Genomic DNA, 56,607 nt, shown 5'->3' with positions numbered 1-56,607 from the left:
CCGTGGGCGGTGACCAGAGATTGAATGGCAGCGATGAAGGATTGACCGGGAACGGGGTCCTCAATGATCAGGCTGAAAGTTTCGATATGGTCGCCATGTTTGTTGATGTCATGCGCATGGTCGTGATGATGGTGGTGATCATGGGGAAGTTTTTCAAAATTCAGCCATTTTTGTGCGTCGGCCGTCTTGCTGGTTTTATCAAACAGCTTGGTATCAAAAAGTTTTTCCAGATCAAAGTCCGGGGCATTCTTGACCATTACATCTGCTGTTGGGTTTAGGGTGATGATCTGGCTTTGCAGGTCAGCAAGTGCCGTGTTCTCAATTTCCAAATCTGTTTTGGTGATGACCAGCCTGTCTGCCACGGCGATCTGTTTGACGCTTTCTTTCTGAAATTCCATGGTCGAAAGGCTGTTGGTGGCATCAACGGTGGTGATGACTCCGCTCAGGCCAAAACGGGCAAAGATGCGCGGTTCCGTCATCATGGTCTGAATGACCGGGGCGGGGTCCGCCAGCCCGGTTGTCTCAATGATAATGCGATCAAAATTTGGCAGCTCGCCCGTTTTTCGTTTGGTCCATAGCTCAAACAACGTATCAGCAATATCGCCGCGAATGGTGCAGCACAGACAGCCTGTGGTCATTTCCATGACCTGTTCTTCGGCATGGGTGACCAGAAAATCATCCAGTCCAATCTCGCCAAATTCATTTACGATCACGGCGGAATTGGAAAAGGCAGGGTCTTTCAGGATTTGGGAAAGCAGGGAGGATTTGCCGCTTCCAAGGAAGCCTGTCAGGATTGTAATCGGTGTTTTCATGGTCTGTACAGGAAGTGATTGATCAAGAGGCCATGATATAGGGAGAGACAGCGCGAAGCGCCATGTGTTTTTTGAAAGGTCTGATTTTTTTGTGACGTGTATCAAGGGTTGGGTTTTTGCTGCTCTCTTATATTGATTGACGGAATATATAACGTTATGCTCAAGTTATACTCAGCCGGAATGAACAGGAGAAGTTGCTATGCTTGGAGTTGTCTTTACCGAATTTCTGGAAATGGTCGAAGAAAAGTTTTCGTTTGATGTCTCCGATAAACTGCTGGACGCCATTAGTGATGATCATTCCGGTTCATTCACGGCGGTAGGGGATTATGATCATGCCACATTGGTCAAGATGGTGGTGGAGCTGAGTAAAGAAACAAATATTGAAATCGCCGATTTGATCCGTGTCTTTGGTGCCCATCTGTTTCATCAATTCTCCATCAAATATCCCATGTTTTTTGAAGGGATGACCTCCTCGCTGGATTTTCTGGAAGGGATTGAAGATCGTATCCATACCGAAGTTCGCAAACTATACCCCAATGCAGAACTGCCGACATTTGATTGTATCCGCAAAGATACCAAGACGCTTGAGATGAACTATTCATCTGTGCGCCCTTTTGGTGATCTGGCCCATGGTTTGATTGCAGGCTGTGCGGATCATTTTAAAGAAGAAGTCACCATTCAACGCAATGATATCGACGGAAGCAATAAGGTTCAATTTATCGTTAGCGTTGTTTGAGAGTGATCATGGACGAAGCGGAGAAGTGGAAAAAACGTTTTGAACGTGAGCGCGAAGCCCGAAAGGAGGCTGAACGTGTCCTGGAGGTCAAAAGCCGTGAAGTCTATGAGGTCAATCAAGAACTGCGCCTGACCCTGGAAGGGCTGGAACAACGGGTTGAAGAACGCACGGCAGCCTTAAGTGTGGCAGTGGAAAATGCGAATAAGGCGAATAAGGCAAAATCGGCTTTCCTTGCGACCATGAGCCACGAAATCCGCACACCCATGAATGCTGTGATCGGCTTGACTGACCTTTGCATGCGCAATACCTCGCCATCACCCAAACAGAAAAAATATCTCCAGAAAATTCATCATTCCGCTCTGGCTTTGCTGCGGATCATCAATGACATCCTTGATTTTTCCAAGATCGAAGCCGGCGAGATGGATATCGAAAACACTCCCTTCACGCTGGGGCAGGTTTTTCAGAATCTGTCAAACCTGGTTGCAGAAAAAGTGCGGGAGAAAAAACTGGAGTTCGTTATTAAGCGATCTGCCAATTTATCTGAAAATTTTATGGGGGACCCCGTTCGGCTGGGGCAAATTCTGCTGAACCTGGCTTATAATGCGATTAAATTCACCGATCAGGGGCATGTGGTTGTCAGTGTTGATCAACGTGAGGGCGACGATGGATATGTCATTCTGGAATTTTCTGTAAGCGACAGCGGGATCGGCATGACGGATGAGCAGCAGGAAATGCTGTTTAAGCCTTTCACCCAGGTCGATACATCTGATACCCGCAAATATGAAGGCACAGGCCTCGGGCTTGCGATTGCTCGCAATCTCGTGCGCAGGATGGACGGGGATATTTCGGTTGAAAGTGAATATGGGAAGGGAACGGTCTTTTCCTTCCATGTTCGGTTGGCGTTGAATTCAGAACTGTCTGCAGAAGATTATCGCCTGCCCAAATATCTGGATGGGAAATCTGTATTGCTATGTAGTGCCGACCCGATTTCAAGCCGCGCTATTGAAAAATACCTGAAAGATTGCGGTTTGTCGGTTGACGTGGTTTCCACCATGGATCCCGGCGCAATATCCAAGGAACATTATGACCTGTTGGTTGCCTGCCCGGCGGATGGTGTAGCTGGATGCGGGGAAGAGGCGCAGGCTTTCATTGTCGCATTGGATGACAGGATCGACAAAAAGATTGTTGTGTCGAATGAAGAAGAAGAGATTGCCCTGACGCTGATGGAGGGACGGCCTTTTGATGCCTACATTCAAAAACCCGTCGATCCTTCTTACCTGTTTGATACTGTCCTTGAAGTGTTTGGCCATGAAGTGATGTCTGAACTGCAAAATTTGGATCAGACTGATCAAGAGTTTGAAGCCCTGACTCCTATCCAGGGGGCACGTATTTTGTTGGTGGAAGATAATGAACTTAACCAGCAGGTCGCGCGGGAGTTACTTGAAAACGCCAAGTTGTTTGTTGAAGTCGCTGGTAATGGGCATGAAGCCATTCAGATGTTGAAAGGGGCGGATTTTGATTGTGTCCTGATGGATATCCAAATGCCGATTATGGGGGGATATGAAGCGACACGGATCATCCGGTCTAGTCAAGCTCATGAAAATTTGCCCATCATTGCCATGACGGCAAATGCCATGGTGGCAGATCGAAAGGCCGCCATTTCTGCGGGGATGGATGATCATGTGGCCAAGCCGATCAATGTGCACACGCTTTTTTCCACCTTGTTGCGGGTGATTGAACATAAAGAACGCGACCTTCCGATCACGCGCATGCGTGAGGTCAAAGATGCTGAACATCCTGAAATTGAAGGGCTGAATGTTCAGGACAGCATTGCGAACTTTGGCAATGCTGTTGATCTTTATAACGAGCTGCTGAAAAAATTCTGCTTTGTCGCACAGGGGATGAAAGGGGATTTGGGGAGTGCCATTTCCTCAGGTGATTATCTGACAGCAGGACGGATTGCCCATACCTTAAAAGGGTTGGCTGCCACCATTGGTGCCCAAAATCTGGAAAGTACGGCACGCTCGCTGGAAGTGGAATTGGGATTGGAAGAAATCGTACCAGCCGCGGTGACAACGGTTTTTTCCGATATCGAACTTCAGACATCTGATTTGATCAACCGGATTGAAAGTTTCTTTGATGAAGGCGCGAGCCAAGCCGGGAAATATGCGGTTGCCGATACGGATCAGATTTATAGCCAGCTTCAGGGATTGAAGGAATTGCTCGAATCTTTTGATGTGGAAGCAGAAGAAAAAATCACACAGATGCTGTTGGCCGATATGGATGGGAAAACCCGTACCATCCTGAAAGAGATCGGCAAAAAGATTGAGCGTTATCAGTTTGAAGAGGCCACGACCTTGCTGGAGCCGGTAATGGCTGTTTTTGAGAAAGAGGGGTAAGGAGCAGTCAATGGATAAGAAGTTTAAAAAGAAAATCCTGATCGTTGATGATACGCCCGAAAATATCGATGTTTTAAAGGAAGTGCTGATCACTGATTACAGTGTCAAGGCAGCCCTGAACGGACAGGTCGCGCTAAAAATTGCGAATAAGGATAATCCTGACCTTATCTTGTTGGATGTTATGATGCCGGGCATGGATGGGTTTGAGGTATGCGAGAAGCTGAAATCTGATCCCCAGACAGCGCATATTCCCATTATATTTGTAACTGCAAAAACAGAAGAAGTTGACGAAAACAAGGGATTTGATGTGGGCGCGGTTGATTATATCCGTAAACCCATAACGCCTTCTGTGGTTCTTCGACGGGTGGAAACTCACCTCTCGCTTGTGCAGGCTGAACAGTTAAAGGAACTGGCTAAAGCTGCTATTCGTATGCTTGGGGAAGCCGGGCATTATAATGACACGGATACCGGACATCATATCTGGCGTATGGCGGAATATGCCAAAGCCCTGGCGATGGCGGCTGGGGCATCCAGAGAATATGCAGAAATTGTCGAACTGGCCGCCCCGATGCATGATACTGGTAAAATTGGTATTCCCGATAGTGTTCTGAAGGCCCCGCGAAAATTGACAGGGGATGAGTGGGAATTGATGAAGGAACATGCAAGAATCGGATCAGATATTTTATCTCATTCCACCAATCCGGTTTTTAAAATTGCTGCTGAAATTGCCATGAGCCACCACGAAAAATGGGATGGGTCAGGCTATCCATCAGGGTTGAAAGGTGATGATATTCCCTGGACAGCACGGGTGGTTGCAATTGCGGATGTCTTTGATGCCCTGACCATGCGTCGTCCCTATAAAGAACCTTGGCCTGTGGAAGAAGCTATGGCTGAAATCCGGAAAAGTGCGGGGAACCATTTCGACCCAGAACTGGTTGCGACTTTCTGTAAAATTCAGGACGAGATTTGCGACATTAAAGATGGCTGGGACAAGAAAGACTGATTTTGTCATGACTTGATGCATATCTGTTATTCTTTTAGTCAAAGCTGCGATCGTTCTACCTGCGAGCAAGAACTTCGCGCCGCTTGGTCTTATACCACCTGCGTGTGTTTGAAAATTCAAAGCGACATCGAGCAAGACGAGCTGCGTGGTCCTTAAAAAATTTTAAGGGGGCCGTTTTGATCTCTTCGATGCAAAAAATGCGTTGCATGAAATTACATGCCGTTTCATTTGACGTTTAAAACACTAGCCCGGCCAAATTCCTAAAAGCAAAAGGCTCAGCCCTTTTGGGGCTAAGCCTTTGAAATTACTTGGTGCGGGCGGGCGGACTTGAACCGCCAAGACCAAAAGGTCGGCAGATTTTAAGTCTGCTGTGTTTACCGATTTCACCACGCCCGCACTGCAAGTGTGTGCCTTTTATGAAGGCGGGCACACATTATCGTTGCCATGGGGGATTTGCAAGAGGGATTATTGTTTTAAGCCCGCTTTTTTCAACATGATGTGCAGCTGGGTAATCATTTTTTCTTGTTTGCGCTGACTGTCCGCCGCTTCGGTGAATTTTTCCACGAAATTTGGCTGGCGCAGGTGGTCTTGCACCCGTTCACGCACCCAATTCAGTGTCTTGCCTTCAATCAGCATTCCAGAGGCACAGAATTGCAGCAGGTTGGTTGCGCGTATAAAGAGCGGTTCTTCCGGGCTGTCCATTTTATCAATGATACGTTCTTCATCCAGGAAGTTGTAAAGTAGATCATCCAGCCATTCGACCAATTGCATATTAACGCCGCCAGGTAATTCTACTTCTAAAGCCATTTTCTGTAGGCCTGATAAAATCTTTAGTTTGCGCTTTAAGGGCAGGCGGTAATGAACCACGTCATGGACATGTTCCGGCCCATCCATGAAAGACGGGATAAAGTCACTGACGATATTGGCGCAGTCTTTGCCAAACTGGGATTTAGATAAGGTCAGCAGATAGCGCAGTTGCAGGATTGGGGCCTGCAGCGTTTCCACAATATGATTGATTGCTTCGGCTGGTTTATCCAGGGAGCGGTCCCGGTTATGGCTGCGGGTTCCACACATAGTGAGGGCTTCGGCCATGCCTTCACCGCCGAGGATGGATCCGTTTTTAGCGATAAACAGGGGCAGCAGTTCCTTAAAGGCATGCTTTTCTTCCAGCATATCGCCTTTGGTCAGGGCAGAGCGGTTGCGCAGCATCTGTTCAACCTGATTGGCAAGGGCCGTGCGGCAATGAACCATGGGCAGTTTGCGCATCAATTCACTGATCCGTTTCAGCCCGGCGGTATCCCATTTACGTGCTTCATATTTGGCGATGCACATCTGGATCAGGACTTTCATGGCGTTATATCGGTCGGGCTGTTGTCCCAGCATATCCTGAATGACCGTCGGCATGGCAAACATTTCCGAGATCAGGTCATCCAGTAACAGGGATGTGTTTTCATGCAGGTCTTCCGGTTTGACATCACCGAGGAGATCAAACAAAACGCTGAGTTTTGCTTCCCAGGAGGTTGCGCGTGTTGTTGGCTGGGATAAAGACATCATGACGCGGAAACGTACCGCCGGGTCTTTGATATCGCCCGCTTCGGCCAGATAATTGTTTAATTCACCCGGGCGGATATCATCATTGCCAGAACTGCGGGCTTTTTCCTGAACACCCTGAAACAGGTCATAGAGTTTGTCACGGCGTTCCTGTTCATTTTCCTTGGCTTTGACGGCCTGAATAGTCGCCAGGCGATCAAGTGCGCTGCCACAGAGCGGATCATCGCAAAAGGCTTCCATCGCGCGGTAGGTATGGAGGATTTCAGAAGGTGAAATCGCTTCCTGATCAAAATAATCGCGCAACAATCGGCGCAGAACGATACGGCTTTCTTCGGTATAAAGGTCGTCCACCGTGTTCCAGACGGGGGAATCTTCGATATGTCCGATCCCAGCCTTTTTCTTGACCGAGGACTGATCTTCGTCAAAGCGGATGTCTTCGTTGCCTTTGGCATCACGGGCGATCACCTGGACCTGATCTGCAATTTTGGATTTCAGCAATTGACGGGCTTCCTGCACAGCTTCACTTTCGCTGTTCTTCAGGGAATGAAAGCTCCAACGGCTACCGCTTCTGACTTGTAGTTCAAATTGACCGGACACGTGTTTATCACCCAACGATTGTTTGTTTTTAAAAGCATAGCAGTCCTGATTGACGCTGTCACGCTGGTGAGATGAAGTTTTTTACTTTGTTAGGGGTTCATTTATAAAGTTTGGATATAGTGAGAGACTGGAATAAACATGAATATAGTGAGATCACACCAGATGTTGCGCATCCTGTCCATAATGTGTCTGTTATCAATGGCCTCTGCCTGTGCGCTGCCATCGCCAGCGAACCTGCCTGCGGTCGTCTCTGAAAAACATGTCAGGCCGGATCATCGCGAACGGATCAGTCATCGTTTGCTCTGGCTCGCCCCGGAACAGCAATGGCACTATAATTGTTTATTTCTGAAACCACTGGCTGCTTTGACTTTTGATGAACAAAAGCTCGCATTGCCCAGTGCAGATATCCTGTTTCGCGCGCACTTTGAAGAAAAACGCCTTGCTTATCGTTCGGCCGGATTCCTCTATCGTCAGGCGGCAGATCAAGGCATCGCGATGGCTTATGTCAAACTGGGGAATTTGCTGATTGATGGAAAGGGTACACAAGCTAACCCCAAAGGCGGGGCAAAACTGGTTTATCAATCCGGCTTGCTGGATTGTGCTGAAGGACAACACCGTTATGCAGAACTTCTGACAGAAGGCAAGGGCGTGCGTGGAGACTTGGTGCAGGCCTGGGGCTGGGCGGAAATGGCGAAGAAACAAGGCTATCCGGGAAGTGGTGCCTTGCAGAAAAAGATGGAAAGTGTGATGGCACCTGCGCAGATGGCACTGGCACGCGAACAGGCGCGCACACTTCGTTCGCAACTGGATCTTTTTAACCATGGGCCGAATGCCAACAAACTGGTGCAATGTACAACGGATCGCAACCGCACGCCGTTTTATACCCGCATGCGCGCCTGTCATGCCATGGGCGGAACCCATCAGGGCGAAGTGATCGATTTTAGAAGTAAGCAGTAAAGTATGACAAAACCGTTGGATGGATTGCTGGTTGTCGCGCTGGAACAGGCCGTGGCTGCACCTTATTGTTCCGGGCGTCTTTCTGATGCGGGTGCCCGTGTGATCAAGATCGAACGACCCGAAGGTGATTTTGCCCGTCACTATGACCATGTGGCCCATGGGGAAAGCGCTTATTTTGTCTGGTTGAACAAGGGTAAAGAATCGCTGGTTCTGAATATCAAGGATGATGAAGATGCGGCCCTGCTTCATCGCGTTCTGGCAACGGCAGATGTCTTTATCCAGAACCTAGCCCCCGGTGCGGCCGCCCGTTCTGGTTTCGGCTCAAAAGAACTGCGTGCTAAATACCCTCGTCTGATCACCTGTGATATCAGCGGCTATGGGGAAGAAGGACCTGCAGCCCAGATGAAGGCTTATGATTTGTTGGTACAGGCGGAAACCGGATTGTGTTCTCTGACCGGAAGTGAAGAAGCACCCGGTCGCGTCGGGGTTTCCGTTTGTGATATTGCTGCAGGGATGAACGCCTATCAGGCGATCCTGGAAGCTTTATTGAAACGCGGGATTACGGGCCGTGGCAGTGGGGTTGCGGTGTCCCTGTTTGACGGGATGGCGGACTGGATGGCGGTTCCTTTACTACATTATGATTATGGTGGCAAAGCGCCTAAACGAGTAGGGCTTCGCCATCCCTCCATCGCACCTTACGGGGCGTTTGAGACCAAAGATGGCGTAAATATCGTGATTTCCATCCAGAATGAGCGCGAATGGAAAAGTTTTGCAGAAAATATCATGGGCCAACCGGATTGGGCGACAGAAGGTCCCTATAAGGACGGTGTTTCACGCGTAAAGAACCGCCCAGAACTGGACAAAGCCGTGGCGGAAGAATTCCTGCAGCAGGAAAGTGAGGTTTTGTGTGAAAAGCTTCTGGCAGCGAAAATTGCCTTTGGTCGGGTGAATGAGGTTGCAGGCCTTTCCGGCCACACAGCCCTTCGCCGTATCACCATTGATACGCCATCAGGTCCGGTTAATTTGCCTGCGCCACCCGCCAAATGGGTGGATGAAGAAATCGAATATGGTGCAATTCCGGAAATCGGCAGTCATACGGATGTGATCCGAAAAGAGTTTGCAGAAATTGGTTAATTCTGTCGTTGTCGTGTTGGGGGCGGCCGTTGATGATGATGGTTCAGCCAGCCCCTGCATGAAGCGCAGATGCCAAAGCGGTGTAAAAATTGCCCAGGATTTGGGTGGCGCGGATATGTTGTTTTGCGGCGGGGTCACCAAGCCAGGTCAACAGCAAAGCGAAGCCGCTGTCATGGCCGGGCTCGCGAATGATTATGGTTTTGAGAAAGAGAAAATCTATCTGGAAAAAACATCCCGCAACACGCTTGAAAACGCAGCCTTTGCCAGCAAGTTGATCCAGCAGCAGGGATGGACGCAGATTGTTGTGGTGAGCGATCGCTCCCATCTGTTGCGCGCGAGATTGTCCTTTTGGTCCTGTGGAATCACGGCAAGCTATCGTGCGGCAAGGCACGGGCCCAAGGCAGGTGTGCGGGAAATTTTTTCGTGGCTGCGGGAGGTTCCCGCTTTGCTTTGGTACGGGGTTCGGGTATTAAACGGCCATCCGAACTTATTAATGACCCAGGTGAAATGACGTTTCAAAGGCTACTTTCTGCGTTGGTGGTGACATCCTGTGTGGCGATGAATACGGCCGCACAAGCCGATGACTGCACGGTCCTGCATAGCTTTCGCGGGCTGGTATTTGATGCTGGTGCTGTCGTGGCGGTAAATGATATGGAACAGCACCTGGACCGTGCGCTGACCTATGGCGTTGAAAAGACGGTTCTTTACCCCAATGACATGGCTGAAGAAGGCAATCAGCCTGCTGACCTGGAAGAAGTCTTCCCCGACCTGGTGATCCAGGGGCAGGCCCCCTGGCATGATGGTGCCCCCGTTGTCTGGGCGGATAACGTGATGGAACATGGTCTGCTGGGGCTGGAAAAGAAACTGCTGGAACAGCCCGGCCAGATGTTTGTGCTGGGCAATTTTACCCGTTTCAATCTCGTGCAGGTGCAACGTCTGTTAAAGAACCACCGCAATCTCTGGATTGGGTTTGGCCGTGCAGAAATCGATACGCTGGTGGAAAGCTGTGCCACAGGTGAGGTAGCTGCCTTTATGCGCAAAGCTGACGGCCGGGTGGTTTTTGCATCATCTGGTGGGGATATGCAGTGGAAGAACTATAAATGGACGCTGCGTAAACTCAAGAAACTGTCGAGCTATCTGAGCATCAAGGAGTCGGATGCCTTCCTCTTTCGAAATGCGGAAGAGCTTTTTAATATTGCGGTGAATGCGCCTTAACGGTCCAACAATGTAGATGGTTGTGTCGTGCGGCTGCTGGAAGAGACATATTCCGGCAGGGCAACGGTTTTGCGCCATTTATCTAACTGTGCCGAACGGCGATTGGAAAAGTCACGCTGTTGCTTAAGCCCGCGTGTGGTGGACGTATTGTTGGGCACCATCAGGCGCTTCTTTTCTTTCTGTTGATAAAGGGCGCGGTTCTTGGCGGCATTGACCTGACCGAATTTGGACAGGCGACGATTGTCACGCCAGTCTGAAATTTGCGCGCTCATTTTCTCGCTGCGGGTAATGGCGGCGCGTTGGGCGGACAGTCGTTTCTTGAAGTTGTTGTTTAATAGTTCTGTGCGTCTGTTGTCGATCTGGGCGACTTTGTAGCTTTTTGGGTTGCTGTGTGTGTCTTGTGGTTCGCGGTTGGCATAGTTCCAAAAGCCCAATACCTTTTCACGGTAGTACATGTTTTTGGATGGATCATTGGAATGATAATGTCCGGCTGCCGTGCTCCAGGATTTGGTATTTTTAAACAGTTTTGATAAAAACTCGCCCGCATATCGGGTGTTGCTGTGCGGATCAAAGGCTTCATGCAGGTCTTTAAAAGCATCGGGGTGGTAACGCAGGTTGATCTGCATGCAACCTACATCGATGTTTTTGATTCCCTGTGCCTGAAGCGCGCGGACATGCTGAATGGCCTCTGATTTGGTCTGAAAGAATTTGCCTGCCGAACCGGACGCAACGGTCCAAGGCCAGGCAATATTTGCCTTGTCCTTTTCAACCCAACGCCCGGACTCCGTCAAAGAAATGGCACGCAAAAGGTTGCGCGGGATATTGAACTGACGTTCTGACTGGTGGGTTGCAGATTTGCATAAGTCCATGTTTTTATTCACACTTACGTTTGCGCGTGCGGTCTGGCTAATAGCGAAAATCAATAAAAACACGATGAGGTATCGCATGGCTTTACTTCCTCAGTTCAGGACAGGTTCAGAGTCTCGTTTGAAAACTAGCAAAGCCAATGCCAGTTTTGATGAAAGGCGATGAGAAATGAAAAAATAACAAAATAATCAAAATTCAGTTGATTTTATTTTCTGCCTATGGTTAATACGTTTTCAGTAATTAGCTTTTAAACTATTTTTAAGTTAATTTACTTTCTTGGACGTTTCCTCCCAAACTTTTCAGGCTCATCTACGGATGGGCCTTTTCTTTTTTCTACATATTGACGCAGGGGAATTGGCGCGTTTACAAAGGTAACAACGCGTGGAAACTAATTAATGTCATTTCAGTTAACTTAGATTAAGTCCGGTTCCGGTTGGATCGCGTTTATCGCCATCACCCAAGGTCTTTTGCATCATGACCGTATCAATCCAGCGATTGAACTTATAGCCTGTGGCGGGCAGGGTGCCCTGGTGGACGAAGCCGAATTTTTTGTGAAGCGCGATGGAAGCTTCATTTTTGCTATCGCCGATGACGGCGATCAGTTGTCGGATATTTCGTTTTTCCAGTTCCGTAATAAGGGCTTGCATCAGTTTTGATCCAATGCCATGTCCTTGCGCGTCCTTGGCAAGATAGATGGAATGTTCCACGCTGAAGCGATAGGCAACCCGGGTGCGAAAAGCCCCGCCATAGGCGTAGCCGACGATTTGGCCGTTCAGCACACAGACCAGATAAGGCATGTTTAGTGTGGCAATCTCATCAAAGCGCCGTTCCATTTCTGCCAGGTCCGGGATGATTTCTTCAAAGGTGATGACCGTTTCTTTGATGTAATAGCTGTAAATGTCCAGAATGTCTGGTAGGTCGCTTTTTTCGGCTGTGCGGATGTGAATATTTGTCATGGCAGGGCAGCTACTTATAGGGATCGAGCATCAATGGCGCTGAGTTCTTCAATCAACGGGCGAATGCGACGTTTTACGTCCTGCAGTTCGGGCAGGCGCGTGATGTTTTCTTCATTCATATAAAGAACGCGGTTCAGTTCGATCTGTAACGTGTGCACATGTTGTTTGGGATTGCCGTAGTGATAGGTGGTATAGCCGCCTGCATAGGGGCGATTGCGTTTAACCACAAATCCTTGGTCTTCGAGAATCTGTTGCGCAAGATCGCTGATCCATTCCGCACAGCTGGTGCCAAACCGGTCCCCTAAGATAATATCGGTACGATTGTTGCCATTATCCTGATCCATTGGCCCGCCGATCGAGGGCATGGAATGACAGTCGATCAGCAGGCAGCCACCAAAGATCGCGCAGGTATCGTCAATCATTTGGCGAAGGGCCGCGTGATAGGGGTGATAAAGTCGCTCAATCCGTTGGCGCACTTCGGCAAATTTTAATTTGTCACGATATATATTGGCCCCGTTGGTCACCACTTTGGCAACAGTGCCGAGCCCGGCAAGGGCGCGTACAGAATCGATATTGACGAAAGAGGGTAGCACTTCATCAAACATGGATGGGTCCAGTTCAAACGGTTCCCGGTTGGGGTCCACATAGGCACGCGGGAAGTTTGCTTTTAAAAGCGGACTGCCGAATTTCAGGCAGCTTTCATAAATCTCGTGCACAAAGGCATCTTCGGATCGGCGCAGCGCAATGGGGTCAAGCAAGGAGCTTTTGATGAAGTCGCGCGGATAGTGATCCCCACTGTGGGGCGAAGCATAGATAACAGGCGCGCTTTGGCTTTTGGGGCGCAGAAGATTGAAAGGCGCATCAATTGCGTCTCGTGTCTCTGTCTCCTGCTGAGTTGTTGAAGCTGCCTTGATTGCCATCTGTTCGTTATCTTTGATTCTCGGTCGATAGGGTTGAGTAGCGCAGCCATTGATTTGGCGCAAGCGAGAATATCACAATAGCATAAAGTTAAATAATACTTGAAGATAGTAGGAACTATACCGAATCCAGCCTTTTCCCCTAGGGTTTAGATGGTGTATAAAATATGTAACTGTAAGTAATTTAGACTCAATTGCCAAAAAGACTGGGAATCTGATTATGTTGAACAGTCGCCCAAACGAATTTAATGACGCCGCTGAGAGTATTATCCGGGTCGTCCGCGACGATGTCTGTGCACCTTGTGTCAAGGCGGGCAAGAATTGCCAGCCTGTCAATTTGGATAACCCACTGGCGTGTCAATGTCGTTGCGAAAAGGTGGCGGATATTTTGGATACGGCAAAGATGTACCTGAATTTGGCCGTCAAAAATTACGAGAATGAGTCTGAAGGTTAAAAAATATAACTTTTTTGTTGCACCTTTAGAGAGTCACCGTTATAAAGCGCCCCACCGTGAATTGAGGCATCAATGATGCATCAGGGGATCGGTGGTGAAAATGGGTCGTTAGCTCAGTTGGTTAGAGTGTTGCCTTGACATGGCAAAGGTCACAAGTTCAAATCTTGTACGACCCACCATTTATTTTAGTTGGGGATTTTCCTTGTTGACTCAATAAGGTGATCTCCGTATGTTCCCGGCTCCGCTCATCTAAGAGGAGATGGGCCAACGTTTTGAGGATACGAGATCATGAAGATTCGCAACTCTTTGAAGTCAGCAAAGCTGCGTGAAAAAGGCTGCCGTGTTGTGCGCCGCCGTGGCCGCGTTTACGTCATCAACAAAAAGAACCCACGTTTTAAGGCTCGCCAGGGCTGATTAACGCAGGTCTTTTTTAGACGACTTTACAAAAAGCCGCTTCCCTTGATGGGGATGCGGCTTTTTGTCGTTATTGATTGATGTGATTGTTGGGCGAAGATATTGCTTTGGAAAGCTTTTTAAGGGTGGAACTGCGTATAGGTCTTGCAGAAAGCTGATCTGCCACGTACCCTGTAGTCATAAATCAGGGAATGAGTTTCAGTCTATGGGCCTTAAAAAACAAATCGCCGGATCGTCTGTGATGCGCTTTATTGCGCAAAATACGCCGTTGATGCATGGGATGGCGAAAAAACTTGTTCCCGCCACCACAGCCGAAGAAGCCATCGAAATGGCGGCCAAGCTGGTGGATATGGGGTATCACGTTTGTTTGCATCATCTGGGTAAAGCCACCAAAGATGTGGAACAAATCCAGGAAAATGTCGCTATTGTGATTGAAACGATGGAAATTCTGGATGAAGAACGTCTGGAAATCTGCATCAGCCTGATGCCCTCAGAAATGGGCTATCTTAAATCCAACAAGGGTGGGGAAACTCATTGCCGCCAGATTGCCAAAAACTTTGGCTATCGTACCTCTGTGCGCGATGTGGAAGACCGTCAGGGCTATGGGGATGGGCACGAGGAAGGTGAACGTAATCTGTTGATGGTGCATGCCAGTGAACGTGTGCCCATGCAGCGTATCCTAGGGCTATATGGCATGATAAGCCGGGCAAGTATTGATGCCTGTGTGACGATTCCTGCAGCTCTTGCACGCAGTGAAGAAGACGTAAAGACGATTATCTCTCAGGGCGGCAATGTGCGTTTGTCCTTAACACCGTCCGCCGTAGTGGATGCGCGTTATTATGATGACCAGGAAATGGTCGTTGATAATTATATGAAGCTCGCCCGTTTTCTCTTGTCCGAAGATGCCATGATCCAGCAGGTCACCCCGGTTTTTGCCCTGGAAGATGATGATATGGCCGAACAGATCATCATGATGGCCAATATGCAGGGCTGGAGCGTCAATAATTTCGAATTTGAAATCCCTTATGGGGTGAATAACAAGCTCAAACGCAAACTGCGTGATGAGGGTTATACCGTGCGCATTCTGGTGCCATTCGGCAAGGAATGGTGGGCTTATTTTTACCGTCGCTCACAAATGTAGCCTGACAATTCTTCTCTTGATTATCCAAAATAAGTGAACAATATGTTCTGAACATTTCGATCTTCGAAGTGGTTTGGCTCTGTTAATAATACTTATTGAAATGCCAATCTTCGGCCTAAGCTTTTTTGGATAAAGGTGTGCGTGATGACAACAGCAGATACACAACATAGAGATAGTGTGTTCACCCCGGTTCTAATCGCTGGTGGGTTCATTCTGCTCATCAGCTTTGCCATTCGTGCATCCTTTGGAATTTTCCAAATCCCTATTGCAGAAGATTTCAACTGGCCGCGTGCGGACTTTTCCTTTGCTATTGCGATTCAGAATTTGTTCTGGGGGATCGGGCAGCCGATCTTCAGTGCCATTGCTGAAAAGTTTGGTGACCGCAAAGCGATTGTCCTGGGGGTTGCGTTTTACATGGCGGGTCTGATCGGGTCCTCTTACGCGGTGACTGCCGGGCAGCATCAGTTCCTTGAAATGTTGGTTGGCTTCGGGATTGCCGGAACAGGCTTTGGCGTTATCCTTGCTATTGTGGGGCGTGCGACGTCTGACAAGCATCGTTCCATGGCCTTAGGCATTGTGACGGCCGCCGGTTCTGCCGGGCAGATAATCGGCCCACCGATTGCAGAAGCCCTGTTGCAGTTTATGACTTGGCAGAATGTCTTTTTAATCTTTGCGGGAGGTGTTGCGGCCAGTATGTTGGTGCTGCCCTTCGTTAAGGCACCAGCAGTGAGCAAGGGCAATGATGCAGCAGATGATCTGGCGTTGAGCACGGTTTTGAAACAGGCTGGGCGTGATCGCAATTACATGTTTATCTTTATCGGATTTTTTGCCTGTGGCTATCAGTTGGCCTTTATCACAGCGCATTTCCCAGCCTTTATCACCGAGATTTGTGGCCCTGTGTCCCCGGGCAGTGTGATCCATTCCATGGGGATTACGACGACGTCAGCTTTGGGTGCAGCGTCTATTGCTGTGATCGGTATCTTTAATGTGATGGGGACTGTTCTATCCGGCTGGCTTGGCAATCGATATTCCAGAAAATATCTGTTGGCTGTGATTTATGGTCTGCGCACAATTGTGGCGGCAGCCTTTATCTTGACACCGATGACGCCGGAAACCGTGATTCTGTTCTCCATCATCATGGGGGGGCTGTGGCTGGCAACGGTGCCGCTGACTTCGGGGCTGGTGGCGCAGATTTATGGTCTGAAATATATGGGCACCCTTTATGGTTTTGTCTTCTTCTCTCACCAGTTGGGCGGCTTCTTAGGGGTGTGGCTCGGCGGCTATATGTATGATCATTATGGGTCGTACGATCTGGTCTGGTGGGTCGGTGTTGGCGTTGGTGCGGTTTCAGCCCTCATCCACCTGCCCATCGATGATCGCCCTTGGGCCTTAAGCCGTGCGAAAGCGGCAGCTTGATCCACATAAAAAAAGTGCCGACAGATTTCACTGATCGGCACTTTAAATTTTTGGTATTGGGCGAAACTTAGTCCATACCCAATGCGCGCTTATAGAGATCAAGAATTTCTTCTTGTTCTGAGCGATCATGGTCTTCCATTTTGCGCAGGCGTACCAGCTGGCGCATGATTTTTACGTCAAAGCCTGTGCCTTTGGCTTCGGCGTAGACATCTTTGATATCCGCTGCGATGCCCGCTTTTTCTTCTTCAAGACGTTCGATACGTTCGATAAATGAGCGCAGGTGATCGCCTGCAATGCCACCGACTTCGGCCATGGGTCAATCCTTTATATATCTGGCAAAAAAAGTTGCGCAGAAGATACCTAGGCTTTGGTTCAGTTGCAAGGTTAGAAAAAGATAAAAAAGATTGGAGAAATAAACCCATCTGGTTCGCTTTCTCTTGCGTATACTGTCTGATTGTTGCAGAAATATACAAAGGGATAAATCAAAAAGGGTTATTTACTGTGGGTACCTACCATTTAGATCGTCTTTCAGTGATGTTGGTTGAAGATAACGCGTTTGTACGCGACACAATGTCTAACCTGTTGCGGTCCTTTGAAATTCGAAAGCTGGTAACCTGTGAAAATGGGGTGCAGGCCATCGACTTTCTGAAAACGGCAGGTGGACCGAATAACCCGGGTGGTGTGGACCTGATTATCTCAGACCTTGTGATGTCACCTGCAAACGGATTGCTGCTGTTACGCTGGGTCCGTGCAGCGAAAGAATCGCCAAACCGCTTTATGCCCTTTGTGATGATGAGCGGCGCGGCCGATAATGACTATGTAAACGCCGCACGTGACATGGGTGTGTCTGAATTTCTGGCGAAACCGTTTTCTGTTGATAGTGTTTATAAACGTTTGATGGAATTGATTGATTATCCCCGTCAGTTTGTCACAACTCACAACTATCACGGTCCGGACCGTCGTCGTCGCAAAGAACCTGCACCAAACGGTGTTGAACGCCGCGAAGCGACAGAAGATGATGTGACCATCGTATATTCTGGTGAAAAGAAGAAAGCCAAGAACGACAGTGGTGTGTGGTATTTCCGCCTGCCAAACCGCCTGAAAGAAAAAGTCGGTGGGATGGGGATGAAGGGTGGTGGCTCTCTGCCGCAGGACCTTTTGGAACAGGCGGAAGCGGAACTGGATCGTTCAAGCGCAAGCTTTACCGACTGGGCGCTGGAATATTTGTCTCAGCTGTCCAACCTCTGTACCGAAGCTTTGCTGGCACCGGGTGCACGCGGCGAACATTTCCATAAGATCAACCTGCTTGCTCACGAACTGCGTGGTCAGGGCGGGACATTCGGATATCCGTTGATCTCGATCTTCGGGAAGATGCTGTATGAATGCACCATGGAAGGCTGTAAGGAAACAGATGCGTCTGTTGAAGTGGTAAAAGCCCACGTGGATGCCATGCGGGCTGTCTTGCGTGAACGGATCATGGGTGACGGTGGTGCATTGGGTCGCGAACTGTTGCAAGGCCTGCAGGTTGCGGTGAAAGAGAAAACAGGTCAGGTCCTCACCGTTGGAGAGGAAGAACCCGCCTGGTAATCAAAGCCCGTTCAGGGTTTCCTGCATCAACCATTTAGAAACGGCGCGGCTGGCTTCCAGGTCATCAGCGCCTTTTTCTTTGGCTTTGGCAAAGACGTCCAGCTGACGGTGCGAACTGGTGCCGCGTTTCAAAATAGTGCGCAGTGATAGCAATTCTTCTGTGCAATTCAGGGCTTCTGCATCTTCCTTCAGCATGTCGATCAGTTCTTCCAGCAACTGGTCAAAGGCAACCACCTGGCCGATGCCGAAATCCACCAGACCTTCATCCAGTCCATAACGTTGGGCACGCCAGCGGTTTTCATTCACCAGCATATTGCGATAGGTGCGCCAGCGTTGGTTGGATCGACGCAAACGGTACAGCATACGCAGAATACATTGGAACAGCGCTGCAATGGCTACGGCATCATCCAGCGTTGTGCAGATATCGGTGATACGCATTTCAAGGGTGGGGAATTTGACCGCCGGGCGGACATCCCACCACAGCATGGTCGCATCCTTGATCACACCTACATTGATCAACGCATCCACATGCTTCTGATATTCACTGAAACTATCAAAATGTTCCGGCAGGCCTGTGCGCGGCAGTTCGTCAAAAACACTGAGGCGGTAACACTTAAGGCCAGTCACCTGCCCACGCCAGAAAGCAGAAGACGTACTCAGTGCCAATAGATGCGGCAGGAAGTAAGAGACTTGGTTCATCAGATCAATGCGCAGGTCATTGTCATCAATCCCCACATGCACATGCATGCCGGAAATGATCAGGCGGCGCACCACTGCCTGCATGTCTTCGGCAAAGGTGTGATAACGTTCCGCATCTGTATGTTCTTGTTCGTCCCATTCTGCATTGGGATGGGTGGAAGCTGCGATGGGGGCAAGGTTATAATCAGCCCCGATATCGGCAACTTTCTGACGCAGCCAGGCCAGTTGCTTGCGGGCTTCCTTCACGTCTTTACAGACATCGGTTGCCACTTCCACCTGGGACTGAAGGAATTCTGGGCGGACCAGGTCCTGCAGTTCTTTGCGGCACGCCGCCATGACCGCATCCATCGGCTGGGTGGACAGATCACCTGTGTCGCGATCCACCATCAGGTATTCTTCTTCAATGCCAATGGTCCAGCTTGGTTCAGATACAGCCATGGTGTCCTCAATAATGCTTTACTTCAAAGATGGATTTGTCTTTTATGATCTCAGCCAGGGCATCACTTAAGATCTTACCCCATTTGGCTTCACCTTCTTTGTCACCGATTAGGTCCTGTCGAATTTCAATGGCACAGTAAGGAAGACCGGGGGCGGAGCCATGCATATCAATGGAATAGGCATCATCCCAGCCGGAATATGGTGTGTTGTCACCGACGATCAATCCGGTTTCTCGACTTAAAATCTCAATCAAGGGGGCCGCAATCCGGGCATCGCGTTTCCATAAAACGGCCACATGCCAGGGACGGTCTTCTTCGCGGGACATCAATTCAGGGGTGAAGCTGTGAATGGAAAACAATGCAGGCGGTGGCCCTTTGCGCCAAAGATGCGCGCCGACTTCTGTCACGGCATGATGATAGGGCCAGAAGATGGCTTCGGTGCGTTGAACCTGATCGGATTCTGTCAAATTATGGTTCGCTAATACGCCGATGCCGTCACTGACTTCTGGGATCGAGGTCGGATCACCTGGTTGGCGGTTACAGTCAATCACCAGACGGGAATAATTGCACAGAACAGCTGGTGCATTCAGCGTATCCGAGATATGGCGAGTGACGCCTGCTGCCCCGATATCCCAACCGATGTGATAGTTCAGTTCGGTTTGGGTTAAGCCCATATTATTCAGGGCTTTAGGGACGTTATTGCTGGCATGATCACAAATCAGCAGGAGCGGTGTATCCCCCTCAGCGTTATGAATTTCAAACGGCTGTGGGTCATCCTTTCCCAGCAGGGGAGTATATTTGATTTCAGTTTCGTTTTTCATTCTTCTGACTATACAATAATTGATCCTGGATGACAGAAATATTCTGAAAATCGCAGGTCTCTTTTGCATTCGCGAACAAAAGTAGGTATATGATAGCTCAGAAATGGGGCCAAAAATAAAGGAGAGAGCCATGGAGGAGAAAGTAACCTCTGATAGCGCAAAGGGAAAAACCGGATTATTGTCGGACCGGGTCGCTGCGCGGATTATGGCAATGATTGCTGACGGGCAACTGTCTCCGGGGGAACGTTTGCCGGGTGAACGCCAACTGGCCGAAAAAATGGGTGTCAGCCGCGTATCTGTTCGTGCTGCCCTGCAAAGTCTGAAAGCACAAGGATTTCTCGAAGCCGTTCAGGGTGGGGGAACGCGTATTCTGGCTGCGGCCGGGGATATGACGTCACCATTGGGCGAACTTGCCAAGGTACAGGAACAAAATCTGCATGATCTGGCCGAAATCCGTGCCCTTCTGGAAGTCTGGGCGGCAACGCGCGCTGCAAATCGTGCCAGTGACCAGCAAATCGCTGAACTGGGCGCGGCTTTGGAAAAACAGAAGGGATCTTCTGCGGCGAAAGACAAAGCCTCCCAGGAATTTAACTTCCACTATCTGCTGGGTAAAGCCTCCGGCAGTGCGGTTTATATGCATATCATGGATGTGATCCGCGATATCATCAATACCAGCCTTGAGTTCCACGAATATGACCTGTTTCAGGAACCAAGCGAAGACGGTATGGCGCTTTCTCAGCATAAGGATGTCTTTGCAGCCATTGAGAAACGTGACCCGCAAGCCGCCAAGGAAGCCATGCGCTCACACCTGAGTTGGGTGCTGGATTCTTATGAAAGTGAGCGCGAAAGACTCAATACTTCTTCTACTACCGATGAGTAATTTTTCTTTGCTAAGTCACTGTTAAGTCACAAAAGTTACATATAATACTTTTTTGCGCTTGAGTTTTACCGCATTGCACCATACGATATTGCAATGCGGTAAAGAGCGTAGACTCATGTTTATAAGCCGCTGCCAAGAAAAGGGAGTTCCCTTAGGTTCTACTGTCTTACAGGAGGATGCCTTATGGCGCGACTCATGTTTACAGAGGCGGAACTGGCACTGTTTCAGGCCCGCTTTGAAGAAAATAAAAACTGGATCCAGTGGGTCCGTGTGACCAATCGAGACGGTTTGGATATCCTCAGCCTGGATATTGAAGGCAAGGATAAGAAAACCGTGCGTATGACCAAGAAAGAAGGTCAGGGCTATCTCGCCAAGTGTGTGGACGAGTGGGGCCTTGCTGTCAGCACTGATTTTGAAAGTATGCTGAATACGGTTGATGAAGGCACACGTGTCTGATCTTTAAATTTTGTTCTGACTTGATACTGTCATAAGCATATTTCTGCGGGTTGTTTGAATTTGATCAGCAGAAATATGCCGATCATTGCGCTGCGCAAAAATAAAAAATCATTATAAATCAATTGATTGCTGGTTTGACTCAAACTGGCCTGCCTCTTGCTATTTCTCCCATCAAAAAATTGGTAACACCAAACGGGAGAACTACGATGTCGGCAAAATATATTCTAGGTGTGCGTGGCAGACTATATGTCGCTTTTTCAGCCGTTGGGGCGCTGGCGGTGATTTCAAGTGTGATTGCTTATGTGACCTTTCAATTGATCACAACCTCTGTTGAAACGCTGGTGGATGAAAAATATCCGCCGCTGACCGAAGCTTTGCAATTATCCGGTGATGCGCAAGGGGTGATCAGCCAATTGCCCATTCTGGCCCGTGCGGAACATTTCGCCGCGCAAAAACATGCCAATGCGGAAATTCAGGGGGCCATTGCCAATCTGAATAATCGTCTTGAGATGATGATCAAAAGCAGCGATTCCCCCAAACGTTATGAAGGGCTGGAACAGAACATCCAAAAACTGATTGTCCTGCACAAAGAATTGGACGCAGCCGTCACACATCGTCTGGGCCTGCGTGCCGATCTTGGACAGGTGCGCAGCAAGATCAAGGATTTGTCCAGTAATGGCGATGCGCTGATCGCCCAATCGGTTGCCCAGACGGGGCAGTCGGTTGAAGTTTCCCAAAAGCACTTCTCGACCTCTCTGACTTTACTGCGTGATGCCATTGAAGAAGTGGATGAAGCCATGATGAACCTCTGGCCCATGCGCTATGTCGCTCAGATGATGGAATTTGAAGCCTCGGTCGGTGAACAACAGACAGGTGGTATGAAAGGTATTCTGGGGGATTTGAAAGCTCTGGGGGGGGAATTGGATGGCACAGGCGGTGTTTTGGAATTGCGCAAGAACATGCTGGCGTCCAACCGTTCCATCAAATCCATTCTGGATCAGGCCGTTTCAACCGGGCTTGCCATGAAAGAAAATGTCAACGCCATCCATATTGATGCACGCAAAGACGTGGGTGGCACGGTTGGGGATTTGAATCAGCAGATGATGAATGCCAATGTTTACCTTAGCATCATCGCGGTCATTGGTCTTGTGGTCCCGGTGTTGATCGTTGTGTTTTATGTGTCTAAAAAAGTTATCAAGCGGTTGAAAGAACTGAATGACACCATGGGCAAACTGGCCGCAGGGGAACTGGATTGCCCCATTCCCAAGGCAGAAGCTGATGAGATTGGCGAAATGTCCAAGACGCTGGAAATCTTTAAACAGAATGCGCTGGAACGTAGAAATGCGGCGGCTGCCCGGGAAAAGCGCAAACAGGAACGCGCGGCAAAACGCGTGCTGGAACTGGAAGAACTGGCAAGCAATATCGAAAAAGTGGTTGGTCAGGCCCTGCAGGTTGTTGAAAAAGAAGCCAATAAGGTCAGTGACATGTCTGAAGATATGACCAGTTCATCTTCTACCGTGCATGAAGGTCTGATGGCGATTTCATCCGGTGCGGAAACGACCCATGGTAATCTGCAGACCATTTCAGGTGCTGCTGAAAAACTCTCCAAGTCGGCGGAAGAGATTTCCATGCAGATTACCTACAGCGCCGATGTGTCCAAACGCGCCCATATGCAGGTGAAAGAAGCCACCGAAGTGGCCGCCCAGCTGCAAACCAACGCCTATGAAATCCGCGAGGTGGTGGAACTGATCACCGATATTGCGGAACAGACCAATCTGTTGGCCCTCAACGCCACGATCGAAGCAGCGCGTGCAGGTAATGCAGGCAAGGGCTTTGCTGTTGTGGCAAGCGAGGTAAAATCACTTTCTGATCAGACGGCCAAGGCTGTGGATGGCATTTCCAAAAACGTGAAAGGCATCAACTTGTCTGTGGAAAATGTTATGGGTGTGATTGCGGTCTTTGAAGATACGTTTGGCAAACTCACCCATGTATCCGAAAAAGTCTCCAACGCGGCTTATCAGCAGGGTGAAGAAACGTCTGAGATTTCAAGGAATGTGCAGGACACCACGTCCATTTCCACCAGCAGCGTGGGCACGGTTCATACCTGTGTGGATAATACAAACGAGTCTTTGAACCTGGCGCAAAGCCTGAGCAAAGCATCAAAAAGCACACAGGATCAGGTCATGGTTTTGCGTGAAAGTCTGGCAAGTGTGGTGGAGAATATTCGATCTACCGCACATGCTTATTCGGAATGAAAAAAAGGGCCCGATATTTGGGCCCTTTTTTAAAGATCGTTAAAGCGAACGATTTCGCCTTGTTTTTCACAAGATGGCAGCGCCAGTTCGACGAACAGGTCGTTCAGCGCTTCCGGATCTTTCAGTGTATCCGGGTTTTCACCTGGGTAGGCTTGGGCGCGCATGCGGGTCTTGGTGGCGCCGGGGTCAATCAGGTTGACCTTGACGTTGGTCTTGTTCAGTTCCATCGCCCAGGTTTGTGCCATATTTTCAAGCGCAGCTTTGGAAACCGCATAAGCTGCCCAGTAAGCGCGTGGCGCTTTGGTGGTGCCGCTGGACAGGAAAATCGCACGACCTGCATCAGATTGCTTGAGAAGTGGTTCCATGGATCGGATCAGGCGCCAGTTGGCCGTCACATTCACGTCCATCACTTCGTTCCACATCTTCACCTTCAGATGTGACATAGGGGTGATATCACCCAGTACACCAGCGTTGCCGACCAGAATGTCGATCTTGCCGAAACGGTCATAAAGCGCCTGGCCCATTTGATCGATTTTGTCGAATTCACGCAGGTTCATGGGCACGAGAGTTGCGGACCCGCCGATGGCCTGAATTTCATCATCCAGTTCTTCAAGGGCTGCAATGGTCTTGGCAACCAGAATGACATGTGCGCCTTCAGCTGCGTAACGCAAAGCCACAGCACGGCCAATACCTCGCGATGCCCCGGTGATCAGGGCAATTTTGCCTTCTAATGCTTTTGCCATGGGACTTAGTTTCCTTTTTCAGCCAGCAGGGGCAGGCTTGGCTGGCTTTCATCCGCAACTTCATCATCATGGTCCTGCAGGCGGGTTGGGTATTCCCCGGTGAAGCAGGCGTCACAGAATTGTGGATTATCGTTGTCACGTTTGGCTTCCCCAACCGCACGGTACATGCCGTCGATAGAGATAAAGGCAAGGCTGTCCGCACCAATGATGTCCGCCATTTCTTCCACGCTATGTTTACCTGCCAGCAGCTTTTCACGCTTTGGCGTATCAATGCCGTAGAAACAAGGCCATGCGGTTGGCGGGCTGGAAATCCGCATATGGACTTCGGCAGCACCCGCCTGACGCATCATATCAACGATCTTTTTGGATGTTGTCCCGCGAACGATAGAATCATCAACCAGGATAATACGCTTGCCCTTCACACTTGGGATATTGGCGTTGTGTTTCAGACGCACGCCCAGGTGACGGATATCCTGTGTCGGTTCAATGAAGGTCCGGCCCACATAGTGGTTACGAATGATGCCCAGTTCAAACGCGATATTGGCTTCAGCCGCATAACCGATGGCAGATGGCACACCAGAATCCGGCACGGGCACGACCATGTCGGCGTCCACACCGCTTTCACGCGATAGTTCCGCGCCAATGGCTTTGCGCACTTCATAGACGCTGCGATTTTCGATCTGAGAATCGGGACGCGCGAAATAGATATATTCAAACACACAGAAACGGCTGGGGTTCTGACCAAATGGCTTGATGGATTTAACGCCATCCTTGTTGATGATCACAACTTCGCCCGGTTCAACATCGCGCACAAACTCGGCACCGATGATGTCAAACGCACAGGATTCTGAAGCCAGAATGTAGGTGTCATCCAGCTTGCCCAGACACAGCGGGCGCACACCGTTTGGATCGCGCACCCCGATGATGCCGTCTTTGGTCATGGCAACCAGAGAATAAGCGCCTTCGATTTGGCGTAGTGCATCGATCAGGCGATCTTCAACGGTTGCATACAAGCTTACCGCCACCAGATGAACGATGACTTCGGTATCCATATCTGATTGGAAGATACAGCCACGACGTACCAGCGTGCGGCGAACAGCTTGCGTATTGGTCAGGTTCCCGTTATGGGCAATGGTGAAACCACCAAATTCAAATTCAGCAAATAACGGCTGGACGTTGCGAAGAACGGTGCCGCCTGTTGTGGCGTAACGCACGTGCCCGATGGAGGTGTTGCCCTTGAGCTGGTCCATCACCGCGCCATCTGAGAAGTTGTCACCAACCAGCCCCATGGCTTTGTGAGAATGGAACTGTTTTCCATCGTAAGAGAAAATGCCGCAGGCTTCCTGTCCACGGTGTTGCAGGGCATGCAGGCCAAGGGCCACGTGGGCGGCGGCCTCTTTATGTCCGTAGATGCCAAAGACGCCGCACTCTTCGTGCAGTTTGTCGTCGTCGAAGGGGTTGGTGGTCATATGGTCAATATCGGTCATGTTTCTCAAAGCTCATTACTGGGCGTTGCGGATAAGGCGATCCAGGTCTTTACGTTCCTGTTGATCATATCCTTGTGGGTCATTTGCGGTGCTTGTATCCGATTTCGCTTCCGGGGTCAGCATTTTATCGAATGTTTTTTTCAATTGGAGCGCATTATTTGACTGATCGCGGATATCTTCGGCTTCATTTGCGATGCGCTCACCCGCATCAGACGGGATTAAACCCTTCAAAAAGGCTGATCCCTGCTCAATCAGCGGCATGGATTTGGCATCACGCAACCATACAGGTTGCTTGGCTGGCGGGATCATCCATTCAACGGCTGTATAAAGCAGACAGACAATGACAACACCACGCAACAGGCCAAAGACAAAACCAAGACTGCGATCCAGCGGGTTCAAGGCACTGCCTTGTACTTGTTCTGCTACTAACTTGGTGACGATGGTCAGCACGATCAAGGCAACGATGAAGGTACCTGCACCGGCAACAACATCGGCGATGATCTCTGTCTCAATCAGTTCACGCATATAGGGGCGAACATAAGGGAAGCCATAAAGCCCGGCAAAGGCGGCACCCAACCAGGATCCGATGGATAGGGTTTCGTGCACAAAACCACGGGTCAGGGCCAACAGGCCGGACAAAAGCAGAATCACGCCAACGGCGATGTCGGTGATACTGATCGGAAGATTTTCCATAAAGATATTTTTCCGCGCTAAAAAAATCTAGGGGATTATGTATCCTTCATTGGGAAGAAAGACAACAGTTCTTGTACATGTCCGATTTCCCAAATTTCCAGACCGCTGTCTTTTAAGGATTTATCCATTTCTTTTTTACCGCGTTTCTGACGTTCCGGAATGATGGCGCGGGTGAAACCAAGCTTGGCGGCTTCTTTTAATCGAAGTTCCGTTTGTCCCACCGCACGTACTTCACCGGATAGGCCAATTTCACCAAAAATCACCGTTTCCTGCGGGACGGCGACCCCACTTAAAGAAGATGCAAGGGCGGCAGCGACAGCCAGGTCAGCCGCGGGTTCATTGATTTTAAGTCCGCCTGCGATGTTCAGATAGACGTCATGACCGCCCATTCCCAACCCACATCGGGTATCAAAAACCGCCATGATCATGGCAAGGCGCGAACTGTCCCAACCGACCACAGCACGGCGTGGTGTGGCGAGGGCAGAAGGCGATAGCAGGGCCTGAACCTCCACCAGCATAGGACGGGAGCCTTCGATTCCCGCAAAGACACAGGACCCGGTGACATCCCCTTTGCGATCCGACAGGAACAGGGCGGACGGGTTGGGGACTTCCTGCAGGCCGCCTTCAGTCATTTCAAAGACACCGATTTCATCGGTCGCCCCAAAACGGTTTTTAACGCCGCGCAGAATTCTAAACTGGTGGCCTCGGTCGCCTTCGAAATAAAGTACCGTATCCACCATATGTTCCAGCACACGCGGGCCTGCGATGGTACCTTCCTTGGTGACGTGACCAACAAGGAACAGGACATAACCATGTTTTTTGGCATCGCGGATCAATTCGTTGCCCGATGATCGTACTTGAGAGACTGTGCCCGGTGCACTGTCCAGTGTATCAATATAAAGTGTCTGAATGGAATCAAGCACGACAACATCCGGCTTTTCTTCGCCCAGTGTCGTCAGGATGTTGCGCACATTGGTGGCAGAAGCCAGCTTGACCGTGGCCTTTTCCTGACCCAGACGACGGGCACGCAGGCGCACCTGATCAATCGCTTCCTCGCCCGAGATATAGGCGCTGTTATAATTCTTTGAAAGTTGGGCCATCACCTGCAACAGGATGGTCGATTTCCCGATCCCCGGATCACCACCGACCAGAATGACCGACCCCGGCACCAGACCGCCGCCACAGACCCGGTCAAATTCCCCGATGTTGGTGATGCGACGTGGCGGTGTTTTTTCTTCACCTTCAAGGGCGACAAATTCAATCTTGCGTCCCTTGGCCGTACCCATGCCTTTGGGGATGCTTTCCGGCGCTGCTTCTTCAGAAAGCGTATTCCATTCCCCACAGGCACTACATTGCCCCTGCCATTTGTTATACGTGGCACCGCAGGACTGACAGGCGAAGGTGGATTTGATTTTAGGCATGGGAGAGGAGGCTTTCTTCGTATTGAGTGTTTAAAGCCAGAGAACTGTTACCTGTTTGTCATCGCGCACCTGTTGCGCGACAAGGGGTTAGGCCACGTTCCTGCTTCTACCCATAACCCCGCAACGGGTGCGGGGTGACAGGTGTGAGGGTATGTATGCCATATTTTGAATTGGAACAAAAGAAGAACTTTTTCTTTCCGCTTACTATTTACACTCAGCCAAAGGGCTTCCACCACAGAATCAGTTTTGGCAGCACAGTGAGCGCAGCCAGCAAAGCAATAAACATGGCAGCCCCGGTCAGGACACCGAAATAGATAGTCGGGATGAAGTTGGACATCATCAGGATGGAGAAACCAAAGATGATGGTCATAGTGGTGTAGAAAACCGCCTTGCCGATGCTGGCATGGCAAATATGCAGGGTTTCTTCATAGCTGGCGTTCTTGGCGTATTCTTCGCGGAAGCGATAGATATAGTGAATGCCGTTATCCACCGCGATACCAATGGTGATGGCCGCAACCGTAATAGTCATCATATCCAGCGGGATTTTTGAAAGCCCCATGACACCCAGAACGGCGGCTGCGCCCAACAGGTTCGGCACGATCCCGATGACGGAGAGGGTGACGGAGCGAAAAAGGATCATGAACATGATGCCAATCCCAAGCATCACCACACCAATGGATTTAATCTGGGAGCTAAAGAGGCTTTGCAGCATGTTGTTATAGAGAACCAGCAGGCCACTGACCTCTACATCATTGACCATATATTTATAGTCGCTGAGTTCCTTAAAGCCGTTTTCTTTATTCAGATCATCGCGGATTTTTTCAAGCAGGTCAGCACGGCGTAAATCCGGTTTGGAATCCAGAATACGCACTTCCAGGCGCATCTCGTTATTGGGGATGGAAAGGTAAGGGTCAACCAGGGCAGAGCGCACAGCTTCGGGCAGTTGGCTGTAAAGAAGGGCCAGTTCAAACCCATCCAGTTCTTTCTTGGCAAAGCTCTCTGCCACACGAACGGAGGTCGCAAAAGACATGACCTTGCCTGTTTCGGGTAAGCTGTCCAGATAATCATGGGCTTGCTTAATCATCTTCACCTTTTCAGGGGTGAACCATAGTTCCGGTTTGGTGCGTTGGGCTTCGATATAGGCGCGTTCTTCGGCTATCTCTTCTGCCGTCATTTCGGCTAGGTCTTCTGCAGTGAGTTCCTCAACATCGCTTTCAAGCTTGACGATGACTTCCAGCGGTGTTGTCCCGCCCAGGTCTTCATCAATCAGTTTCAAGCCCTGATAAATCTCGGTCTCTTCACTGAAATAGTTGATGAAGCTGTTTTCTACCCGCAGCTGGCTGATACCAATGCCGCTGACTACGCAAAGAATGACGGCGAAAATCAGCACTTTGTTGCCATGAAATTCTGTCATGCGCGCCAGATATTCCGGCAGCATGAAGCGATCACGATTGATGGTGCGGTTGGTTCCGGTCTTCCCGATCAAAAGCAAGAGGGTGGGGAACAGCAGGAAAGACGTGATAAAGGTCACCGTCAGGCCTGCGCTCATCATCCAGCCAAAATCGATTACGGGTTTGATGCCACTGACGACCAATGATCCAAATCCAATGATGGTCGTCAGTGCCGTATAGAGACAGGGCTTCACCATTTTGTGGACGGTGGTTCTGACCAGGGCATATTGATCATCATCGGGTTGGTCGCGATGAAGCTGAAGATAGCGCACGATCAAATGAATGTTCATCGAGATGGTGATGATCAGCATGAGGGCAAGGAAGTTGGATGAAATGACCGTCACCTTCCAGCCCATAAACCCAAGCAGACCGATCATGGTCAGACCCGCATAGAAACAGCTGACCAACGGTAATGCAATCCAGCGAGGTTTGCGGAAAATGGCGGTAAGCACAATGATCAGAAAGGCCAGAACGCCTGCGCCAAAGACGGTCAGGTCATTGCGCACATAAGTGACTGTGTCATCCGTAATCATGGGCAGGCCACCCAGATACAGCGTGCCGTGTTCGCGATAAGGTTCCATGATCTCGCGGATCTGGACGATGGCTTCATGGCGCTTGTCGTTTACAGCGGCACTTTCTTGTTCGTAATTTTCAGTGACACTTGCCAGTTCCTGCGCTTCTTCAGGTGAAAGACCGGTGAGACGCTGTTTGTCACGCAGGTCGTTACGGGACTTAAGCAAAGCACCAAATGATTTGTTGGGCACAAGCGTCAGAAGCACAGCTGTGGTTTTGCCGTCTGAGCTGACAATAAGGTCTTTATAGACCGGACTGTTTAACAGTTCTTCACGCGCACGGCTTCTGTCTACATCCGGTTTTTCCAGACTTGGGCTTTTGCGGATCAAGTCTTCGATATCGTCATCGGTACTGACAAACAGCGGGGCATCTAGGATGGTAAAGACCGTATCAACAATGCTGACTTTTTTCAGGTCTTCGCGCAGTTGCTTTAACGGCTCTAGCGCTTCGTCAGAAAACAGGTCTTTGTTGGGTGTGTAGGTAACCAGCAGCAATTCCTGACCGGGATAGCGTTCCCGGTTTTGGCGGAATTTTTTAAGATCGGCATCATCTTCAAGCAAAAGCGTATCAGCAGAGGCATCCAGCTTGAAATCTTTTGTGTGATAGCCGAAGAAAGCCAGAAGGGACAGCAGCAGGACAAGAACAATCCAGGGATTGTTCAGGACCAGGGCATCATATGCCTTTGCGATACGTGATGTCATAAATATTCCCTCTTCTTCCTGCCGCTTCATCCAGATGAGCTCTGGACATTATTATTTATAGATACGTTTGTAACGCGCACCCAGATTAGTTAGTATTTCATAGCCGATGGTACCAGCCCGCTTTGCCAGGTCATCCGGTGGATTGTGTGGTCCGATGACATCAACAAGCTGACCTTCTTCGCAATCCAGTCCAGTGATATCGATGGAGATCAAATCCATGGACACCCGACCCACAACGGGAACTTGCTGGTCCCCGATATAGACCATCCCGTTGGAACTGAGACTGCGCAGATAGCCATCCGCATACCCTAATGCCAGTGTCGCAAGTTTCTGCCCGGCTTTTAAAGTATGGGTTGCACCATATCCAACGCTTGTTTGGGTGTCAATCTCATGCACTTGCACGATTTTACCCTGCAAGCGCACGGGGTTAGCCATCGGGTTATCCTGATGCGGGGTTGGATTGACCCCATAAAGGGCACAACCGGGACGTCCCAGATCAAAATGCGCTTCCGGCCCGATAAAGAGACCGGACGAGTTGGCAAGGCTGGCCCGTTTATAGGGCAATTTTTCGCGTGCCTGTCGGAAGGTGCGGATCTGTTCGTGCGTTAACGGATGATCTTTATCATCGGCACAGGCCAGATGGGTCATCAGCACATCAACATTTAAATCAGCGGGAACCTGATCAACCTGATCAGGGGAAATCCCCAGACGTGTCATGCCTGTATCCACATGCAGATCACATAAGGATCGATTATTCCAGCGTTTGATCTGATCAAGACTGTTCAACACCGGGATCAGGTCGTGGTCTTTAAAGGCATCATCACTGCCCGGCAGAAAGCCGACCAGCACATGGATGTCTGCTTTCGGCAGAACTTTGCGAAGGGTGATGCCTTCGTCAATCTGTGCGATGAAAAAGGTGCGCGCGCCTGCTTCCCACAAAGCCTTGGCAACAGGTTCTACGCCAAGGCCATAGCCATCTGCTTTGACAACAGCAGCACAGGGCACATCGCCCAGTTCTTCACACAGTCTTTTGTAGTTGGATTTGATGACATCCAGATCAATGGTGAGGATGGCACCTGCCGTATCAATAGTCGGGGACATGTTCTTCATCCAGATCGCCGAATTGGGTGAACTCACCCCGGAAGAACAGCGGAATGTTGGCTAGTGGGCCGTGACGCTGTTTACCGATCACCACTTCGGATCGGTTGACCATTTCTTCGCAGCGTTGTTCCCATTGCTGGTAACGTTCGGCAAATTTATCGTCGCCTTCGCTTTCACGCTTGGTCGGTTCGGTCCGGTCAAGATAATAGAATTCACGATAGATGAACATCACCACGTCGGCATCCTGCTCAATCGATCCGGATTCACGAAGGTCAGCCAGTTGCGGGCGTTTGTCTTCACGTTGTTCCACCGCACGTGACAGCTGGGACAGCGCGATGACGGGAACGTCCAGTTCTTTGGCCAGCATTTTCATGCCACGGGTAATTTCCGAGATTTCGTTTACACGGTTGTTCTTGGTTTCTGCACTACCTTGTACCAGTTGCAGATAGTCAATGATGATCAGGTCAAGACCATGCTGACGTTTCAGGCGGCGTGCGCGTGTGCGAAGGGCAGAAATGGTTAGACCCGGTGTATCATCAATATAAAGCGGGGTATCCAGCAGTTCTTGGGACGCTGCGATGGTACGTTCAAACTCTTCATTGGACATTTCCCCTTTCCGCATGGCAGAGGAATTGACCGCACAAGCTTGCGACAGAATACGACCCGCCAGCTGTTCGGCTGACATCTCCAGGGAGAAGAAACCGACAACGCCGCCTTCTTTACCGTGGGATCGTTTATGTGCGTAGGCTGCGTTATAGGCAATACAGGTTACAAGCGCCGTCTTCCCCATGGACGGACGACCCGCAAGGATCAAAAGGTCAGAACGGTGCAGACCGCCAAGGGCCTTGTCGAGGTCGCGAAGGCCCGTCGTCACACCCGCAAGACCACCGCCGCGCTGGTGGGCGATCTGGGCCTGATGGATGGCTTCGGTCAGAGATTCGCGGAAACTGATAAATCCACCTTCAACTTCCCCCATGGAAGCCAAGTTAAAGAGCGATTGTTCCGCCGACTGAATTTGATCAAGGGCGGTGGCTTCGATCTCGCCACTATGGGCGCTATTGACCATTTCTGTACCCAGATGGATCAGTTCACGTTTGATATAAAGGTCGTAAATAATACGGCCATATTCAGACGCGTTGATGATGGTGACGGCGCTTGCTGCCAGTTCCACCAGATACTGGTTACCACCGATTTCTGAAAGTTGCTGGTCGCGATCAAAGAAGTTGGACAAGGTGATCGGGTCTGCGATCTGCCCGCGTTCCATCAGGGCAATGCAGGCGGCAAATACCTTGGTGTGGATCGGGTCCGCAAAATGTTCAGGGCGCAGGAATTCTGAAACTTTATCATAGGCCTTGTTGTTGGCCATCAAGGCACCCAGCAGGGCTTTTTCCGCTTCGAAGTTGCAGGGCGGCGTGCGGAAACCTTCCAGTTCCTTGCTGGATATCGATGATTTTGCAGGCAACCAGTCGGTTGCGCTTGCTGGCGGCTGTGCCTCACCTTCTTGATCTGGAACGACGATTTCAGCATCCACAAGTTCAGCCTCAGGCATAGGGATATCGTCAGGTGGTCCCATATCATCAGGGCCTGCTGCATAGTCATCAGGGTTGGCGAGTGGCGGTTCATCATCCCCGCCAAACGGGATATCGTCGTCAGAATGTGTCATGGTGGGATTTATAACATGAATGACCCCAATGGGAACATTTTTGTCATTCATCCCACCATGATAATTTAGGCTTTATCCGGATGTTTCGGATCAAACACTGTCACGGCCTGCATCATGCCCATATCTTCATGCATGAGGTTGTGGCAGTGGAAGACGAATTCACCTGTGAAATCCAGGAAGCGTGTTCGGAACTTAATCCGTTCAAATGCGGGGAATTCAAGGGTGTCCATCCAGGTGCCCGGATCCACATAACCACCTGAGACAACCTGGAATGGGTTGACATGGATGTGGAACGGATGCGGGTAGGCTGTATGGTTATAGACTTCCCATTCTTCCACCGCGTTCAGTGGAATTTTCCAGTCATCTTCACAGGAAAACGGCACATCATTGATGGTGAATTTTGGCTGGTTGCCATAGGCAAAACCAAATTCGATGCGACGTCCAAAGGTGACTTCGGATTCAGGGATCGGGGCCAGTTCCGGTGGCTGGGGAAGCGGGCCTGCATAAAGCGTCATGTCAGGAACCGATTCTTCTTCCACGATGATGGTGGCAATTGTTCCCATATTATCCCCGCCGGACAGGAAGTATGTCCCTGGATCAAACCCTTTGACCAGAACATCGGCGCGGTTACCCGGCACCATGCGCAGGTAGTCCACTTCCTTGGTATGTGTCAGTGGGTTACCGTCACGCCCGATCAAGGTCATCGGGTTTTGGGTGGTGTAACGATAGGTCTGGATGCTGAGATCAAAGGGCACCATGTGGCTGGCATTAACCAGACGCCATCGCTGGACTTCGCCTTTCTTGATGCGGATAGTGGGGTTGAGCTGACCGTTGATATAGGTCATGTCCCCATTGTTCAGTAGTCCAAAACTTTCGCATGTGCCATCATCACCAAAGCGTTGGGTCTGGATCATCATGACCTGTTCTTTGGCTGCCTTGATGGCCGGGATATCATCCAGGTCACCGCGCACGATCATACAGCCTGCCATGCCACTGGCCACCTGAATGGCGGTCGAACCATGGACGTGGGCGTGATAGAAATAAGTGCCTGGTGGATGGTTTGGCGGGATTTGATATTCGTATTGGTAGGAATCGCCATTGTCGATCCAGATCAGAATATCATCCGATGGCTGTTTGGGTGACACATGCAGCCCATGGACATGCATGTTGGTGATGTTGAACCCACGTGGTGTGTTTTCAGGTTCATACTTGTCCGTACACAAATCAAAATCGCCAATAAAAGGCATGTTGTTGGTCAGTTTCAGACGTACCGTATCACCCCCACGGAAATCGAGCGTGTTGCCTACCGGATTGCCATTATAACAGCGCAGGTGAACAGGCTGTCCGCCTAAGAAGAAGTTTCCGTATTGGGCTGAAACTTGCGTGTCTAAAAGGCCGTCATGGGAGGTTTCAACAGGAGGCTGTTTTAAATCTTCGCCGCCCAGATGGAAACCGGGTGGAATGGCACAGGCCCCAAGCCCAAATGCCGTTGCACCAGCCCCGCCAACCGTTTGCAGGAACTGGCGTCGGGGCATGTTCATAAAGTCTTTTTTATCTTTTGTCATGGTCCTTACCCCTCATTCCCTTTGAGCGTATAAACGATATGTTCAGCTGATCGGATGCTGATGGCAGCGGCTGTCAGGGACGGTGAAACCGATCCACTGGTGACATAGGTGCCCGTGCCGACGATGAAGAGGTTGTCATGATCATGACTGCGACAGTAGGTATCGACCACGGATGATCCCGGATCAATCCCCATGCGGGTTGTCCCGGCAATCATGGCTGCGCCACTTTTGATCCCGTTTTTCTTTACATACTCGTCAAAGACTTTACGGGTTGGCTTCTGCAATGGTTTGCCGCCCGGTTTATCAGACGTACAGCCCATGGCACGCAGAACATCCCAGCCCCGCTTCCAGGATACATAGACCCCTTCGACCGTATATTCGTCGATCTTATATTCGATCTTGGGTCGCGGCATGCCGTTGTAATCCAGCTTGTCATAGTCCAGCGTGATGCGGTTTTCAGGATCAGGCAGCACCTCGACGGAATTGTCGAAATAGACTTGCGCAGCCGTATTTGTATAAACGCGTTCGCGCAGTTCCGGACCGAACAGTTCGTCTTTGTCTACAGCCATATCTGCTTCATCCAGCGGAGCATTGGTTGGATCAAACCCGCCATTGATGATGATGGTTGCGATAGAGGCAAAATCTTTTCGGAATTCACCGTTGCGCAACTGCCAGAAGGCACCGGTTGCATTAACCGGGCCGCGGAATGGATAGACAGGTTCAGGCGAATAGCCCCACATGTTGATGCCCACCATGCTCATGAGGTTACGACCCACCTGATCACTGGAGTTCGCAACACCATTTGGCGCATTTTTGTTCTTGGACATCAAGAGCAAACGTGGGCTTTCAATCCCATGGGCCGCCAGAATGAAAATTTTAGCACGTGCCACACCTTCAACCGGATTGTCCGGATCGGTGAAGTTTTTGAACTTGATATGGTCAATTTGTTGATCATCACCCACTTCGATGTGATAGACGACGTGGTTGGAAAAGAGCTTTGCGCCCTTGCCTACGGCCTTGAACACATTGACGCTGCCATCATATTTTGCCCCAACTGGACAGATGAAACGACAGCTGGCATTGCCGCAACATTGCGGACGCCCATCATAAGGAACAGAGTTGCGACAGTGTGGCATGGGGCCAATGGAATCGCCCAGCTTTTCTGCTGCCACATTTACCTGCTGATCCAGATATGTCAGGGGCGTATATGGTAGCGGGTAGGGGTGTTTGGTCGGGGCAACGACTTCGTCATTCCCGGACACGCCCCATTCTTCTTCCACCTGGCGGTAATATGGTTCCAGCAGATTGTAGGAAATTGGCCAGTTTTCACCGCGCCCATAGGCGGTTTTCAGTTCAAAGTCTTCCGGATACATACGTTCCGCATGGCCCGTAAAGTGCCAGGATGTGCCGCCCACATTACGCAGATAAAGGGCGCCGAATTCGACCTGTTTTAACGGATCTTTGATGTCTTTCTTAGGCTGAACGTAATATTCAAATGGATCCGGTTCTGGTGGGATCGGGGCGTACTTTTCCTTTTTGTAAGGTGAGTTGCCATCTTTTCGCGGGCTTTCCTTAAAACGGATGATGGAGTCTGTTCGATCCACCACAGGCCCGGAATCGATCATCGCGACCGAGATATCGGCCTCTGCCAGCTTGGTTGCCATCAAGCCACCAAACAGGCCAGCCCCGATGATGACCACGTCCGATTCGATTTCTGTTGTATGTTCTTCTTTGTATGTTTCTTTATCATAAAACATTTTAAACCCTCCCTGTGAATGGATGCTGCCAATAGCCGAAGTGACCACCACAGGTCACAGGTGGTTTGGTGAAATCACAGGCAATCCAGACCAACGCGTCATCGTAACTGATGACCTTGAATGGGAACTGGTCTTTTGGGGTGACGGGGCGGATTGCGATCCGGCCCGTGTACCAGACTTTTGCGAGCAGTTGTGCTTTTTTAAAGACGCGACGCCCCAACGGACGGATGGCGCGTTTGATGTCTTTGCTGGTCGCGCTTGCGGGAAGTTTTGCGACACGGTCGATCAGTCGATGCCACTCGCGATGATCTTTTTCAGTGTCGTTGTTGGTAATGGCTGCCCAGACCAGATTGCTCAGCTGGATATATGACTTGTCCATTTTGATGCCACACAAAATGGAAGAGGCATAAATAAATTTGTCCGGCTCTGGCGTGCCTGCCAGGGCAAAGGTGGGTTTAAAAGACGCCATGAAGGGCAGGGATGCCAATCCCGCGACCACATGCCGTCTGGTGACTTTTAGTTTTCTGTGTTTTTTAGTTTGCATACTAATCCCCCGTTTGGGCTGGGCACCTTGGTGATGCCTCCCTTGGAAATATTTTAGGGAGTTTATGGTATGTGTCTGACAAATAAAGGCAAGTGTTATTAAATTAGAAATGGGTGACTTTGCCTGAAATTACCCGTAATAGTATCGTTATGTAGAATGTTTGTAAGACTATGCCAGCAAAATAAAAAAGGCGCACCCGTAAAAACACAGGGTGCGCCTTTTTTATTCGATTGAAGCAAAAGAGTCTTATTCAGACGCTTCTTCTTCTGCCGGAGCTTCTTCAGTTGCAGCTTCTTCTGCTGCTTCTTCAGTAGCTTCCTCAACAACTTCTTCAACCTCTGCTTCGTCTTCTTCAGAAGCAACCAAAGCAGCGCCGGTTTCGGCCTGGATTTGTGCTTCTTCTTCAGTACGAGCAATGTTTGCAACAACAGTTACAGACACTTCGGGGTGAAGTTTAACCGCTACGTCGTGCAGACCGATTGTTTTCAGTGCACGGTCAAGGTTAACTTGCTGACGAGAGATGGTGAAACCAGCTTCAGTAGCTGCATCAGCGATATCGCGTGTAGATACAGAACCGTAAAGCTGACCCATGTCACCAGCCTGGCGGATGATAGCAACCTTCAGGCCGTCAAGCTTAGCTGCAACAGCTTCTGCTTCTTCTTTGGCTTTAAGGTTAGCGGCTTCCAATTGTACTTTTTGTGCTTCAAAGAAAGCTACGTTTTCTTTAGAAGCGCGCATCGCTTTTTTCTGCGGCAGCAGATAGTTACGTGCGTAGCCAGGCTTGACGTTGACGAGGTCACCCATCTGGCCCAGTTTTTCCACGCGTTCAAGTAGGATAACTTGCATTAGTCATTCTCCTGAGATGGTGTTAGCGCAAGAAATCTCTTACGCAAACCGATCCATTGTTCAAATAATCCAAGTCCGATAACGGGTACAGCGACCCATACGGACAAGAGCAAAAGCAAATAAAAAGCAGCCAACAAGGCACCTGAAAAACGTGTCAGTCGCACCAGCTTGTGAACCACAGTCAGGCCCAAAGCCAGAAACGGCAGTGCCATCACCAAGGTCAGATTGCGAAAGACATAGTCCATATCGCCATCTGTCAAAACAGTGATCGCTGCACATCCAATGAAGGCCCAGGAGGCAAAATCCGGCAAAGTCATCTCCCCATATCGGGGGGATGGTCGAAGGGCCTTACCTGATTTGGTCAGGACACCTTGTGCCAGAACAACATTGATGATGGTCATCAACATCCAGGACACCAAAACCATGGCCGGGAACAGTTGCGTCATTGTATCGACGAAATCGTTCTTTCTCTCCGCCGGAAGCGAAGCGGCTACGGTATTTAACGCCATGGACAGAAAGTCTTTGACCATCTGTGCAATCCCGTCTGCACCAACCGGCAAAACTGCCAGGGCCAGAACAAACAGGGCGCTGCCATATCCTGATAAGGTGACAAGAACGCTTCCGATTGGAAACCATTCTTCACGACCTTCCAGGGTGCGGGACGTCAGAACCAGTCGGACAACCAACCAGCTTGGCAGGGCATTCATCGCTGCATAAAGGGCTCCGCTATAGAGGCCCCCGATCAGCATGGCAAATGCAATGCCGGCAAACGCAGCAATGGCCGCTGGTTTGCCCCCGTTTCCCAATCCCACCAAAAACAGCGGGAAAGGTGCAAGATACGCGAGAATAACGGCGAGGCCAGAACCAGAGATCAGCGATAAAGCCAATATGGCACTGAGTGCACCGCTTCCCACGGCAAAGAGAATGACTTTCAGATCGAAAGGCAGGTTTTCGTCTTCACCGAGTTGCATCTTTGACGCTCCTTATTCATGGGGTGCGTGAACACCCCATAAACCAAGTCAGACTTAGTTGCTGCTTACGTACGGCATCAGGCCCAGGAAACGGGCACGTTTGATAGCACGAGACAGTTCACGTTGTTTCTTTGCAGAAACAGCAGTGATACGGCTTGGGACGATTTTCCCGCGTTCAGATGTGTAACGTGACAGCAGTTTCACATCTTTGTAATCGATCTTCGGTGCACCTTCGCCCGTGAATGGGCAAGATTTGCGGCGACGGAAAAATGGACGACGACCAGCCATTATTCATCTCCTCCTTTTTTCGCATCACGTTGTGGACGATCGTTACGATCACCACGGTCACCACCACGACGCGGACGGTCATCGCGATCGCGACCTTTTTGCATCATGACAGATTGCTCTTCGTCGAGTTCATCAACGCGAACAACGAGGTGACGCAGAACGTCTTCGTTCAGGCGAAGCTGACGATCAAGTTCATTGATCGCATTAGACGGTGCATCGATGTTAAACAGGACATAGTGACCTTTGCGGTTTTTCTTCATGCGATAAGCAATGTTCCGCAGGCCCCAGTATTCACGCTTCGTGACCTTACCGCCTTGCTCTTCAATAAGAGAAGCGAAAGTGTCTTGCAAACCCTCAACTTGGGCAGCCGAAGCGTCTTGACGCGCAATAAATACGCCTTCGTAAAACGCCATAGTTTTAACTCCCTATGGATTGTCTCAGTCTGTGAAAAGGTCGGAATGACAGTTCCTTGCAGACATAGCCAAGTCCAACGGACTCGGCAAGGAGGCAGTTTGAAAGGCGGCAATATACAGATTTCTGGTCCGGATGCAAGGGGATTCACAAGAGTGGAATTGCAATAGATGATGAAATAGGTATTGGCTGTACCACAAAATGCTGCCGGGTAATTTTATTTCATATTTTATGGTTGAGTTATAATAATTGTTATGTAGCCTTTTATTTATGGGATGTCGGGTCTCATCAATAACTTGGAAGTGGCAATGACCAGTAAAATTACACGTCGGAAATTTTGTACGTCTCTTGCGGCAGCAGGTACGACCCTTGGATTTTCAAATGGTTTTGGCCCACTGATTAAGTCAGTCGGGGCGGCCAGGCATCAAACCACCCTGACCTTTGTGTCACCTTATAAAAGCAACTATCTTTTTGCCCCAACTGCGCAGGCGATGTTTAAAGACACGCTGGAACGGCTGACGGAGGGTGAAATTTTTGTTGATTTGATCGACAAAGAACGCGGCGGGGCCAGCAGTGGGCAGTTGCTGGGGCAGGTGGCGCGCAATCATGCACAAGGCGGGATCATATCGCTCGCGAACCTGTCGCGTTATTCCCCGGTGGTGGATGCGGTAAATATTCCGTTCTGGTCTGCCGATCATCAATCTTACATCAACCTTGTGACGTCGCAGGCCTGGAAAGATACGGTTCTGTTTCAGGCGCATCGTAAAGGCATTCGTATTCTCTATCACTGTCTGGTGGGGCCGCGAACGCTGGCGACCACCTGGAATTATGGACCTGCTTTGATGACGCCGGATCGGATGAAAGACCTGATCGTGCGCATTCCATCATCAAAAGTACTGGCGCATTTTTATCTGTTGATGCAGGCAAAGACCAAGCGGATTGAATGGGGGCAGACGGCAAATGCAGCAAGCAAAGGGTTGTTGGAAGCGTTGGACCCGGCCGTCCTTGCGCTTTATTCCGGGCCGGGCAATATCAAAGACCAGTTGGCGAGTATCACTAAAATTGATTCCGTTCATGACTCCTGGGTGGCGATCATTAATCAGGACTGGCTGCGCGCCCTGCCTGCCCACCTTTATGAAAAGGTAGAAGAAGCCGCTGAGATTTCATTTGTGGCTTCCATGAAAGAATGTAAGCGCGGAGAATTGTTCGCTGAACAAAGTTTCAAGAAGATCGGTGTGGATATTTTTACCCCGACAGCCGAGCAAAAGCAGGAATGGATCACCGCTGCCGGACATGAGCGCAAGGAATGGAACTACTGGAAAGAAAAACTGGTCGGCTCTGTCTCTCAATTCAACCGTCTGATCGATGCGTCGCAGGAAAAGACGTCTTATGACTATGCGAACGTTTGATTTTCGACTGACTGCCAGTATCATGTCTATCATGGGATAATCTATCAGGAGCAGGGATGCTTTTTATTGATCGGCTGGAAATCAAGGGGATTAGCGCAGAAGGGTTGACCATCAATCCGGGGGACTGTATTTCCTTAAGTGGGGCTTCGGGCATGGGCAAATCGCTTTTCATGAAAGGGATTGCGGACCTTTTGCTTAATCGGGGGCGTGTCACGCTGGAAGGGAGGGCGCGCAGTGAAATGTCGGCACCGGACTGGCGAAAGCGTGTTACTTACGTTGCAGCTAAACCCAGCTGGTGGGAAGACCGTGTGATTGATCATTTCACCGATAATGACTGGCTGGAAGCTGTTCTGCCGGAATTCGACCTGCCTGCCAAAGCGCTGGACTGGACAGTTTCGCGCATGTCGAGTGGTGAATCCCAACGGCTTGCCCTGTTGCGTGCGCTGGAAGGAACTGAAGAAGGCGAAGTGCGCTATTTCCTGCTGGATGAACCGACTTCCGCCCTTGATGGATCACGGCAAAATCGGGTGGAAGACGTGCTCAATCGCTTTATGAAGGTGGGCCAAATCGGCGTGCTGTTTGTCAGCCATGATGAACGCCAGGTCGAACGGTTCGGTCAGAAGCACTGGCAGGTTTATGATCGCCGTGTGCGCGAGGTCGCGTCATGATCTCCATCGGATATCAAGAACTTGCATTGGGTAGCTTGCTGCTGTTGGTCCATGGGGCAGTGTCGTTTCGATATAAGACAGGCACCACACTGACCCTGTTTATTGCGGGTATCCGCATGGTGGTGCAGTTGGGGCTGATGGCCTATGTGCTGCAATTTCTGTTCAGAACCCAGATGCCGCTTTGGACTTTGCTCGCCTTTGTGGTGATGATCTGTTTTGCGGGCTACGAAGTGGTCGCGCGGCAAAAACGCCCGATCCATGGCTGGTGGGGTTATGGGATCGGGACGGGCAGCATGTTTATGGCGGCTTCGCTGGTTACCGTCTTTGCCTTGTATGTGCAGGTTAAGCCCGACCCGTGGTATGAAGCGCGCTATTCCATTCCTCTGTTAGGGATGGTTCTGGGCAATACGATGACGGGGATCAGTATCGGTCTGACCACCCTGACCACCAGTTTAAAGCAGGAACGTGATGGGATCGAAGCCCGTCTTGCGTTGGGACATACCCGCTATCAGGCCTGTGAAACTGTGGTGCGTCAATCCCTGCATACCGGACTGATCGGGATTGTGAATTCCATGTCCGCAGCTGGGTTGGTCTTTATTCCGGGCATGATGACCGGGCAGGTGATGGCAGGCGCTGACCCGTTTGAAGCAGCAAAATATCAGGCGCTTGTCATGTTTCTGATTGCAGGGGGGACAGCCATGGGGACGACGCTGGCAATTTTGCTGGGTGTTTATCGTCTGACCGATGATCGCCATCGTTTGCGACTTGAGCGTTTGAAGGTGCGGATGTGATATGTTTCGATAATTGTCGAAATATTGATTGACGGCACTCATTTCTTTGTTGTAGGGTGAGGATGAGAACGAACGTCATCCCTGCGAAGGCAGGGATCTCGTCTTGCAACAATAGATTCCTGCCTTCGCAGGAATGACGGGTGAATAGAAATGAACCAGCAGGACATGATCGAACAGACCGCATCAGCTTTGGCTGAACTTGGGCATAAGAACCGCCTGATGGTCTTTCGTCTGTTGGTGCGTGCTGGCCGTGATGGCTTAAGCGTGGGGGAAATCCAAAGCTATCTGGATATCCCCAATTCTACGCTTTCCCATCATCTGCAACATATGATGAAGGCGGATCTGCTGACGCAAACCCGTGAAGGGCGTGTGCTCAGATGCACACTGAACTTTGATCATGTGGATAAGGTCTTGGGCTTTCTGATGGAAGATTGCTGTAAAGGTCTTGGTCAATCTGAATGTGCTTAACGCGGGTGTTCGCTTTTTTTTGATTTAAAATTTCGATAATTCTAGAAACATAGGTGTTGTTATGACTGCTGCCCTTTTAAAAATCCGGATGGAATTGTTTCGCATTGATAAGGTGTGGATGACTGTCCTGTTGGGTTTTGCTGTTTTATATGGATTGGCGCCACAGCAAGTGGTACCGAGTTTTGAATTCACCCTGAACGCCTTAATCGGGATTGCGCCGTTTATTTTGGCCTCCGTTATTTTTGCAGCTTATGCAAGCGCCAGTGGTCTGGACGGTCAGGTGGCCCGTGTCTTTAGTGGAAGCCCGTGGCGCTCAATTATGTTAGCCGCACTCTTTGGGGCATTGTCACCATTTTGTTCCTGTGGCGTGGTGCCGATTATTGCAGGGTTGCTGGCTGCGGGTGTGCCGTTGGCTCCGGTGATGGCATTCTGGTTGGCTTCGCCTTTGATGGACCCGGAGATGTTTGTCCTCATGGTCGGTGTTCTGGGGATAGAGCTTACCGTTATGAAAACGCTCTGTGCTTTGATCATTGGCATGACCGGTGGCGGCGTAACCCATTTATTGATGAAGCGTGGCCTGTTTGCCGACCCGTTGAAAGCACAAGCCAATGCAGGATGTGGCTGTTCTGCCAAAAATGCGTTGAAAGCGGATAAAATTGTCTGGAAGTTCTGGACGGATAAAGAGCGTTTGCAGAAATGGAACAAGAATTTTTCCTCAACGGGATTATTCCTCGTGAAATGGCTGACCCTCGCTTTTTTTATCGAAAGTTTGATGGTGACCTATATTCCAGCTGATGAAGTTGGGGTGTGGCTGGGTAATGGGTCCTGGTTCAGCGTTCCGATGGCGGTGCTGGTTGGTATTCCGGCTTACCTGAATGGCTATGCCGCGATCCCTACTGTTTCTGGTCTGATCGAACTTGGGATGTCTCCTGCAGCAGGGCTTGGCTTTATGGTCGGGGGCGGGGTGACCAGCATCCCGGCAGCTATGGCAGTTTATGCGGTGGTGAAGCGCAGTGTCTTTTCCCTTTATCTTGTCCTGGGTGTTGGCGGGGCCATGCTTGGCAGTATGGCGTATCTGGCGTACCTGACCCTGTAGGAAAAATGAAAAAAAGCGCACAAATGAGCCTTGTTGCTTGACAGAAAGCAGCAAGGCTTTATTTGTTGCTTCAAACATCCTTTTTATATGTAGTCTATGAGGCGTTAATTATTATGACCCGCGCATTTGTGTTTCCTGGGCAAGGTTCCCAAGCTGTAGGTATGGGCAAGGATCTGGCGGAAGCTTTTTCTGTTGCACGTGAAGTTTTTGAAGAAGTCGATGACGCGTTGTCGCAAAACCTCTCAAAGATCATGTTTGAAGGCCCGGACGATGAACTGGTCCTGACAGAAAATGCACAGCCTGCACTGATGGCCGTGTCACTGGCTGTTTCACGCGTTCTGGAAACCGAAGGCAACATCAAATTGGCCGATCACTGTTCCATGGTTGCGGGTCACTCGTTGGGTGAATATTCTGCCCTAGCTGCAATGGGGGCATTCTCCATCGCGGATACGGCGCGTCTTTTGAAAATTCGCGGTAAAGCCATGCAGGCTGCCGTTCCGGTGGGTGAAGGTGCAATGGCGGCATGCCTCGGCCTGAGCCTTGAAGATGCACAAGCTGTTGCAGAAGAAGCAGCCCAGGGTGACGTTTGTACAGCAGCAAACGATAACGCACCGGGTCAGGTTGTTCTGTCTGGTGCCAAGGCCGCAATTGAACGCGCAATTGATATCGCAAAAGAAAAAGGCGCCAAACGCTGTGTGCTGCTGCCTGTATCTGCGCCTTTCCATTGTGCCTTGATGCAACCTGCGGCGGATGCGATGGCGGAAGCTTTGGCTGATGTCACCATCAACACGCCTGCCGCGCCTGTTGTTGCCAACGTTGCAGCTGAAAAAGTCACAGACCCGGAAGAAATCCGCAAGCTGCTGGTTGAGCAGGTTTGTGGGTCCGTTCGCTGGCGCGAAGGTGTGCTGTACATGAAAGACCAAGGGGTCGAGCAACTGGTTGAAGTCGGCACAGGCAAGGTTTTGTCTGGTCTGGCGCGTCGCATTGATCGCTCACTCACTGGCGTTGCTGTAAACGGTCCGGCAGATATTGAATCTTTCTTGGGCACACTTTAATTTAGGGTAGGGATACTTAATATGTTTGATTTAACAGGTAAATGCGCGCTGGTTACTGGCGCTTCCGGCGGTATCGGTGCTGATATCGCAAAAGCCCTTCATGCACAGGGCGCAACTGTAGGCCTGACAGGCACACGCGTTGAAGCTTTGGAAAAAGTGGCTGCGGAAATCGGTGGTGATCGTGTTCATATCCTGCCTTGTAACCTGTCTGATGATGACGCGCTGGCTGGCCTGCCAAAACAGGCAATCGATGCCATGGGTTCTTTGGATATTTTAGTGAATAACGCGGGTTTGACACGCGATAATTTGGCTATGCGTCTGAAAGACGATGACTGGGATACAGTTTTGAACGTGAACCTGACAGCAGCTTTCAAACTGTCCAAAGCCGTTCTGCGTGGCATGATGAAAAAGCGTTGGGGCCGTATCATCGGTATCACATCTATCGTTGGTGTGACAGGCAATCCGGGTCAGACAAACTATGCGGCGTCCAAAGCGGGCATGATCGGATATTCCAAATCACTGGCCGCCGAAGTTGGCTCGCGCGGCATTACCGTTAACTGTGTGGCCCCTGGTTACATTGCTACAGCCATGACGGATGAGTTGTCTGATGACGTGAAAAACGCGATGCTGAGCAAGATCCCGTCAGGCCGTATGGGCAACCCGGATGAGATCGCTGCTGGGGTTGTTTACCTTGCATCTGACGAAGCACAATATGTCACCGGACAGACTTTGCATATCAATGGCGGCATGGCGATGATTTAAGACAGTCTATCATTCCCGCGAACGCGGGAACCCAGTCGTTTTTATTGTCTGGGTCCCCGCGTTCGCGAGGATAACGATTCTGTTATAAATAGGGCTTTCACCTGCTTAAAAAGTATGCTACCAAACGTCAATCTTAACTTCGTAAGAGGTTGAGAACGAGATTTAAGAGAGGGATGGCAAGGGTGCCAGACCAAGTACCAATACCGTTAAGGGAATTATTAAGATGAGCGATGTCGCAGAGCGCGTAAAGAAAATCGTAGTAGAACACCTCGGCGTAGAAGAAGCTAAAGTTACTGAAAACGCTTCTTTCATCGACGATCTTGGCGCTGACAGCCTGGACACTGTTGAGCTGGTTATGGCGTTCGAAGAAGAGTTCGGTTGTGAAATTCCGGACGATGCTGCTGAAAAAATCTTGACTGTTAAGGACGCCATCGACTTCATCGAAGCAAACGGCTAATTCCTTCAAGTGCGTAAAACGAGATGTGAGCGTCGGCCGTGGGAACGGTTTGCGCTCATTCTTGTTTATAAGCCTTTTTTTAGAGACGTTAGGGATTTTGAACTGACATGAGACGTGTAGTCGTTACCGGACTGGGTATGGTTTCTCCATTGGCAAATGGTGTAAAGCACACTTGGGAAAAACTTATTAATGCCGAATCTGGCCTGAACCTTATCGAAAACTTCGATACTTCTGACCTTCCTGCCAAAATTGCTGGTCAAGTACCACTGGGTGTCGGTGAAGGTTTATTCAACCATGATGATGTTGCCTCTGCAAAAGAACGCCGCCGTCTGGACGACTTTATTGTCTATGGTCTGGGGGCTGCGGCAGAAGCTGTTGAAGATTCAGGCTGGAAACCAACGGATGACGAAGGTCGTTGGCGTACAGGTGTGATGATCGGTTCCGGCATCGGTGGCCTGCCTGAAATCCAAAAAGGCGCGGTCACGGTTGAAACAAAAGGCGTTCGTCGTTTGTCACCGTTCTTTATCCCGGCTAGCCTGATCAACCTGGTCTCAGGTCATGTTTCCATCAAATATGGTTTCCAGGGCCCGAACCATTCCGTGGTTACAGCCTGTGCAACTGGCGCGCACGCCATTGGTGATGCGGCACGTATCATTGCCCTTGATGATGCTGATGTAATGATCGCAGGCGGGGCAGAAGCAGCTTGCTGTAAGCTCGGCATGGCAGGTTTCTCTCAGGCAAAAGCACTGTCTACTTCTTACAATGATGATCCAACTGCAGGCTCTCGTCCATGGGATGAAGGCCGTGACGGTTTCGTTATGGGGGAAGGCGCAGGCGTTGTTGTTCTGGAAGAATATGAACACGCGAAAAAACGTGGTGCGAAAATCTATGGTGAAGTTGTGGGCTACGGTATGTCCGGCGACGCTTACCACATTACAGCGCCAGCATCTGACGGTAATGGTGGTTTCCGCGCGATGCAGGCGTCTCTGAAACGCGCACAGCTGAACCCTGAAGATATCGATTACATCAACGCACATGGTACATCCACGCCGCTTGGTGATGAGATCGAACATGGTGCGGTGAAGCGTCTGTTGGGTGCACATTATAAAAAGCCATCCATGTCTTCGACAAAATCTGCCATCGGCCACCTGTTGGGTGCCGCTGGTGCGGTTGAAGCCATCTTCTCTTTGCTGTCTATTCAGAACAATGTGGTTCCACCAACCCTGAACCTGATAAACCCGTCAGAAGGGTGCGATATGGACCTTGTTCCGCTGGAAGCTAAAGAACGTGAAGTTAACGTTGCCTTGTCTAACTCCTTCGGGTTTGGTGGCACGAATGCTTCTGTGGTCTTTAAAGCGATCGACTAAGGTTGTTTCATGTCTGAAGCTGAAGAAGCGCCGAAGAAAAAGAAACAAAAGAACAAGCCGAAATCTTCTTTTAAGAAGGTTTCGGCTTTTCTTGTGGGTTTCATCGTTGTTGCCGTCTTTGCTGGCAGCGCTTTTTCCTTCTGGCTGGCCAAAGGGTTTACCCGATCCTGGGTGTTGCAGGAAGATAAGGTCGTTGTCATTCCGTCTGGCAGTGGGGTTGCGCGCATTGCGACCATCTTGCATGACGAAGGCATTATTGCCGACCCCTTGGCGTTTCGCATCGTTCTGCGATTCAACAAGCTGGATAAGGGCTTAAAGGCGGGGGAATATCTGTTTCCGGCTAAAGTCACGCCCAAAAAAGTCGCCCGTATTCTGGAAGAAGGCAAAACCGTTCTTCATCGCGTCACCTTCCCGGAAGGTCTGACCTCAGTTGAAATGATCGGTCTGTTAAATGGAGAAGAGGGACTGGATGATCTGGTTCTGCAAACCCCGGCAGAAGGCACGTTACTGCCGGAAACCTATACTTTCTCACGCGGCATGAAACGCAGCCAGGTCGTTGATCAGATGCAGCGCGCCATGTCGAAAACGCTGGATGAACTATGGGCCAAGCGCCAGGATGGTTTGCCGTTAAAGAACAAACAGGAAGCTTTGATCCTGGCTTCTATCGTTGAAAAAGAAACCGGTGTCAGTTCAGAGCGCGGTAAAGTCGCAGGTGTCTTTATCAACCGTTTGAACAAACGCATGCGTCTGCAGACAGACCCGACAGTGGTTTATGGCATCACGTTAGGCCAAGAACCTTTGGGTCGTCCGCTGTCCAAAAAAGACCTAAAGACGCCAACGCCTTATAATACTTATACCAATTTTGGTCTGCCGCCGACCCCAATCACCAATCCGGGCCGCGCGTCACTGGAAGCAGTGATGAACCCTACAGAGACCAAAGCTTTGTATTTTGTCGCAGACGGGACAGGTGGGCATGCTTTTGCCAACAGCCTGAAAGAACATAACCGCAATGTGTCCAAATGGCGCCGGATTGAACGATCCCGCAAAGCGAATTAGCAAACATCAAGGCCAGCGTTCCAAAACATCAGTATAACCCAGTGCAATCATGGGGAGGGATGTCATGGAAACACATCTGGAAAATTCAATCGCCATTGTAATCTGCGCGATTGCTATCAGTGTGGCGCTTTATCAGCTTTATGCCAATCAGCTTTATTCCAAAACCGGGATGATCCTGGCGCAGGCTGGGTTGTGGATCGTTGCGGTCTTTATGCTGACGACACTGAATTGATGCAAAAAAAGGGGAAGCTACGAAAGCTTCCCCAGTCTCCCTAAAAGGGGAAGTTCGACGGCTTCCCCAGTCTCCCTAGATTTATTTTTTAAAGTGTTTTCAGATATTCAACCAACGCCCAGCGTTCTTCCTCTGTTAACAATGGGCCGATGACGCCCGGGCCTTTGTTGTCGCTAAATTCATGGCCTTTGTTGAAGTTGCCCGGTTTGGCTTTTTCCCCAGACACAACGACTTTGGTCAGGCCTTTGGTGGTGGTCAGCCCATCTTCACGGGTGGAGATGAAACCAACTTTTTTAGGGTCGAATTCCTGATAGCCAAGATAGACAGTGGATGGTCGCTCATTGGCTGGCAGCAGCATGTCATAGAGGCTTGGCACGGTCGAGTTATGCAGGAACGGTGCGGTTGCCCAGATGCCGTTTAGCGGCCGCGCTTTATAGGCATGTGGCGCCTGCAGGCAGTTTTCACGACCCCATTCCATCTTCTTCTGCATTTCAGGGGAGATGTTGTTGGTCTTATAGAAAAATTCAGACGTACGCTGAACCGTCAGACCCAATGCAAAGGCAAAAGACTCGTCGCTTTTGGCAGAAACCGGAACTTCCAGCCATTTATCATCAGCCTGTGCACAAACATTACCGGAAATGCCTTTGCCCATGCCTGTCAGGTCAACCGTACGGGTTGGCAGTACGTCCGCCTGTGCGGAATCTGTGCCGATTTCGGAGACAGGGACAACGACGACTTCATAGAAACGTTCGCCTTTGCCTTTGATCTGTTTCCAGTAATCGTTGGACCAGAACTCTTTCTTGCTGACAGCAGGACGGTGACAGGCCTGGCAATGTTCTTCATAAAGCTTTTCACCTTGCGCAGCCTTGGCCATATCAATGTCACCCAAGATTTTCTCAGGCCATTTGGGGGCCTTTAGGCCATTGAAAGAGTTGGTTGATTGCGGATGCTCTTTGCCTGCCAGCATGGCTTCCATGCCAAACTGGTTTTTGAAGTTTACGGTGGATGCAAACTGATGCGGTGTCGGGTTAAGTTCAACCGGTGCACCAACACCCAAAGCTTCGCCCGCATTACGGATCATCGGTGCCATGATGGAGGCATCATATTGCACCCAGTCAAACCAGCTTGTGCTCCAGATATGAGGGTAGTTTACGGGTGCATCCGTTGGGGCGATGTTTTTGTCGTTATACGCACCAAAAACTGTGTTGCCGATCCGGTTCAATGCATCCAGGCGGGTGTAGCCTTCGGTTACGCTCTTGGATGCCGTTTTGATGGTTTGTTCACCTTGCTTGATGATCCCTTCCATGATTTTTTTATAAGTCGCTTTGAAGATTGCTTCCTGTTCGATTTTAGTTGTCGTTGGATCATCTTCCAGAATGCGCTTGATCACATTTTCACGGAAACGCGTGTGGCGGAGGGGGTCAATATAGGTTTCGCTTAAGGTTTCAACCAGGGCGAGGCCAAAAGTGGTCAGGTCGGTAACGGCCGGGCCGCCATCAATGCGGATGTTGGTACCTTCATAGGTCATTTGGCCAGTATGACAGCCTGCGCAAGTCAAACCGATTGCGTTGAATTTTGTGCCGCTGGCGGGGTCGGTTACGCCTTTAGTTTCAGCAAAACCAACCGGAAGCCCATCCGGGTTCTGGCGACTGATTTCAGAAGAAATAAATCCGAAACCTGACAGATAATCCGGGTCAGACAGTTTGTTGCTTGCCCCGATCAAGCTGGTGACGATGTTGTCTTTGCGGATGGGTTGTTCCAGTTCCACAAACCATTCATAAGGTACCGGGAAGGTGAAGCTGCCCTGGCTTGCGTGATGATACCAGTGACGTTGATTTTTGTTCCAGCCTTGTTCAAGCCAGACTTTTGTGAGAACTTTGGGTTCTTGTGGGGTAAGTGTACATGCGGTAAGTGCACAAACCCCCAGCATAGATGCTATAATCCGTTTCATGTTTTGCCCTGTAAATAGATTTTTACGTGTATTATTTCTCGGTTAATTAATTTTTGCTAGAAACTTTAACCTTAGAATTCTGAAAAGTAAAATTTAAATTTATGTGACAGCCTCACGTCCTTGTGATTGGTCAGCGAGGTTCCATTTAGCTAAGTTCAAAAAAAATGAACGAGGACCCTATGTCAGATTTTTCTTTGATTGCAGTTGTTGTCGCTATTTCGGTGGTCAGCTTTTTCTTATCTCCGCGCGTTGAAACCACGGATGGTTTCTTTAAAGGTTTTGATAAATTCGGGCAGGCTCCCAGCCTGTGGACCCTGACGTTATCGCAAGTCACCACCTGGATTTTTGCCCGCTCCCTGATGAATGCGGCCATCCTTGGCTTTTATTACGGGATCGCTGGAACACTGGCTTATGCAGCTTATTATCTAAGCTTTCTGACAGGCGGCTATATCGTAGACCGTGTACGCTTTGAACATGGTTATGACAGCATTCAGGCCTTCTTGTTTGACCGATATGGCCGGGTTGGCACGACAAGCTACAACATTCTGGTAGGTGTCCGTCTGCTGAGTGAGGTTTTTGCAAACCTTTTGGTTATCGGCATTATCTTTGGGGTGGCAGGTAGCACGGGCTACACGGTCTCTATCATTGCTGTTGCGGTTCTGACGCTTGCTTATTCCATGATGGGCGGCTTGCGGGCATCCCTTCGCACTGACGTGTTCCAGACACTGTTGCTGGTTGGTGGATTGGGAGTTTTGGCCATTATCATGTTTCTGACGCCACAGTTTGAAATCCCTGCCATCTTGGGTTCCAGCCCGTCACTGGATGGTCCAGGCTGGATTTTGCTGGGGGTGGCCGCGCTTCAGGTCTGGAGTTATCCCATGCATGACCCGGTGATGATGGATCGCGGGTTCTTGGCAGATCGCAAAACCACGCAAAAGAGCTTTCAGTATGCCTGTGGTATTTCCGTTCTGGCGATCCTGATCTTCGGTATTTTGGGTGTCTATGCGGGACTGAACAAGGAAAGCGGCGAAGCCATGGTGGCCGCGCTTACCCGTTTGTTGGGTGAACCAGCCATGATCATTTTTAATGTGGCGTTGGTTGTGTCTGCTGTTTCCACCCTTGATTCCACTTTTTCCAGTTCCTCCAAGCTGGTGGTGGATCAGATGGGCGTGATGCAAAAGACTGTGCGAAATGGCCGGATTGTCATGGCGTTGTTCTTGCTTGGCGGTTTGTTTTTCCTGTTTTTGGGACAGAAAGATCTGTTTGCCGCGGTTGCCGTCAGCGGCACGGCTTCCATGTTCTTAACGCCTGTGATCTTCTTTAACATCATGATGAAACGCGATACCGCCCTTTGGGCCTATGTGGTCAGCTTCTTTATTGCACTGGCAGGTGGTGCACTTTATATGATGGAAGCAGGTGGTCATGTTTCCTTGATGACACCATTGTTGGGATTGGAACATAAATATGCCAAACTTCTGGTCATCTGTATCACGGTTTTGGGCGTGGGCATGACAAGCTTTGCCCTAGGTTCTGTGCAACGTCTTAAAGAAGAAAATGCATGACACTTAACATTTCGGGACCGCTGCTGGTTTTTGGCGGTCCCTATTCCAACCTGGAAGCCTTGAAGGCTATTCGTGAAGTCGCAAATGTGCGCAACATCCCGGCTGATCATGTTCTCTGTACCGGGGACGTGGTTGCTTATTGCGCGGATGCCAAAGCATGTGCGGATGAAATCCGTGACTGGGGCATTGCCGTTGTCATGGGCAATTGCGAAGAATCCCTGGGCGAAGGCGCAAATGATTGCGGCTGTGGTTTTGAAGAAGGCACAGGTTGTGATCTTCTGTCCAAACAATGGTTTGATCATGCAAGTAAACAGCTTGATGCAGATGACTGTAGCTGGATGGCAAATCTGCCACGCAGTATTGATTTGCGCTTTACGCCATTTAAAATGCGCGCCATCCATGGTGGGGTGGATCAGATCAACAAGTTTGTTTTTGCCTCCCAAAAAGATGTTATTGCTGATGAACTGCGTATGGCCGATGTGGATATCGTGCTTGCTGGACATTGCGGTTTGCCTTTTGCCAAACAGGTGGGGGATCAATATTGGATCAACGCAGGCGTCATTGGGATGCCCGCCAATGATGGGGGGGCGCACACCTGGTATTGCCTGATCGAACCGGATGAGCGCGGGCTGGATGTGTCGTTCCATCAGCTGTCTTATGATTTTGCGATGACAGCAGATAAAATGCGCGCGCAAGGATTGGCAGAAGGATATGCATCAGCGCTATCAAGCGGGCTTTGGCCAAGCCTTGATGTCTTGCCGGAGGTTGAGAAAAAGAATCAGGGTCAGGGCTTGTCGCTTAGTCGATTAAGGATCAATCCATAAAAAGCAGGCACAGGCCCTACGCCTGTAAAGAGCCAGCCCATATGTTTGCCGCAGCCTTCACATAAAGACAGCCGCCATTTATAGCCGGGAAACCAGGTGAATTGTGAACTCGGCTGTCCCGTCGACCAAGCCCCCGGTGCATCCCGAAAACATCCGATATTGAAGATAATACCTGCCGGGTTAAAGACCGTATGGTCGTGCGCTTCCTTGATGCTAATTTTCCAGTCCCCGGCGGTGATCCAGTGACCACAAGACGCACAGAACAGTTTTTCTTTCCCTAAAAGAAGGTCGGCTTTCTGTTCATTCTGTTTTTCAGCATCAAACGGCATAGATTACTCTTTCGACGGCATAACTTTGGACAGCAGTTCCACCAGCCCCAATGGCAACAGGGCAAACAGGCGAATGGCTAGGGCCATGGGCCAGGGGAAGGTGATGATGGCTTTGTTTTTGGCCAATCCTTTCTTGATGATCTTGGCTGCTTTTTTCCCTTTCATTAAAAACGGCATTTTAAATTTGTTCTGCGCCGTAATCCGGCTTTCTACAAACCCAGGGCAGATGACATTGACCTGCAATCCTGTTTCGCGATACCGAAGCCTGAGCGCTTCGCCATAGGCTTTGACCGCAACCTTGCTGGCGCTATAGGCCGGTGAACTTGCAAGCCCGCGAAACCCTGCCAGTGAGCTCATCAGCGCGATTTGCCCGCGGCCCCGATTGATCATCACCGGGATCATGGGCAGGATGGTGTTCAGGGTGCCCGCCAGATTGATGGCAAAGATATCGCGTGTGCTTTCCTCCCAATTTTCAACACCGCTTGACCCACCAGAAATGCCCGCATTGGCGATGATCAGGTCCAGCGGCTGGGTTTCGTCAATTTCCAACAGCCATTTGGTCATGGCCGCGCGGTCCATTACATCGATGACGCGTTCTTCCACCAATGCCCCTTGGGCACGGCACAGGTCTGCAATCTCAATCAGGCGGTCTTGATTACGCCCTGTCATTGAAAGTTTGGTATCGGGTTTGGCATATTCAAGGGCAAGGGAATAACCGATGCCGCTTGATGCGCCCGTGATCAGGATATGTTTCATGGACAATAGCTTAACAAGAAAGGTATAAGGGGGTGAAGAACTTATCTCATATGGAGCTTTGGATATGCCCATCCATTCAATGACAGGCTTTGCCCGTGCAAGCGCCCAGCATGGCAATTATAACTGGACCTGGGAAGTGCGTAGCGTCAACGGCAAAGGGCTGGATGTGCGCCTGCGTCTGCCGTCCGGTTTTGATGCGCTGGACCTGCCAACCCGTAATGCCATTGCTGCCCAGTTTAAACGCGGCAACATGTCTGTCAGCCTGAATGTGAACCATAATCAGGTGCAGGCGGGCTACCAGGTGAACCATCAATTGCTGCAGCAGCTGGTGGAGGTAATGAAAGATATCCAGACCGACCTGCCCGATGTTGCTGCACCGTCCGTCGATGGTCTGATGGGCATTCGCGGTGTCATCGAAGCGGTGGAAGAAAGCGAAAGTGATGAAGAGCGCGACGAAGTCCATGGCGTTATTTTGGCAAGCCTGAAAGAAGCATTGAGCGATTTGTCTGAAAATCGCGCGGCCGAAGGGGCGCGTATGGAAACAGTCTTGAATTCCCATATTGATGAGATTGAAACACTCTGTGGCAAGGCCGAGGCATGTGCCAGTGCGCAGCCTGCTGCTTTGAAAGCAAGACTGGTTCGTCAGCTTAAAGACGTGATGGAAGATTTGCCAGAACTTGATGAAGAACGCATTTCTCAGGAAGCAGCAGTTTTGATGACCAAAGCGGACGTGCGTGAAGAACTGGATCGCCTGCGTGCCCATATCGAAGGCGCGCGTGAACTGATGGGCAAAGGCAGCCCCTGTGGTCGCAAGCTGGATTTCCTCTGTCAGGAATTTAATCGGGAAGCCAACACTTTGTGTTCCAAAGCGCAAGATGTGGACTTGACCCGCATCGGTCTGGATTTCAAGGCCGTGATTGACCAGTTTAGAGAGCAGGTACAGAACATAGAGTGATATTTGTGAGGAATGCTATTGCTCCCGATTTTCTCAAAAAAATTTGAAGTTTATATCTGCAATGTGTTCTGTTTCGCTGTGTTTTATGAGGTCTGCATTTTATTTTTCCGAGCTCTTTTTATTTAGGAATTTCACGAAATCAAGATTGGAGAGTAGCCTGTATTCATCGGTCAGATTGAGAGAGCTTTCTTTTGCGGCCTGAAAGAAGTCCTCCAAACTTTTTTCTCTGCTAAACCTCCATCCGATTAGTTCATTAGATAGCTTGAGCGTAAAACCGGAAGGGGCTGTCATTCTTGGGTCATAAAAATCGACCAAGAGGGATAAATACGCAGCATATTTTTTCCCAAGGAGATTGTAATTAAACCTGCTGAGCTCATAGTATGAATCGTTGTTTAATACAAACAGAGCCTTTTCGATGGTCCATCTTGCCAGATTGTATTCCTTTAGCTCTATGTGCAGACGAACCATGCTCCAATAGGTATCAAGATATGCGGGGTCTACTTTCTGAGCTATGTTTAAATGGCGTTTAGCTTCTTTATAGTGCGTTTCTTTGGCACCTGAATTATCTGTCGAAACTGCTTGGGCCCACATTCTATACATGTTTCCCCAGTTTACATGTAGATTGGCTGTATTCTCCCCAAGCGCAACATTTTTGTTCTTTGCCATATTCTCTTTTAGAGAATCGAGTGCTTTTTTGTAATATTCATCAGCCTTGCTGAAATTCTTCATATCTTCGTAGCTGATTGCAATATTCTGGTTTGCTCCTGGTGAGTCAATAAAGGTTGTTGCTTTTTCCCAAAACGAAATAGCTTCTGTATATTTCCCTTGAAAATACAAATGGTTACCTATCTCTTGGTTGGGTAATACCCCCGATTTTTAGTGGTCCTTAGAAGTAGAATTTTCTCGTATATTAAGTGCAGGAGATTCGAAATGAAAAAACCAAGATATAG

The 56,607-nt window shown here is 49.9% G+C and carries 55 protein-coding genes and 2 tRNA genes (1 of these 57 only partly in view); 30 read left to right on the top strand and 27 right to left on the bottom strand.

All coding sequences use genetic code 11. The features are described 5' to 3' along the window. Positions 1-812 carry the 5' portion of a CobW family GTP-binding protein gene (locus RYZ26_RS13785; protein ID WP_317683806.1) on the bottom strand. Its footprint begins 220 nt before the window's first position, so the window shows 812 of its 1,032 coding nt (coding positions 1-812); its start codon is at positions 810-812; the stop codon falls past the left edge of the window. A 199-nt stretch (positions 813-1,011) separates the two neighbouring features. Between RYZ26_RS13785 and RYZ26_RS13780 the strand changes: the two genes are divergently transcribed. Genes RYZ26_RS13780 through RYZ26_RS13770 form a run of 3 tightly spaced genes read left to right on the top strand, consistent with a single transcriptional unit; the run spans position 1,012 to position 4,950 of the window. After that, complete coding sequence (locus RYZ26_RS13780; protein ID WP_317683805.1) at positions 1,012-1,548, top strand: heme NO-binding domain-containing protein; 537 nt, start codon at positions 1,012-1,014, stop codon at positions 1,546-1,548. Between the two features lie 8 nt (positions 1,549-1,556). Continuing rightward, the gene (locus RYZ26_RS13775) at positions 1,557-3,947 is read left to right on the top strand and encodes a hybrid sensor histidine kinase/response regulator (protein WP_317683804.1); all 2,391 of its coding nucleotides are present in this window, start codon (positions 1,557-1,559) and stop codon (positions 3,945-3,947) included. Positions 3,948-3,957: 10 nt separating this feature from the next. Next, complete coding sequence (locus tag RYZ26_RS13770) at positions 3,958-4,950, top strand: response regulator (RefSeq protein WP_317683803.1); 993 nt, start codon at positions 3,958-3,960, stop codon at positions 4,948-4,950. A gap of 309 nt (positions 4,951-5,259) precedes the next feature. Here the strand turns inward: RYZ26_RS13770 and RYZ26_RS13765 are convergent. Further along, positions 5,260-5,346, bottom strand: a tRNA-Leu gene (locus tag RYZ26_RS13765). A gap of 69 nt (positions 5,347-5,415) precedes the next feature. Beyond that, positions 5,416-7,098: a hypothetical protein gene (locus RYZ26_RS13760; protein WP_317683802.1), complete on the bottom strand. Its 1,683-nt coding sequence runs from the start codon at positions 7,096-7,098 to the stop codon at positions 5,416-5,418. A gap of 138 nt (positions 7,099-7,236) precedes the next feature. On the opposite strand from RYZ26_RS13760, the gene RYZ26_RS13755 reads away from it, so the two are divergent. Genes RYZ26_RS13755 through RYZ26_RS13740 form a run of 4 tightly spaced genes read left to right on the top strand, consistent with a single transcriptional unit; the run spans position 7,237 to position 10,404 of the window. Beyond that, the gene (locus RYZ26_RS13755) at positions 7,237-8,055 is read left to right on the top strand and encodes a tetratricopeptide repeat protein (RefSeq protein WP_317683801.1); all 819 of its coding nucleotides are present in this window, start codon (positions 7,237-7,239) and stop codon (positions 8,053-8,055) included. A gap of 3 nt (positions 8,056-8,058) precedes the next feature. Continuing rightward, positions 8,059-9,189, top strand: a complete 1,131-nt coding sequence (locus tag RYZ26_RS13750; RefSeq protein WP_317683800.1) for a CaiB/BaiF CoA transferase family protein — start codon at positions 8,059-8,061, stop codon at positions 9,187-9,189. After that, positions 9,182-9,700, top strand: coding sequence for a YdcF family protein (locus tag RYZ26_RS13745; RefSeq protein ID WP_317683799.1), 519 nt, complete (start codon positions 9,182-9,184; stop codon positions 9,698-9,700). Before RYZ26_RS13750 ends, RYZ26_RS13745 begins: the two co-directional genes overlap by 8 nt. Then, positions 9,697-10,404, top strand: coding sequence for a hypothetical protein (locus RYZ26_RS13740; RefSeq protein WP_317683798.1), 708 nt, complete (start codon positions 9,697-9,699; stop codon positions 10,402-10,404). The genes RYZ26_RS13745 and RYZ26_RS13740 overlap by 4 nt, the downstream gene beginning before the upstream one ends. On the opposite strand, the gene RYZ26_RS13735 is transcribed toward RYZ26_RS13740, so the two are convergent. The 3 genes from RYZ26_RS13735 to RYZ26_RS13725 all read right to left on the bottom strand — a co-directional run bounded on the left by RYZ26_RS13735 (position 10,401) and on the right by RYZ26_RS13725 (position 13,147). Continuing rightward, a complete protein-coding gene (locus RYZ26_RS13735; protein WP_317683797.1) occupies positions 10,401-11,351 on the bottom strand; it encodes a transglycosylase SLT domain-containing protein in 951 nt (316 codons plus the stop codon). The two genes, RYZ26_RS13740 and RYZ26_RS13735, sit on opposite strands and share 4 nt — an antisense overlap. A 327-nt stretch (positions 11,352-11,678) precedes the next feature. Continuing rightward, positions 11,679-12,227 (bottom strand): GNAT family N-acetyltransferase, encoded by a 549-nt coding sequence (locus RYZ26_RS13730; protein ID WP_317683796.1) that lies wholly within the window; start codon positions 12,225-12,227, stop codon positions 11,679-11,681. 14 nt (positions 12,228-12,241) lie between these two features. Further along, positions 12,242-13,147 carry an N-formylglutamate amidohydrolase gene (locus RYZ26_RS13725; RefSeq protein ID WP_317683795.1) on the bottom strand — a complete coding sequence of 302 codons (906 nt, stop codon included), beginning with the start codon at positions 13,145-13,147 and terminating at the stop codon, positions 12,242-12,244. Between the two features lie 217 nt (positions 13,148-13,364). Here RYZ26_RS13725 and RYZ26_RS13720 point away from each other — a divergent pair, with 217 nt between their 5' ends. From RYZ26_RS13720 to RYZ26_RS13700, 5 genes are all read left to right on the top strand, one after another. Then, entirely contained in the window at positions 13,365-13,598 is a 234-nt protein-coding gene (locus RYZ26_RS13720) for a hypothetical protein (protein ID WP_317683794.1), read from the top strand. A 102-nt stretch (positions 13,599-13,700) separates the two neighbouring features. Further along, positions 13,701-13,777: transfer RNA gene (locus RYZ26_RS13715), tRNA-Val, on the top strand. A 109-nt stretch (positions 13,778-13,886) separates the two neighbouring features. Beyond that, on the top strand, positions 13,887-14,012 hold the full coding sequence (gene ykgO, locus RYZ26_RS13710; protein ID WP_028880259.1) for a type B 50S ribosomal protein L36: 126 nt from the start codon (positions 13,887-13,889) through the stop codon (positions 14,010-14,012). Positions 14,013-14,217: 205 nt separating this feature from the next. Beyond that, a complete protein-coding gene (locus RYZ26_RS13705) occupies positions 14,218-15,153 on the top strand; it encodes a proline dehydrogenase family protein (protein ID WP_317683793.1) in 936 nt (311 codons plus the stop codon). A gap of 144 nt (positions 15,154-15,297) precedes the next feature. Then, complete coding sequence (locus tag RYZ26_RS13700; protein ID WP_317683792.1) at positions 15,298-16,569, top strand: MFS transporter; 1,272 nt, start codon at positions 15,298-15,300, stop codon at positions 16,567-16,569. 67 nt (positions 16,570-16,636) lie between these two features. On the opposite strand, the gene RYZ26_RS13695 is transcribed toward RYZ26_RS13700, so the two are convergent. Next, positions 16,637-16,882 carry a DUF2312 domain-containing protein gene (locus tag RYZ26_RS13695; RefSeq protein ID WP_317683791.1) on the bottom strand — a complete coding sequence of 82 codons (246 nt, stop codon included), beginning with the start codon at positions 16,880-16,882 and terminating at the stop codon, positions 16,637-16,639. Positions 16,883-17,070: 188 nt separating this feature from the next. Here RYZ26_RS13695 and RYZ26_RS13690 point away from each other — a divergent pair, with 188 nt between their 5' ends. Next, positions 17,071-18,156, top strand: a complete 1,086-nt coding sequence (locus RYZ26_RS13690) for a response regulator (RefSeq protein ID WP_317683790.1) — start codon at positions 17,071-17,073, stop codon at positions 18,154-18,156. Here the strand turns inward: RYZ26_RS13690 and RYZ26_RS13685 are convergent, their stop codons facing one another. Then, positions 18,157-19,293: a carboxylate-amine ligase gene (locus RYZ26_RS13685; RefSeq protein ID WP_317683789.1), complete on the bottom strand. Its 1,137-nt coding sequence runs from the start codon at positions 19,291-19,293 to the stop codon at positions 18,157-18,159. 7 nt (positions 19,294-19,300) lie between these two features. Then, on the bottom strand, positions 19,301-20,113 hold the full coding sequence (locus RYZ26_RS13680; RefSeq protein WP_317683788.1) for an N-formylglutamate amidohydrolase: 813 nt from the start codon (positions 20,111-20,113) through the stop codon (positions 19,301-19,303). 130 nt (positions 20,114-20,243) lie between these two features. Between RYZ26_RS13680 and RYZ26_RS13675 the strand changes: the two genes are divergently transcribed. From RYZ26_RS13675 to RYZ26_RS13665, 3 genes are all read left to right on the top strand, one after another. Beyond that, on the top strand, positions 20,244-20,993 hold the full coding sequence (locus RYZ26_RS13675; protein WP_317683787.1) for a FadR/GntR family transcriptional regulator: 750 nt from the start codon (positions 20,244-20,246) through the stop codon (positions 20,991-20,993). 183 nt (positions 20,994-21,176) lie between these two features. After that, positions 21,177-21,449 carry a hypothetical protein gene (locus tag RYZ26_RS13670; protein WP_317683786.1) on the top strand — a complete coding sequence of 91 codons (273 nt, stop codon included), beginning with the start codon at positions 21,177-21,179 and terminating at the stop codon, positions 21,447-21,449. Between the two features lie 206 nt (positions 21,450-21,655). After that, positions 21,656-23,704 carry a methyl-accepting chemotaxis protein gene (locus RYZ26_RS13665; RefSeq protein ID WP_317683785.1) on the top strand — a complete coding sequence of 683 codons (2,049 nt, stop codon included), beginning with the start codon at positions 21,656-21,658 and terminating at the stop codon, positions 23,702-23,704. A 29-nt stretch (positions 23,705-23,733) separates the two neighbouring features. Here RYZ26_RS13665 and RYZ26_RS13660 read toward each other — a convergent pair whose 3' ends face one another. From RYZ26_RS13660 to rpsF, 14 genes are all read right to left on the bottom strand, one after another. Beyond that, complete coding sequence (locus tag RYZ26_RS13660) at positions 23,734-24,447, bottom strand: SDR family NAD(P)-dependent oxidoreductase (RefSeq protein WP_317683784.1); 714 nt, start codon at positions 24,445-24,447, stop codon at positions 23,734-23,736. A gap of 5 nt (positions 24,448-24,452) precedes the next feature. Continuing rightward, positions 24,453-25,934: an amidophosphoribosyltransferase gene (gene purF / locus RYZ26_RS13655; protein ID WP_317683783.1), complete on the bottom strand. Its 1,482-nt coding sequence runs from the start codon at positions 25,932-25,934 to the stop codon at positions 24,453-24,455. 15 nt (positions 25,935-25,949) lie between these two features. Beyond that, positions 25,950-26,627 carry a CvpA family protein gene (locus RYZ26_RS13650; RefSeq protein ID WP_317683782.1) on the bottom strand — a complete coding sequence of 226 codons (678 nt, stop codon included), beginning with the start codon at positions 26,625-26,627 and terminating at the stop codon, positions 25,950-25,952. A 35-nt stretch (positions 26,628-26,662) separates the two neighbouring features. After that, entirely contained in the window at positions 26,663-28,048 is a 1,386-nt protein-coding gene (radA, locus tag RYZ26_RS13645) for a DNA repair protein RadA (RefSeq protein WP_317683781.1), read from the bottom strand. A gap of 214 nt (positions 28,049-28,262) precedes the next feature. Next, positions 28,263-30,773: an efflux RND transporter permease subunit gene (locus tag RYZ26_RS13640; RefSeq protein WP_317683780.1), complete on the bottom strand. Its 2,511-nt coding sequence runs from the start codon at positions 30,771-30,773 to the stop codon at positions 28,263-28,265. 51 nt (positions 30,774-30,824) lie between these two features. Continuing rightward, positions 30,825-31,874, bottom strand: a complete 1,050-nt coding sequence (gene alr / locus RYZ26_RS13635; protein WP_317683779.1) for an alanine racemase — start codon at positions 31,872-31,874, stop codon at positions 30,825-30,827. Next, positions 31,858-33,537 (bottom strand): replicative DNA helicase, encoded by a 1,680-nt coding sequence (locus RYZ26_RS13630; protein ID WP_317683778.1) that lies wholly within the window; start codon positions 33,535-33,537, stop codon positions 31,858-31,860. Before RYZ26_RS13630 ends, alr begins: the two co-directional genes overlap by 17 nt. Positions 33,538-33,602: 65 nt before the next feature. After that, positions 33,603-35,102 carry a multicopper oxidase family protein gene (locus RYZ26_RS13625; protein WP_317683777.1) on the bottom strand — a complete coding sequence of 500 codons (1,500 nt, stop codon included), beginning with the start codon at positions 35,100-35,102 and terminating at the stop codon, positions 33,603-33,605. Positions 35,103-35,107: 5 nt separating this feature from the next. Next, the gene (locus RYZ26_RS13620; RefSeq protein WP_317683776.1) at positions 35,108-36,859 is read right to left on the bottom strand and encodes a GMC oxidoreductase; all 1,752 of its coding nucleotides are present in this window, start codon (positions 36,857-36,859) and stop codon (positions 35,108-35,110) included. Between the two features lies 1 nt (position 36,860). Beyond that, positions 36,861-37,403 carry a hypothetical protein gene (locus RYZ26_RS13615; RefSeq protein ID WP_317683775.1) on the bottom strand — a complete coding sequence of 181 codons (543 nt, stop codon included), beginning with the start codon at positions 37,401-37,403 and terminating at the stop codon, positions 36,861-36,863. Positions 37,404-37,649: 246 nt separating this feature from the next. After that, on the bottom strand, positions 37,650-38,249 hold the full coding sequence (rplI, locus tag RYZ26_RS13610) for a 50S ribosomal protein L9 (RefSeq protein ID WP_317683774.1): 600 nt from the start codon (positions 38,247-38,249) through the stop codon (positions 37,650-37,652). Beyond that, positions 38,249-39,220 carry a DUF2232 domain-containing protein gene (locus tag RYZ26_RS13605; protein WP_317683773.1) on the bottom strand — a complete coding sequence of 324 codons (972 nt, stop codon included), beginning with the start codon at positions 39,218-39,220 and terminating at the stop codon, positions 38,249-38,251. The genes rplI and RYZ26_RS13605 overlap by 1 nt, the downstream gene beginning before the upstream one ends. 54 nt (positions 39,221-39,274) lie before the next feature. Beyond that, positions 39,275-39,508, bottom strand: a complete 234-nt coding sequence (gene rpsR, locus RYZ26_RS13600; protein WP_028880279.1) for a 30S ribosomal protein S18 — start codon at positions 39,506-39,508, stop codon at positions 39,275-39,277. After that, positions 39,508-39,921, bottom strand: coding sequence for a 30S ribosomal protein S6 (gene rpsF, locus RYZ26_RS13595; RefSeq protein WP_317683772.1), 414 nt, complete (start codon positions 39,919-39,921; stop codon positions 39,508-39,510). The genes rpsR and rpsF overlap by 1 nt, the downstream gene beginning before the upstream one ends. 306 nt (positions 39,922-40,227) lie before the next feature. Between rpsF and RYZ26_RS13590 the strand changes: the two genes are divergently transcribed. The 11 genes from RYZ26_RS13590 (at position 40,228) to RYZ26_RS13540 (ending at position 49,280) form a co-directional block, all read left to right on the top strand. Continuing rightward, entirely contained in the window at positions 40,228-41,328 is a 1,101-nt protein-coding gene (locus RYZ26_RS13590; RefSeq protein ID WP_317683771.1) for a TRAP transporter substrate-binding protein, read from the top strand. Positions 41,329-41,384: 56 nt separating this feature from the next. Beyond that, positions 41,385-41,996, top strand: a complete 612-nt coding sequence (locus RYZ26_RS13585) for an ABC transporter ATP-binding protein (protein ID WP_317683770.1) — start codon at positions 41,385-41,387, stop codon at positions 41,994-41,996. Continuing rightward, complete coding sequence (locus tag RYZ26_RS13580) at positions 41,993-42,787, top strand: ABC transporter permease (RefSeq protein ID WP_317683769.1); 795 nt, start codon at positions 41,993-41,995, stop codon at positions 42,785-42,787. Before RYZ26_RS13585 ends, RYZ26_RS13580 begins: the two co-directional genes overlap by 4 nt. 150 nt (positions 42,788-42,937) lie before the next feature. Continuing rightward, a complete protein-coding gene (locus RYZ26_RS13575; protein WP_317683768.1) occupies positions 42,938-43,255 on the top strand; it encodes an ArsR/SmtB family transcription factor in 318 nt (105 codons plus the stop codon). Between the two features lie 61 nt (positions 43,256-43,316). Beyond that, positions 43,317-44,351: a permease gene (locus RYZ26_RS13570; protein ID WP_317683767.1), complete on the top strand. Its 1,035-nt coding sequence runs from the start codon at positions 43,317-43,319 to the stop codon at positions 44,349-44,351. 113 nt (positions 44,352-44,464) lie between these two features. Beyond that, on the top strand, positions 44,465-45,406 hold the full coding sequence (gene fabD / locus RYZ26_RS13565) for an ACP S-malonyltransferase (protein ID WP_317683766.1): 942 nt from the start codon (positions 44,465-44,467) through the stop codon (positions 45,404-45,406). A 21-nt stretch (positions 45,407-45,427) separates the two neighbouring features. Continuing rightward, the gene (gene fabG / locus RYZ26_RS13560) at positions 45,428-46,168 is read left to right on the top strand and encodes a 3-oxoacyl-[acyl-carrier-protein] reductase (protein WP_317683765.1); all 741 of its coding nucleotides are present in this window, start codon (positions 45,428-45,430) and stop codon (positions 46,166-46,168) included. Positions 46,169-46,391: 223 nt separating this feature from the next. Beyond that, entirely contained in the window at positions 46,392-46,625 is a 234-nt protein-coding gene (locus RYZ26_RS13555) for an acyl carrier protein (RefSeq protein ID WP_028880290.1), read from the top strand. 107 nt (positions 46,626-46,732) lie between these two features. Further along, positions 46,733-47,992, top strand: coding sequence for a beta-ketoacyl-ACP synthase II (gene fabF / locus RYZ26_RS13550; RefSeq protein ID WP_317683764.1), 1,260 nt, complete (start codon positions 46,733-46,735; stop codon positions 47,990-47,992). 9 nt (positions 47,993-48,001) lie between these two features. Continuing rightward, complete coding sequence (gene mltG, locus RYZ26_RS13545; protein WP_317683763.1) at positions 48,002-49,048, top strand: endolytic transglycosylase MltG; 1,047 nt, start codon at positions 48,002-48,004, stop codon at positions 49,046-49,048. A gap of 64 nt (positions 49,049-49,112) precedes the next feature. Next, positions 49,113-49,280, top strand: coding sequence for a hypothetical protein (locus RYZ26_RS13540; protein WP_317683762.1), 168 nt, complete (start codon positions 49,113-49,115; stop codon positions 49,278-49,280). Positions 49,281-49,368: 88 nt separating this feature from the next. On the opposite strand, the gene RYZ26_RS13535 is transcribed toward RYZ26_RS13540, so the two are convergent. After that, positions 49,369-51,231: a di-heme-cytochrome C peroxidase gene (locus RYZ26_RS13535; protein ID WP_317683761.1), complete on the bottom strand. Its 1,863-nt coding sequence runs from the start codon at positions 51,229-51,231 to the stop codon at positions 49,369-49,371. A gap of 179 nt (positions 51,232-51,410) precedes the next feature. Here RYZ26_RS13535 and RYZ26_RS13530 point away from each other — a divergent pair, with 179 nt between their 5' ends. Together RYZ26_RS13530 and RYZ26_RS13525 are read left to right on the top strand one after the other, a co-directional pair. Continuing rightward, entirely contained in the window at positions 51,411-52,793 is a 1,383-nt protein-coding gene (locus RYZ26_RS13530) for a sodium:solute symporter family transporter (RefSeq protein ID WP_317683760.1), read from the top strand. Beyond that, a complete protein-coding gene (locus tag RYZ26_RS13525) occupies positions 52,790-53,617 on the top strand; it encodes a metallophosphoesterase family protein (RefSeq protein WP_317683759.1) in 828 nt (275 codons plus the stop codon). Before RYZ26_RS13530 ends, RYZ26_RS13525 begins: the two co-directional genes overlap by 4 nt. On the opposite strand, the gene RYZ26_RS13520 is transcribed toward RYZ26_RS13525, so the two are convergent. Together RYZ26_RS13520 and RYZ26_RS13515 are read right to left on the bottom strand one after the other, a co-directional pair. Further along, the gene (locus tag RYZ26_RS13520; protein ID WP_317683758.1) at positions 53,578-53,946 is read right to left on the bottom strand and encodes a cereblon family protein; all 369 of its coding nucleotides are present in this window, start codon (positions 53,944-53,946) and stop codon (positions 53,578-53,580) included. The two genes, RYZ26_RS13525 and RYZ26_RS13520, sit on opposite strands and share 40 nt — an antisense overlap. A gap of 3 nt (positions 53,947-53,949) precedes the next feature. After that, positions 53,950-54,702 (bottom strand): SDR family NAD(P)-dependent oxidoreductase, encoded by a 753-nt coding sequence (locus RYZ26_RS13515; RefSeq protein WP_317683757.1) that lies wholly within the window; start codon positions 54,700-54,702, stop codon positions 53,950-53,952. A gap of 64 nt (positions 54,703-54,766) precedes the next feature. Between RYZ26_RS13515 and RYZ26_RS13510 the strand changes: the two genes are divergently transcribed. Further along, positions 54,767-55,657 carry a YicC/YloC family endoribonuclease gene (locus RYZ26_RS13510; protein WP_317683756.1) on the top strand — a complete coding sequence of 297 codons (891 nt, stop codon included), beginning with the start codon at positions 54,767-54,769 and terminating at the stop codon, positions 55,655-55,657. A 99-nt stretch (positions 55,658-55,756) separates the two neighbouring features. Here the strand turns inward: RYZ26_RS13510 and RYZ26_RS13505 are convergent, their stop codons facing one another. Next, positions 55,757-56,494, bottom strand: coding sequence for a tetratricopeptide repeat protein (locus tag RYZ26_RS13505; protein WP_317683755.1), 738 nt, complete (start codon positions 56,492-56,494; stop codon positions 55,757-55,759). Positions 56,495-56,607: the final 113 nt, after the last annotated feature.

The organism is Terasakiella sediminum, from assembly GCF_033100395.1.
In the GTDB taxonomy this organism is placed as follows: Bacteria; Pseudomonadota; Alphaproteobacteria; order Rhodospirillales; family Terasakiellaceae; genus Terasakiella.
This window is presented reverse-complemented; position numbering and strand designations above follow the sequence as displayed.

What these genes read in the sequence shown, in the direction of transcription:
- RYZ26_RS13780 (WP_317683805.1), top strand. Translation starts at nt 1,012, where the DNA reads ATGCTTGGAGTTGTCTTTACCGAATTTCTGGAAATGGTCGAAGAAAAG.
- RYZ26_RS13775 (WP_317683804.1), top strand. Translation starts at nt 1,557, where the DNA reads ATGGACGAAGCGGAGAAGTGGAAAAAACGTTTTGAACGTGAGCGCGAA.
- RYZ26_RS13770 (WP_317683803.1), top strand. Translation starts at nt 3,958, where the DNA reads ATGGATAAGAAGTTTAAAAAGAAAATCCTGATCGTTGATGATACGCCC.
- RYZ26_RS13755 (WP_317683801.1), top strand. Translation starts at nt 7,237, where the DNA reads ATGAATATAGTGAGATCACACCAGATGTTGCGCATCCTGTCCATAATG.
- RYZ26_RS13750 (WP_317683800.1), top strand. Translation starts at nt 8,059, where the DNA reads ATGACAAAACCGTTGGATGGATTGCTGGTTGTCGCGCTGGAACAGGCC.
- RYZ26_RS13740 (WP_317683798.1), top strand. Translation starts at nt 9,697, where the DNA reads ATGACGTTTCAAAGGCTACTTTCTGCGTTGGTGGTGACATCCTGTGTG.
- RYZ26_RS13735 (WP_317683797.1), bottom strand. Translation starts at nt 11,351, where the DNA reads ATGCGATACCTCATCGTGTTTTTATTGATTTTCGCTATTAGCCAGACC.
- RYZ26_RS13730 (WP_317683796.1), bottom strand. Translation starts at nt 12,227, where the DNA reads ATGACAAATATTCACATCCGCACAGCCGAAAAAAGCGACCTACCAGAC.
- RYZ26_RS13725 (WP_317683795.1), bottom strand. Translation starts at nt 13,147, where the DNA reads ATGGCAATCAAGGCAGCTTCAACAACTCAGCAGGAGACAGAGACACGA.
- RYZ26_RS13720 (WP_317683794.1), top strand. Translation starts at nt 13,365, where the DNA reads ATGTTGAACAGTCGCCCAAACGAATTTAATGACGCCGCTGAGAGTATT.
- ykgO (WP_028880259.1), top strand. Translation starts at nt 13,887, where the DNA reads ATGAAGATTCGCAACTCTTTGAAGTCAGCAAAGCTGCGTGAAAAAGGC.
- RYZ26_RS13705 (WP_317683793.1), top strand. Translation starts at nt 14,218, where the DNA reads ATGGGCCTTAAAAAACAAATCGCCGGATCGTCTGTGATGCGCTTTATT.
- RYZ26_RS13700 (WP_317683792.1), top strand. Translation starts at nt 15,298, where the DNA reads ATGACAACAGCAGATACACAACATAGAGATAGTGTGTTCACCCCGGTT.
- RYZ26_RS13695 (WP_317683791.1), bottom strand. Translation starts at nt 16,882, where the DNA reads ATGGCCGAAGTCGGTGGCATTGCAGGCGATCACCTGCGCTCATTTATC.
- RYZ26_RS13685 (WP_317683789.1), bottom strand. Translation starts at nt 19,293, where the DNA reads ATGGCTGTATCTGAACCAAGCTGGACCATTGGCATTGAAGAAGAATAC.
- RYZ26_RS13680 (WP_317683788.1), bottom strand. Translation starts at nt 20,113, where the DNA reads ATGAAAAACGAAACTGAAATCAAATATACTCCCCTGCTGGGAAAGGAT.
- RYZ26_RS13675 (WP_317683787.1), top strand. Translation starts at nt 20,244, where the DNA reads ATGGAGGAGAAAGTAACCTCTGATAGCGCAAAGGGAAAAACCGGATTA.
- RYZ26_RS13670 (WP_317683786.1), top strand. Translation starts at nt 21,177, where the DNA reads ATGGCGCGACTCATGTTTACAGAGGCGGAACTGGCACTGTTTCAGGCC.
- RYZ26_RS13665 (WP_317683785.1), top strand. Translation starts at nt 21,656, where the DNA reads ATGTCGGCAAAATATATTCTAGGTGTGCGTGGCAGACTATATGTCGCT.
- RYZ26_RS13660 (WP_317683784.1), bottom strand. Translation starts at nt 24,447, where the DNA reads ATGGCAAAAGCATTAGAAGGCAAAATTGCCCTGATCACCGGGGCATCG.
- purF (WP_317683783.1), bottom strand. Translation starts at nt 25,934, where the DNA reads ATGACCGATATTGACCATATGACCACCAACCCCTTCGACGACGACAAA.
- RYZ26_RS13650 (WP_317683782.1), bottom strand. Translation starts at nt 26,627, where the DNA reads ATGGAAAATCTTCCGATCAGTATCACCGACATCGCCGTTGGCGTGATT.
- radA (WP_317683781.1), bottom strand. Translation starts at nt 28,048, where the DNA reads ATGCCTAAAATCAAATCCACCTTCGCCTGTCAGTCCTGCGGTGCCACG.
- RYZ26_RS13640 (WP_317683780.1), bottom strand. Translation starts at nt 30,773, where the DNA reads ATGACATCACGTATCGCAAAGGCATATGATGCCCTGGTCCTGAACAAT.
- alr (WP_317683779.1), bottom strand. Translation starts at nt 31,874, where the DNA reads ATGTCCCCGACTATTGATACGGCAGGTGCCATCCTCACCATTGATCTG.
- RYZ26_RS13630 (WP_317683778.1), bottom strand. Translation starts at nt 33,537, where the DNA reads ATGACACATTCTGACGACGATATCCCGTTTGGCGGGGATGATGAACCG.
- RYZ26_RS13625 (WP_317683777.1), bottom strand. Translation starts at nt 35,102, where the DNA reads ATGACAAAAGATAAAAAAGACTTTATGAACATGCCCCGACGCCAGTTC.
- RYZ26_RS13620 (WP_317683776.1), bottom strand. Translation starts at nt 36,859, where the DNA reads ATGTTTTATGATAAAGAAACATACAAAGAAGAACATACAACAGAAATC.
- RYZ26_RS13615 (WP_317683775.1), bottom strand. Translation starts at nt 37,403, where the DNA reads ATGCAAACTAAAAAACACAGAAAACTAAAAGTCACCAGACGGCATGTG.
- rplI (WP_317683774.1), bottom strand. Translation starts at nt 38,249, where the DNA reads ATGCAAGTTATCCTACTTGAACGCGTGGAAAAACTGGGCCAGATGGGT.
- RYZ26_RS13605 (WP_317683773.1), bottom strand. Translation starts at nt 39,220, where the DNA reads ATGCAACTCGGTGAAGACGAAAACCTGCCTTTCGATCTGAAAGTCATT.
- rpsR (WP_028880279.1), bottom strand. Translation starts at nt 39,508, where the DNA reads ATGGCTGGTCGTCGTCCATTTTTCCGTCGCCGCAAATCTTGCCCATTC.
- rpsF (WP_317683772.1), bottom strand. Translation starts at nt 39,921, where the DNA reads ATGGCGTTTTACGAAGGCGTATTTATTGCGCGTCAAGACGCTTCGGCT.
- RYZ26_RS13590 (WP_317683771.1), top strand. Translation starts at nt 40,228, where the DNA reads ATGACCAGTAAAATTACACGTCGGAAATTTTGTACGTCTCTTGCGGCA.
- RYZ26_RS13585 (WP_317683770.1), top strand. Translation starts at nt 41,385, where the DNA reads ATGCTTTTTATTGATCGGCTGGAAATCAAGGGGATTAGCGCAGAAGGG.
- RYZ26_RS13580 (WP_317683769.1), top strand. Translation starts at nt 41,993, where the DNA reads ATGATCTCCATCGGATATCAAGAACTTGCATTGGGTAGCTTGCTGCTG.
- RYZ26_RS13575 (WP_317683768.1), top strand. Translation starts at nt 42,938, where the DNA reads ATGAACCAGCAGGACATGATCGAACAGACCGCATCAGCTTTGGCTGAA.
- RYZ26_RS13570 (WP_317683767.1), top strand. Translation starts at nt 43,317, where the DNA reads ATGACTGCTGCCCTTTTAAAAATCCGGATGGAATTGTTTCGCATTGAT.
- fabD (WP_317683766.1), top strand. Translation starts at nt 44,465, where the DNA reads ATGACCCGCGCATTTGTGTTTCCTGGGCAAGGTTCCCAAGCTGTAGGT.
- fabG (WP_317683765.1), top strand. Translation starts at nt 45,428, where the DNA reads ATGTTTGATTTAACAGGTAAATGCGCGCTGGTTACTGGCGCTTCCGGC.
- RYZ26_RS13555 (WP_028880290.1), top strand. Translation starts at nt 46,392, where the DNA reads ATGAGCGATGTCGCAGAGCGCGTAAAGAAAATCGTAGTAGAACACCTC.
- fabF (WP_317683764.1), top strand. Translation starts at nt 46,733, where the DNA reads ATGAGACGTGTAGTCGTTACCGGACTGGGTATGGTTTCTCCATTGGCA.
- mltG (WP_317683763.1), top strand. Translation starts at nt 48,002, where the DNA reads ATGTCTGAAGCTGAAGAAGCGCCGAAGAAAAAGAAACAAAAGAACAAG.
- RYZ26_RS13540 (WP_317683762.1), top strand. Translation starts at nt 49,113, where the DNA reads ATGGAAACACATCTGGAAAATTCAATCGCCATTGTAATCTGCGCGATT.
- RYZ26_RS13535 (WP_317683761.1), bottom strand. Translation starts at nt 51,231, where the DNA reads ATGAAACGGATTATAGCATCTATGCTGGGGGTTTGTGCACTTACCGCA.
- RYZ26_RS13530 (WP_317683760.1), top strand. Translation starts at nt 51,411, where the DNA reads ATGTCAGATTTTTCTTTGATTGCAGTTGTTGTCGCTATTTCGGTGGTC.
- RYZ26_RS13525 (WP_317683759.1), top strand. Translation starts at nt 52,790, where the DNA reads ATGACACTTAACATTTCGGGACCGCTGCTGGTTTTTGGCGGTCCCTAT.
- RYZ26_RS13520 (WP_317683758.1), bottom strand. Translation starts at nt 53,946, where the DNA reads ATGCCGTTTGATGCTGAAAAACAGAATGAACAGAAAGCCGACCTTCTT.
- RYZ26_RS13515 (WP_317683757.1), bottom strand. Translation starts at nt 54,702, where the DNA reads ATGAAACATATCCTGATCACGGGCGCATCAAGCGGCATCGGTTATTCC.
- RYZ26_RS13510 (WP_317683756.1), top strand. Translation starts at nt 54,767, where the DNA reads ATGCCCATCCATTCAATGACAGGCTTTGCCCGTGCAAGCGCCCAGCAT.